The organism is Desulfobotulus pelophilus, assembly GCF_026155325.1.
GTDB lineage: Bacteria > Desulfobacterota > Desulfobacteria > Desulfobacterales > ASO4-4 > Desulfobotulus > Desulfobotulus pelophilus.
Genome location: NZ_JAPFPW010000001.1, coordinates 1 through 57,671 on the forward strand (window position 1 = coordinate 1; position 57,671 = coordinate 57,671).

A 57,671-nucleotide genomic window follows, 5' to 3' on the forward strand; every position below is an offset into this window, starting at 1 on the left:
GCCTTCCGTAAAGGATACCCCCGCCCCTCCGGAAGATGCCTTTGATACGGGCAGTGACACCCTGAGTCAGGATGACATAGAAGCTCTTCTTTCCGGCGGTGGCGGCAAGCCTTCCGTAAAGGATACCCCTGCCCCTCCGGAAGATGCCTTTGAGGCGGGTAGTAACACCCTGAGTCAGGATGACATTGAGGCTCTGCTTGCCGGCGGCGGCGACAAACCTTCCGTAAAGGATACCCCCGCCCCTCCGGAAGATGCCTTTGAGGCGGGTAGTAACACCCTGAGTCAGGATGACATTGAGGCTCTGCTTGCCGGTGGTGGAGAGGCATCTTCTCCTGTTTCTCAGGGTGACAACTCTCTTTCCGCAGACGGGGACAACCCGGATTTTGTGGGTCAGAATGAAATAGATGCCCTTCTATCGGACAGGGGGGAAGGAGCCCCTTCCTCCGTTTCGCCTTCGGAGGATTTTGATGGCGGAGAAGGCGGTCTCGGTGTTTCGCAGGATGAAATTGATCGTCTGCTGGGAATCACACCAGAGATAGCACCGAAAGGCCGTTCGGATTCGCTGTCAGAAAAAAGTGAGAGCCTGCCTCCCTATGAAACGGAGACAGGCTCTAATCTCATCAGTCAGGCCTATCTGGACGCCTTGCTGGAAGCAGAAAAAAGGGAGCAGGAAAAAGGGCCTGAGCCTCCTCCTGCCACGGAACCAGTGTCGAAAAAGGAAAAACCGCAGGGCCTTGAGCCGTCGGAAGATGATTTTATTCTTCAGGATGATATCGACAAGCTGCTGGCGGGCGTGGACAAGGAGGCAACGGGAGGCGACAGTCTGGAAAGCGACCCCCTGATTTCCCGTGAAGACATTGAAAATCTGCTGGAAGATGTGGAAACTGGCGGTGATGGTGATGGGGGAGGAGGTGAAGATGTTCTCGACCTCATTTCCCAGCAGGATCTGGAAAAACTCATGCAGGATGTGGGGGTGGAGGAAAAGGCCCCAGAGCGTGAAAATGTTGTAGAGCCGGTATTTGAGGAAGGTAAGGAAGTTCTCAGTCAGGAGGATCTGGATGCTCTTTTGCAGGATGTGGAGGGGTCTTCCGATGCCGATATTTCTATGGATTTTTCGTTTCCGGGGAAATCCATAGAAGAAAGTGCTCCCTCTTCAGAGCCGGTCAAGCCTGCTCCTGCCGGATCCCTGCCGCCGGAGGAAGATCGTGTTGTTCTCATGCCTCCGGATGAGAACAACAGAAACAAGGGAAAAGCGGGGAAGAAATGGATCATGGCGTTGGCTGCCGGGCTTGCGGCCCTTATAATAGCCGGTGGAGGGGGTGTGTGGCTGTTGAGATCCCCGGAGCTCCCTACCCCCGTTGGACCCATGGCAGAAGCACCGGTTCCCGTTGCTGCGGAGCAGGGCGAGGTGCGGGATGTCTTGTCTCCCCTTCCTTCCTTTATCTCCCTCGCCGTGCCTGGTTTTCTGGTGCCATCCTCTCCGGGAGTTGCCCATGCCGCTTATCTGGTGGCGGATCTGTCCGTTGATCTTGCTCCGGAAGCAGCCCGGCGTTTTGAAGCAGAGCCTGCCCGTTTCCGGGATGTGGTGTATCAATCATTGAAGAGGATTGTGGATGCATCCGCTAAAACAGAAATTACGGAAGAAAATTTGCAGAATGAACTGATGGATGCCCTCAATCAATCTTTTCGGGAGAGGGTGGTTCTGAGGGTGGTATTTACCCATTTTTCCATAGGCTGATCCGGCGGACAACCCCGCATGGTTCCGGTAGAAGGAAGCGGCAGCTCCCAGAATCCGGAATTACAAGGAGGCAGCATGACAACCATTCCCAATCTTAATATGGTGATTCAGCAGGGCGGGGCTGTGCGTGAGGCCCATAATCTCAAAGCTCAGCCCTATGACAGTGCACAGGCGGCTCTGGCTGTTCAGCCGGAGCGGGAAGCCCGCCGTCGGGAAGAGGTGCAGCTTAGTGAAGAAGCTTCGCTGCGAGCCGGCAAAGACGGGAAGGACAGCAGGCGGGATGAGCAGGAGTCTTCCGGTAAAAAGAACCCGGAAGAACAGAAAAAAAAACAGGACGTGCAGCATTCCGATGGTGTGGGAAGTCTGTTTACTACCCGCGCGTGATCTTTTCTGGTGAGGGCTCTTTGTGGATACGCTTCTGTACTGGATTGCCATACCCATGGCAGCGAATATTCTGCTGATTTTTTTTGTGGTCCTGAGTCTCAGGCGGTTGGCGAAACGGCTGGAGGAGAATGCGGTACATTCGGCTGTCAATCGTGTTCTGGCAACCCTCCGTCCTATGGTCAAGGAAGCGCAGGAGCTTTCCGTGGCCTTTGATGGTCAGCTGCGGGAAAAACAGAGGTTGATTCATAGCCTGAATGAAAACCTTGATCGTCGGATTACGGCCCTGAACCTTCTTGTGAACCGTACGGAAGTAAGGTTGCAATCTCAAGAGAATCATCGTCATATACCGGAATCGGCAGATGTTCAGGAGACGGTTCTGGAGCTGGCCTCCCAGGGAAGAAGTGTGGAGCATATTGCCCGTGAGCTGGATGTGAGTCCTGGTGAGGTAAGCCTGATTCTTGACCTGAAACGTAAGCTGGATGCCCTTTCCGGCTAGATGCAGGAATGCTTGTGTCTTTTTCTGTTTCCCTATCATCCCTTACGGGCTTCCGTGAACAGAGCCGTCTGGAAAAACTGCTGCAGCCGGGAGCCCGCATCCGTGCAAGGGTCACCGCTGCTTTGGGTGATGGGAGAATCCGTCTGGCGTTTGGCGGGCAGAGTCTTTTGCTGCGGCCGGAAAAACCCCTTGCGGAAGGAACCCTGCTGGAACTGAGGGTGCACGCCACTCCCAAAGGTCCTGTTCTGGAAATTGTTACGGATGCCTCCCCATCTGAAAGAATTGCATCCCCGTCTCAGCCAGCCCCTTCCTTTTCGTCTCAGAGTACGGGATCGTTTGGGCGTATGCTGCAGCTTCTGGCTTTTCTTGGCCAGCGCTCTGGCTCCGTGACCTCCGGAGGAGAAAGGATGTCCTTTCTTCTGCCTCGCATTCCTATGAACGCAGATCCATTGGAAATCCGGAATCTTTTGCGTGATCTGGTCAGACTGCTGTTCCATGACCCGGTCCCATCTCAGGGACTGCGCAGTGGCACGGTTGTCAGGGAGATGCCTTTTTTCTTTTCCCTTGAGACCCTGGCAGAAAAGGAAGGGGGGGTGGAAGGCCGTCAGCTGGTAGAGGAGTTTCGGGAGAGCCTGGCAAAGAATCTTGTGGAACAGAACAGAATCTATATTCCCCTTCCCCTTGGGCTGGATAGTCTGTTTCTTCTGGGCCGTTTTTATATGGATCTGGGAGATGGGGGAAGGGGTGAGACAGGTTCCCGCATACTTCGGGCTGGTTTGTCCCTCGATCTGGAAAGTCTTGGGCGCATACGGGCGGATGCGTTATTGCTTGGCAAGGATCTTCAGCTGGGCTTTGGTGCGGAAGCTCAGGATATTCTGGCTCTTTTTGAAAATGGTATGCCCGATCTGATGCAGAGGTTGCAGTCCCTTGGTTTTCATGTTCTTCCCGTTCGCTATCATGTGCTGGATGAGAGGGGGAAAGAAGAGGAAGAAGAAAGCAGGGCGCAGGGAGGATGCGGTATCATTGTTTGAAAAAGTAAGCGGATACCAAACTGAAAAGTTCAATAAAAATAGAATAAACCGATGGAAGGCTTCAAGGTTCTGAAAGAAGAATATCTAAGAGCTTCCAGCGCCATGAAGCCATCGATGGGATTCAGCATACGGGTGTTAACGACATGGGTTGCCGCACATTTGTAACTGATTTTGGTTGAAAGTGGTGCCATACCTTTGGCCGCTGGGGGTAATTCTTTGTTCTTTTACAACCTGATTGCCCTGGTATGTTCGGTGGGTCCAGGATCTCACTGTGTAAATTGGTCCTGTGGGTCCGCAGCTTATGGTAAAATCGGGGTCATATCGTTGGGCTCTTTCAAGGGTCCGCTTTGCTTCCTGTTGCAGGCACTGGTACGAAGCCGGGTTGGCCAGAGCGTTGAGTACAAGGACAGATAAAAATAAAAAAGCATAGAAAAGGGTAAGGGCAATTGTTTTTTGCATACAACCTCCTCTCCGGGATTAAAAATATGGTTTCGTCTTGTATTCAGCCTGCATGAATGGGTGGAACCATGCAGAACAAGCTTTTAAAAAAATCAATTTTATTCAGATAAATAAATATAGCATCCATATAGCCATCAAGCAACGGCGTTGTTGTGATGATGGAGAAAGATGGCTGAGTTATATGAGCTGTTTAGGTCAAAGAGGTTTGTGGAGGGGCTGGGTGTAAAACAAGAAAAGTGAATTGATATGGATAAAAAATCACAATCCGGAAAGGAGTCCCGTCGCAAGGCTGTGGCTTTGCGGTATAAAGCTCTGGAGGACGCAGCCCCCAAGGTTCTGGCCAAGGGCAGAGGCAGCCTTGCGGAGAGAATTCTGGCACTGGCGGAAGAGTACGGCATCCCCGTAAAGGAGGACAGGGATCTGGTGACTCTCTTGGAAAAGCTGGATGTGGGCAGAGAGATTCCGCCGGATCTGTATCAGGTTGTGGCAGAGCTCCTTGCCTTTGTTTACCGTACGGGAAACAATCACCGTAAATAATCGGGCCGGAAATTCTGGTTTTTTGTGTTGGATTGGCAGGAGACTGAAAGATTGCTGGCCTGTTTTTCCGTAAAAGAGCCTTGTTGGTGCACCCGGCATTTTTTTCCCTGTACCCGTCAAATTTTCTGAGGCTTTTGCGTCAATGATGTGGCGCATAGATGCAGATGGCTTGAGCCATGGTTCCGGAACGCCCTCCCCGTGGGCTTCTTGGGGTTATGGCATTTTTTTTGCTTGGTTGGTGGGGAGGAATAAAGGAGGCAAGCATGATTCTTCAAATGACAAGACCGGTACAGGGCGGGTTGCGCCAGGAGCGGCATTTTGAGAACACATCCAACCACCTCGCGAATGTGGATACCCCCGGTTTCAAGAAAGATATCGTATCCTTTGACAGTGCTTTCAAAGCACAGCTGAACACGGACCTGAGCCAGGGGTCGGTTCGGGTAACGGGAAATGATCTGGATTTTGCTCTGGAAGATGAGGGCTTTTTTGTCATCGAAACTCCCAGAGGCCTTCGGTATACCCGTAACGGTAACTTTACGGTGAACGCGGAAGGTTTTCTTGTCACCCAGCAGGGAGAGCCTGTGCTGGCAGGAGGCGTTCCCCTTGGCGTCGGAGACGGCAGGCTGTATGCCGACAGCCAGGGCAACATTTTCGTGGATGAGGAGCTGGTGGCCGCTCTGGACGTGGTGACCTTTGCCAATCTGGAAGATCTGGAAAAAGAGGGCCGCACTCAGTTCCGTTACAAAGGTGATGCGGAGGATGCCCTGCTGCCGGCGAATATACGCATGAAACAGGGGGCGCTGGAAATGGCCAATGTGGATGTTGTGGAAGAAATGAGTCACATGATTTCCATACACCGAATGTATGAAATTCAGCAGAAAATGATGATGACCATTGATGAGATGGATACCAAAGCCATTACGGAGCTGGGCCGTTCACCGGCGTGATGCGGTGCCAATGATGATTCAGGACAGGTACAGTGAGGGGAGGACTCCATGATACGAGGTCTCTGGACGGCTGCTTCAGGAATGGTGGCCCAGCAGATGCAGACGGATGTGGTGGCTAATAATCTGGCCAACACCAATACCACGGGTTTCAAAAAAAGCAGGGCCAATTTTCAGGATGTGATGTACCAGACCATGCTGGTGGCTGGCGCTATTACTCCCGGTGGAGGACAGATTCCTTCGGGTATTCAGGTAGGGCTTGGGGTTCGTCCTTCCAGTGTGCAGAAGATTTTTACGGAAGGGGATTATACCCAGACGGGTAATGATCTGGATTTTGCCATAGAGGGCCGGGGTTTTTTTCAGGTGATGCATAATGGGGAACCCCTTTATACAAGGGCAGGGAATTTCACCAGGGATTCGGATGGTTTTATCACAACGCCTGCGGGAGACCGTCTGCAGCCGGAAATTGCCATTCCTCCGGAAACAATTCTGATCACCATGCAGTCCAACGGTATGCTCACCGCCCATGGGCCGGGAGAGGAAATTCTTTTGCAGGAACAGATAACTCTTTTCAATTTCATTAACCCTTCCGGACTTTTTGCCATGGGACAGAATCTGCTGCGGCCGACGGAAGGATCGGGAGAAGCCATTGAAGGCATACCTGGGGAAGATGGGCTGGGAACCCTTGCCAACAATTATCTGGAAATGTCCAATGTGAGTGTTGTGGAAGAAATGGTGGCCATGATTGTGGGGCAGCGCGCCTATGAGGCCAACTCCAAAAGTGTGCAGACGGCGGATACCATGCTGGGGCTGGCTAACGGTCTGAAGCGGTAGCCGCAGGCTTTTGAAGAGAGAAGTGAAAGGCTGGCCTGACACATGCATCAGACTGGGAAGCGAAACCATGGAACGATTCAGGTGGCTATATATCATAGGGCTTATTCTGGTGCTGGGAACGGAAGGGGCTGGTGCCCCGGTGAGGGTGGTGCTGCCGGAGTCTGTATCGGTCAGGGGAGATGAAATTTTTCTGGGACAGGTTGCCCGGATTGATGGGACTTCTGATTTGGATGATTTTTCCCTTGGTCGCAGTCCCGGACCGGGAAGCAGCCTGAACCTGCCGGGTAGCCGTATCCGTATCCGCATTCTTCAGCAATTTCCCGATGCAGAATGTGAGATCCCCGGGATTGTAAGGGTGGAACGTCAGGGCCAGCATATTTCAGAAGAGCGGGTCCGTGTACTGGTGCATGAGGCCCTGCAGAAAGAAAACAGGGATGTTTCCGTGCGGATCCGGGATTTGCGCCTGGTGGGTCAGAATGTTTTCGCTCTGGGCCGATTGACTCTGGGAAGACTGGAAACAACGGGAACGGGAAGCCGGGTCCGGGGACAGTTTCCTGTTTATGTGGATGGAAACAGTGCGGGTAATCTACGGTTTGTTGCGCAGATTGATCGCATGGGTACCGTTCTGGTGGCTACCAGAAATCTGGAGAAAGATGGCATGATTCGTCCGGAAGATTTGCGGCAGGAACGAAGGGACATTACGGGTTTGAGGGGGGATGTGCTCAGCCATCCGGATCAGGCTCTGGGAATGGCCCTTCGTCTCAGGGTGGGTGAAGGGGATGTGCTGCGTTCTGATCGGCTGATCCGCCCCCCTCTTGTGCGGCGGGGAGATCCGGTTCGCATGGTTGTGGAAAGTGATAACCTGAGGGTGCATACCTCCGGTCAGGCACTGCGGGACGGTGGACTCGGGGACCGCATTCCCGTGGAAAACCTTCGCACGGGTAAGGTGGTGCAGGGAGAAGTGATGGCCGCAGGGCGGGTGCGTTTGGCCTTTTAAGAATGCTGGAGGTGCAGGATGGACAGAAAACGATGGCTGCTGACGGGAGTGGGTCTGGCTATGCTGGCCGGATGTGGTGGAAGTCCCCCTTCCCAGCAGGCTTCTCTGGCTCCCCATGCAAGGGGTGTGGAGGCACCGGCTGCTTTTTTTGGTGCCGTTCCTCCAGCAGAGGGATCTCTCTGGAGCGAATCCGGTGATATGCTGTTTACGGATCAGCGGGCCAGACGGGTTGGGGACACGGTGATTGTGGATATCGTGGAAAATGCTTCCTCTCAGGTGGCGGCCAATACCAAGCTGGAACGGGACAGTACCACAAGGGCTGGAATCCCCAATGCTTTTGGGCTGACCAATAATCTGGGTGGAAATATTGATCCGGCGCGGCTGTTTCAGGCCAATACCGTTACAGATTTTGACGGCTCAGGAAAAAGTGACCGCTCCGGACGGATTACCGCCTCCATTGGAGCCCGTGTGGTGCAGGTTTTGCCCAATGGCAATGTGATGGTTTACGGAAGCAGGGAACTCAGGGTGAATCATGAAACCCAGTATATAACGGTTTCAGGAGTGATCCGTCCTAAGGATATCGGTTCAGACAACCGGGTGCAGTCTACGGTTCTTGCGGATGCCCGCATAGAATATTCAGGTCGTGGCGTGATTGCAGAGAAGCAGAAGCCCGGGTGGATGACAAGGGTTATTGACAGGTACTGGCCTTTCTAGGCTGGTCCATGCCGGAGGATGCCATGGCAGGATGGAACGGAAATAAAAAGGGCTTGTATCTGGCTTTCTTTTTGGCAGCGGTACTGTGGGTACCGGCCCATGGTGCACGCCTGAAGGACATGGGTGCCTTTCAGGGCGTGCGGTCCAATCAGCTGGTTGGCTATGGCATTGTGGTGGGACTGGATGGGACGGGGGATAAAAACAGCCCGCTTACCACCCAGGCACTGGCCAGCATGATGGACCGCATGGGGATCAGTATAGACCGGAATCAGATCAATGTGAAAAACGTTGCGGCTGTTATGGTTACGGCTAATCTGCCTCCTTTTGCCCGTGTGGGCAACAGGCTGGATGTAAGTATTTCTTCCATGGGGGATGCCAAAAGCCTCGGAGGTGGTACCCTGCTGCTGACTCCGCTGAAGGGGGTAGACGGTCATGTCTATGCCCTTGCTCAGGGAGCTTTGGCCCTTGGGGGGCATGGTGCAGGAGGGGCAGGGGGCGGGCAGACCAAAAACCATCTGCTGGCGGGCCGTATTGCAGGGGGGGGAACCGTGGAGAGGGAAATCCCTTTCCGGCTGGATGGTCGTTCCAGTCTGACCCTTTCTTTGTATCAGCCGGATTTTACAACGGCCATACGGGTAACGGAAGTGATCAACCGGGCATTGGGGGAGCCGCTGGCAAGGGCTCTGGATTCCGGGGCCATCGGTATCCGCGTACCGGAGCATCTGCAGAATTCCATCCCCATGTTCATTGCGGGGATTGAATCCCTTGAGGTGGATCCGGATATGCCGGCCCGCATTGTGGTGAATGAAAAGACAGGAACGGTGGTTATTGGTGAGAATGTGAGAATTTCCACGGTGGCTGTGGCCCACGGTAATCTGAGTATTTCCGTGAGGGAAATGGCAAGGGTGAGTCAGCCGGAAGCCTTTGGCGGAGGCGAAACCGTTGTGGTTCCGGAAACGGAAATTGAGGTGGATGAGGAAATGGCCAATGTCATGCTCATGGGGGGCGGTGCCACTATAGGCGAGCTGGTACGCGCGCTCAATGCCATTGGTGTGACCCCAAGGGATATGATCAGTATTTTTCAGACCATCAAGGCAGCCGGTGCCCTGCAGGCGGATCTGGAGATTATGTAGGACCCTTAAAGACCGTAAAGACCTTAAAACTGTAGAGACGTAAGAATCGTAATGGATGTTCAAGCAGCAGGGAGATGTTCTATGCGTCTGGATAGCGGTGTACAGATGGCAATGGTTTCGGAATCCAGAATAGCCGGGGACGTGAAGGCGGCGGCAAAGATTGCCGAAAAGGAAAGGCTGAAGGAGGCCTGTGCCGGTTTTGAGGCCATCATGCTTCAGACCATGATGAAGGCCATGCGGCAAACTTTGCCGGAAGGAGGCATTTTCAACCGCAGTCAGGCAGAAGAGATATGGGAGTCCCGCATGGATGAGGAATTGGCTGATCGTATTTCCAGAGGTCATAACAGCCCAGGATTGCGTGATTTTCTTTATCGTCAGCTGGCAAGGCCGGACTCGGAAGGGTGATGGTCTTTTGATTGTGGAATGGTATTTGGCACCAGAAGATGGTGGCACATATTATGCAAAAAAATTTATGCAAAGGGTCGGATGTGCCGATCTTTTGCATAGTTTTTTAGAAAGATCAAGAATCTGTAAGGAGGCACGGTATGGGACTCAAGGAAGAGCTGATGGCCCTTTACCAGGAAAAAATTACCTGCTTTGAAGGTCTGCTCGATGTGCTGGACAGGGAAGCAGAGGTGTTGAAATCGGGTGATGTTACCCCTCTCTGGATTCTGGCCGAAGAAAAACAGGCCGCAGCCGCAGCCATTCTTGCTGTGCGGGAACGGATTATCCAGACCATGTCTCTGGCAGGCCGTACCATGGATGTGGATGGTATGCATTTTCAAACCGATCTCCTTGCGGGCCGCCTTTCTTTTGATGAAAAAAAGGTACTGGAGCCCTTTTTTCTTGCTGTGCATACCTTGCGGGAACAGGTGAAAAATACGGCAGACGCCAATCTGGGTTATGTTCGTCTCTGTCTGGATGTGGTGGGTGAAATGATGTCTGCTTTTATGCAGCCCCGGCAGCAGGCGGGTTATGACCGTAACCGCCGCATGGCAGGTGCCGCCAACGGGTATGTCAACCGGAGGGTCTGACCATGGCCGGAATTAACAGCACCATGAATATTGCAAGGCAGGGCCTTGCCGCCCAGCAGCTGGGGCTGAATGTGACGGGTCACAATATTGCCAATGTGAACAATCCCTCCTTTTCCCGTCAGTCCGTACCTCAGGCAGCCAGTTCGCCCATTAACCAGTCCGGTTTTCTTTTGGGTACTGGCGTTGAAAGTCAGCAGGTCCGGCAGTCTGCGGATCAGTTGCTGGAGGACCGCATCACAACCCAGAAGTCGGCTTATTCCGCATCGGAAGCCTTCATGAGCTATATGAAAGTTCTGGCCGGGATGTTCAGCGAAAGTTCCGGGACCAGCATCAGTAAGCTTCTTCCGGATTTTTGGGACTCCTGGAACACCCTTGCCAATAATCCCGATGGCGCTGCGGAGCGCATGAATGTGTATGAAAACGGGGTGAAACTCAGTGAGCGCTTCAATATTATGGAAAGGGATCTCTGGCAGATGGAGCAGGATCTGCATACGGATATTCAGAGCGGTGTACACAGGGTCAATCAGCTGACCGTTGAGATTGCCCGTCTGAACCAGTCCATCATGGGGCAGGAAAGTCAGAGAACTTCCAATGACAACAGAGATCTCCGCAATGAAAAAATCAAAGAGCTTTCGGAAATTATTGATATCAAAAGCTTTGAGGATGAAAAGGGTGCGGTAACCATTACCACCGCAGGAGGTTTCCCTCTGGTTTCCGGTAATTCATCCTATGATCTGAAGTACGAATCCGGTCAGGTGAAGTGGGTTGCCTCGGACGGTGGAAGGGTGGACATCACGGAGCGCATACAGGGAGGAAAACTCGGGGGCTGGCTGGAAATGCGGGATGTGGAGATTCCCCGTTACCGGAGAGAAATGGACGCCCTGGCCAGAGAAACCATCTGGAATGTGAACAAAAGCCATAGCATGGGGGCCGGTTCCTACTACATGACCGAACCTCTGAAAGGGACTTATCAGCCCAGGGAAAGCAACTGGCTGGCCACCCTTCCTTACGGAGAGCGTATCGATTATTCAAAGGATTTTGGTATGTGGGTGGAAAACAAGGGTACCATTCCCTCTTCCTATACCCAGACCGTTGTGGATATGGGTGTTTCCACGGCTGCCACACAGAACTGGTCCGGTACGGGAGCTGCGGACAGTCGTTATGATTTTGAGGTGGTGCGCAGCGGTACCACGGGAGAATCCCTCTGGCTGGCTGACGGGCAGAATCTGGGTACGGTACAGACGGCCGGTGATCCGGAAACGGCCCTGGCCCAGGCCATTCGACGACAGACTCTGACCATCACCGATGGCAGCGGGAATGTGCAGACCCTTGAGATCGGCCACGGAGAAGGGATGATCGAACCTTCATCCGCCGCCATTGCGGCGGCCCTGAACGGGGTGGACGGTCTGCAGTCCTACAGTCTTTCCAATCAGCTGGAACTGGATATTGATTCCATTATGGGCAGTGCACATATGCAGGAACATGATGAGGTCATGTTTACTCTGATAGCGGGCGATATCCGGGAAGAGGTGGTATTCCGGGTTGGGGAGGATGATGCGACCACACGCTCCAATTTTGATGCTGCCCTGAGGGCTGTTGTGGATCAGTCCGAGGATCTGAATCTGGAGTTCGACCCTTCCTCCGGTGCTACTGTGGCGGTTCTGAAGAGCGCGAAGGGTGATAATCTGGGTATTGCCGATTTCCGGGTAGTGGATAATACCAGCATGTCACTGGATACTTTTGTGGAAGATGGAGGTGGATCCGGTCTGGCTTCCTTTACCCTTGGAGGGGTAGAAATCCGTTTTCATATAGATGAAAGTGATCAGGAAGCGACGGCAAAAAATCTGGAAGCGGCCCTGATGCGGGAAAAGACGGCTTTGCAGAGCCGTGGGATTTCATGGGAGCGGAATGGCAATGCCGTAAACCTCTGGGGAAGCGGCGGCGCGGTGATGGATATTAGCGGCCTGAATACCCGCCTGGATGATGAAGCCAGTGCGGGAACCGGTGGCTTTACGGTGACAGGAGCTTCCGGAACCCTTGTGGATAATACGGACGCAGGCAGTGTTGCCCTGGTTGGGAATACCGTTTCCGGAGTGACGGTGGCTCCCGATGAGCAGGCTGCGGGTACCGTAACTCTGGGTGTGGATTCAGAAGCACTTGGCGGTGGCGGACCTGATTCAGCTATGAAAACCGCCACTTTCACCGTTTTTGCCGCACCGGGTATGGAAATCCGCAGCAGCGCGGATCCGGCCAGAGGCAGCCTGTTCAATGTCACGGCGGACAGCTCTGTGCCTGCGGCCAATGCCATCCTCACCTTGGGCGGGGACGGGGGCTTTACGGATTTTAATGTTGGGGATGTGGTTTCTTTTCAGGTGGATGGTGTGACCGTGACCTTCCCTGTCACGGCATCGGATGACCGCACGCTTGCCGGAGATCTGGAAACAGCCCTGTTGGGTGCCGGGCTGGATGCCTCTTTGTACCGCATTGCAGGATCGGGCAGCTCGGTTTCCATTCTGCGCAATGATGGGGAAAATATCCGCATTTCAGACTTTGAGGTTGCCGGTAACCCGGCTGCTAAACTTAGTGTGGTAACGGGCAGTGGTTTCGGACTGGAAGGGCCTTTTCAGTTGGTTCTTGACAATGCCAATCCCCATGCGGAGTCTGCTGTTTTCGGTACGGGTGCCGCCATGGAGTGGCGGGAATATGACAGTAATGGTGAGTTCACGGGCCGTTCGGGGCTGATTCCCATTCAGGATTCCGGTCCCTATGGGCTGAGTGGTACGGATCTTTCCTTTAATCTTGCCCCCGGAACACTTGTGGCGGGCAATACCTTCTCCATCAACACGGATGATGCAGGAAGGGCAGCTCCTCTGAATATGTCGCTGAAGGGTCGGGCCGGGAGCATCAATGACAGCTATATTTTTACCGTAAAACCCCCCGGTGGTGCCCTCGGAGAAGAAACGGTTACCCTTCAGTGGGAAAGTCGTTACGGCCATGGCGAGGTGGTGGTGGAGGTGGATGAACGCACAAAACCACCGATCTACGTAGAAGTGGATGGCATGCGTTTAGGTTTTGATTCCGGAATTCTTTTTAAAGATGATATTTTTGTCATCGAAACGGATGCCAATGGTAATGGCACCCTGCTCAAAGGATCGGACTGGCACTGGACCACAGACAGCTTTGCTGCCCAGTTCAATCGACAGGGTGAGGGCGTGACGGCCAGGGTACTGCATGACGGCAGTCTTGAATTTACCACGAAAACGCCCACCTTTGCCATCTCAGATCTAGGCTGCTCCGGTGTGAATGGTTTTTGTGATGTGAACACCCGTATAACCATACTGGATGCAACGGCCCTTCAGGAAGAAGCCCTTGATTTCGGACTGGAAAGGGATGAAGACGGCAAGTGGTCCATCCGCAATGATTATACCCGTGGCGTGGCAAGGCTTGTGCCCGAAGATGGTGATGATTCCGGCTTCGGCATAGACCTCAACGGTAACGGTCTTGCGGATATTCAGCTCAATTTTGATCAGCCCGTTACGGGTTCCGGTTATGTGGAGCTGGATATCCTGAAAAGAAAACCCGATCATTACGGCTTTGCCTTTTCCGGTGAAACAGCCCATGACAGCGGCCTGGCTGCGGCTCTGGGTGTGAACACCTTTTATACGGGTACGGATGCTGCCAGTATGAAGGTGAATGATGTGGTGAAGGAAACGGGGCTGATCAGTGCAGGCACCATAGATCCGGCAACGGGGAAGATTCGCCCCGGCGACGGCAGCACAGCCATTGCCATGGCCGATCTTCAGGGAAAGAGTATTCAGTTTGAAGAGTGGAGTTTTTCCCGCAGCGGCAAAGCCTTTGCCACCCAGACCGATGCCAGTCTGGAAGGCTATTATCAGAAAATAGTAGGCAATATGGGAACCCGCTATCAGACAGAGCTTCGCTCCATGGAGTTTTACGGTACCATGCTCTACAATCTCGGCCAGCAGAGGGATTCCCTTTCCGCCGTGTCACTGGATGAGGAAATGGTGAACCTTATCAAGTATCAGCAGGCTTATACAGCAGCGGCCAAATTGATCACCGTTTCCGATGAAATGCTCAGCACCCTCGTCAATATGAGGTGATTCCATGCGTGTACCCAATAAAATTCTTTTTGATACCTCCACCCACCGTCTCGGTAGCCAGAGCAGTGCCTATTACAAGGCCAATGAGGTGGTGACAACGGGCAAGCGGATTAATCATATTCATGATGATCCCATGGGGCTGGCTCAGGTCATGCGCCTGAATTCTTCCATTGCCGGTCTTGACCAGCTGGATAAGAATATGGATATGGGCAAAACGTGGCTGGATGCTTCGGATTCGGCCATGGACAGCATGAAGGAGCTGGTCATTGATGTCAATCTGGAGATCAGTCAGCTGGTCAGTTCCGCTGCCGGACCTCAGGAGAGAAATGATGCCATTGCCCGCATAGACGGAATGCTGCGGCAGATTGTGGATCTGGGTAATACCCAGGTGAACGGAAGCTATATTTTCGGGGGATCTCGTACGGATAAGCCTCCTTTTATCTACCATGACCGGGAGAATCCCCCTCGTGTCAGCTATGAGGGCGATGATGAGGCCTTTCGTATCCGTACGGGAGATCAGAAATCCATGGAAGTGGGCAGGGATGGGTCAACCATTTTTTATATGGATTATCTGAAGGTGAATGAAACCAACCACAGTCTTGTTTTTCAGGAAGACAGGGGTCTGGGACCCGCCTATCGGAAAACCATGACCGTTGAAATTCCCCATGGTTCCTATACGAAAGAGGAACTGGCCATGGAAGTGGAGAAGCAGATGAATGCGGCCTCCGCAGAAGATGGGTACGGGCTGAGTTATACCGTGCACTATGATAAGGAAACCAGCCGTTATGTCATCCGGGAAAAGGGGGCGGGTACGGACAGTTCTGTGCGTACGGAAATCCTCTGGAATACGGGCGGTAATCCCCGTGTGGAGAATGCCGCTGTAACCGGTTCCATTCCGCCGGAAAGCCTTACTGTGAACCTGAGAAATCCGGAACATCTCACCCTTGCCACCCAGGAGAATGAGCCCATGCGGCTTGTGTGGGACGGGAAGGACAGTTTTACCATTGAAAACAATCCGGGCTATGTTCTTCCCGGTAAGGTGAGCCCGGTGAACGGGAAAATTCTTTTGGACCTCAGCGACAATGGCCGCACGGATCTGGAAATAACGGTGGATATGGAAGGCATTCAGGCCGGAGACAGCATTGAGCTGAATCTGGTGCCTTTTACCGGTATGACCTCCATTGGCAGGGATATGGGCTTTTACGGCAGCAATACCAGTCTTCTGCCTCCGGTGAGCAGTACAACGCCACCCTATATCACAGCCATCGAAATTGGCGGAACCAATCAGAATATTGATTTCAGGGAAATCCATCCGGATGGCAGCTCCGTTGACCTTACAGCCAGTATAAGCCCTAAAAACTATGAAAGCATGGAAGAGCTGACCGCAGAGATCAAAAGGGCCATGGAAGAGGCTTCCCATGATGCGGGTCAGCTAGAAGTTCCTCCCCGTCCTGGCATTGAATATGCTGTCAGCTATGATCCGGCCACCAGCCGTTTCATGATCCGTGAGGAGGGCAGTACCCTGCATAGCCTGGAACTTCTTTGGGAAACGGGAAGTTCCTCGCGGGTGAGCAGTGCGGGAGAAAGCCTTGGTTTTCATGTCAATGATATGGTTATAGAGTCTCCCGTGGGGGATGCTGCCGTGCTGTTTGATGTGACACCGGAAAATAACCGCATTAATTTTACGGAATCCTTTGTCAATGCCGATGGGGAAATGGAAACCAGAACCCTCACGGCCGTTATTCCTGCGGGAGCCTACACCAGCGTGGCCGATTTTGAGGATGCTGTCAGCCAAGCCATGACCGATACCTCCGAGATGCTGGGTAACGGCGTGATCTATGATCTCAGCTATGGTTATGATCCCATTACGGGAATGGGAGACAGGCGTTTTTCCATGGAAGTGGATGCTTCTTCCATGGTGCCGCCACCCGCTGATCCCTTTGCCATTGGTTTTCTTTGGGAAAGTGGCGGGGACAGCCACCGAAGCATGGGTGCCATGCTGGGTTATGACTCTCACGATGTTGAAATACCTTTTCCGGATACAACTCCCATCACGTACACGGCGGATGAGGATGCGGTTCTTTTTCGTATCACCAAGGAAAACCGGCATTTGGATTTCCAGGAAGTGGATGAAAGTGGCAACCCGGGCAAGGTGCTTTCCATTATACTACCGACAAAAGAATATACGGACCCCCATGAGCTGGCGGCGGATATGGAGGCAGGGCTGCGGGAGGCTTCCCCTTCCGGGTTGCCGTATGCCGTGGGCTATGACGAAATCAGTAATACTTTTTCCATCCGGGGCGGTACTCAGGAGGTGAGTGAGGTCCGTTTTCTGTGGAACAGCGGACCCAACGCCCACAGAAGTGTGGGGCAGACCCTGGGCTTTGATCCTGCTGCGGATACGGTGGCCGGATTTCCCATGAGTGATGACAAGGTGGTCCGGGTTGTGCTGGATCAGAATAATAATCGTCTGGACTTCAGAGAGGTCGTGGGAAAAGGGGAGCATCAGGAGTTCTGCGAGCTGACGGCTGTGGTGCCGGAAGGTGAATACACGGACATGCAGGATCTGGCAAAAGCTATTGAAAAGGCAATGGAAAAGGAATCCCGTGACAAGGGATACGGTATCCGTTATGATGTCACTTACGATGAACAAACGGGAAAATTCGTCATCCGTGAGGAGGCGGATCGTCTGCATTCACTGGATCTTCTTTTTGAAAGCGGCCGGAATCGTTCCGCAGACAGTGGCGGTACGGGTACGAGCATGGCCGGGATTATCGGTTTTTCCGAAAAAGATATTTCCTTTACGCCCATGCAGAGCAACCGGGATGTGGAATGGAGCCTTTTTCGTGCCATGACCGACCTGATGGCTGACCTTGAGTCCAATGATGTGGAGGGGATGGAGCAGGGTATGCAACGGTTGGAAACATCCTTTCAGCATGTGAACTCCCTGCATGCGGATACGGGTATCCGCTTTAACCGTCTGGAGATTCAGCAGAGTATTCATAAGGATATGCGGCTCAGCATCAAAGACCACCGGTCTCACCTGGAAGATGCGGATATGATAGAGGCCATCATGAATCTGCAGGCCCGTGAGCTGGGCTATCAGGCGGCCATGAGTTCCACATCCAAAATCATGAAAATGAGCATCATGGATTACATGTAAGAAAGGGCTGCCATGCTGATTCTCACACGAAAATGCGGTGAGCAGATCCGAATAGGCAACGATATCCGGATTCAGGTTCTGGATATGGGTAAAGGCGTTGTCAAGCTGGGCATAGAAGCCCCAAAGAATATTGTGGTTCACAGGGAAGAGGTTTTCGAAAGGGTGAGGGAGACCAATCTGGCGGCTATGGAAGATGCCAGATCACGATCCATGGATGCGGCGCTGCAGCTCTGGAGAGAGCGGAAGCAGGTATAACTGGGACGGGATTTCTCACTGATGTACGCCCTCTCCCTCCGGGAAAGGGTCCGGCACATATAAAGCGGGTCCGTTTTATCCTGTGGATTATAGTAGCCTGTGTGCCGGGGTGAGGGCGGGAAGCTGTACCAACACATAAGCCTGGAGGAAACAATGCAGATTGAAACAGCAAAATTCGGTGTGATTGAGGTGGCAGATGATAAAATACTTCATCTGCCCTATGGTCTGGCGGGTTTTCCCGGAGAAGAACGATTTGTGATTCTGGATAAGGAAGACTCCAGGCCTTTCTGCTGGCTGCAATGCGTGGATGTTCCGGACATTGCCCTTATGCTGATGGATCCCTGCCTTTTCAAACCGGATTACAGTGTGGATCTGGTTCCGGTCCGGGAAGAAATGGGATGGACAGAAGAACCCGATGGGGATCTGCTTTTATACGTTGTGGTCCGCATGTATGCGGAAGAGGCCGAAAATCCGGCAAAAGAAGCCGCTCTTCGCCTGGTGGCGAATCTGGTCAGCCCCCTTCTTGTGAATGCAAAGAAAAGACAGGCTGTGCAGGTGGTGATGTATGACACCCACTATTCCTTTGAACATCCTGTTGTATGAGGGGGAAGGGTCTGTTATTCCATGACTGGATCAGACCCTTTCACTCAGAAGGATTCCGGCAAGTTCGGCCATTTTTTCCCGTATGGTGACCAGCTCTTCCGGTGGAATCTGTTTGATGACTTCCTTGGTTTCCCTGTTGATGATGTTGACCATCAGCTCCTTGGTTTTTTCATTGATGGAAAAACCAAGGCTGGTTTTCAGTTCATCCATATACCGGTTCAGATCCCGGGTGGCCTTTTCCACATCTTCTTTGGCAGTGGGTTTTTCCCTGTTCGGGTCTGCCTTGTGGTGGGTATTTTCATGGCTGCTTTTGGGCTTGTTGTCCTGAATGATCTGGGCTTCAGAAACATTGCGGATCTTTTGCATCTCGCCGGTCGGCCTGATTCCCTGGCTTGCGGATATGTCCATGGGATCCCCCTTTTTTGGCTGCCTAGCCCGAAAGCCGGACCAGAGTTTTTGCTTTGAAGCCTGAACCGTATCCGGCCATGGCATGCTGTCCTTTTTTCATTTCCCGGAGTTGCCGGGAGACGTCTTCTTTTCGTTTCTGTATTTTTTCTGTGATAAGCGTATCCGTTTCCAGCAGGCTGCCGATTCTTTGCTTGCAGGCCGTTGCCATTTCTTCTTTTACTTCGTCGCTAAAGGCTGCATTCTGCATCTGTCGCAGAAGATGACGCAACTCCTGCTCCAGGGCGGCAAAGTTTCTGGAGCGTTCAAAGTTCATGGATTCCATGTCCGTTTCCGGCTTTGTTAGCTCTTCAAGGTGCTGTTCCTGCATCTCTGTGTATCTGTTGAATAAATTCAGCAGGTTTTCGGGTAAAAAATCCATACCCTCCTCCTATGCGGTAAAATTTCGTCCGTAATTCCGTATGGCCTGTCCTTTGCCGCCATAGCCCTGCCCTGTGGCTGCCGCCGCCGGTTGTGCCGGAGGGTATCCGGGTGAGGGCTGCGGAACAGAGGATGGGCTGGTAGCCCTTTCTTTCGGGGGTATTTCCGGCTTTGCCGTTGCATGTGGGTTCAGTGTTGTTTTCACGGCATCGGTTTCTGTGGCCGGAAGGGCCATCACTTCTTCCGCCCATATTTTACGTAACTGGGCGATGTATCGTTCTGTCTGTTCAATGGGTTTCACGCTATTGGTGATGGAGGCGGTGGGTAGTTCGGCCAGAATGCTGGTGTACAGCCCCCGGAGGAACTCCGTGGCATCGTCGTTCATGGCGGGATTCAGAGAATTCTGAAGCTCGCTGATGATGGCAATGGCCCGGCCCAGATTTTCACCCCGTTTCTGAGGGTTGTTTTCAAGGGCTCCTTCCCTTGCCCCTTTCAGGAAACGCAGGGCTCCATCGTACAGCATGAGAATGAGACGTCTGGGATCCATGCCTTCAAAATGGTTGCTCTGGTAGGTTTTGTATGCGGTTGCTGCGCTCATAAACTCCCTCCTGACATAGCTCAGGGTTGGCTGCATTTATTTTCTATTATTGTTCTGGGCGTTGGTAAAGGAATCGAACATGCTCTTCATGAAATCGGCCTGACTGTTGAGGGAGCTGATAGCCTTGTCCAGCCTTATGAACTCATGGGTCATAATCTCATATTTACGGTCCAGTCTTGCGGTGGCACTCTCTATACTTTTTTCCATTCTTTCCGCCCGCTGTTCCATGGTGTTTTTTTCCAGGGAAAGGGGGCCGGTGTCGGATGTCATCTGAGTGAGGCGCTCATTGAACATATCACCGAAGCCCTGCTGACTCTTTTCTTTGTCTCCTATGAAAAAGGACCTGACGCCCTCGGGATCCGATGCCATGACTTCATCCAGTTTCTTTTCATCAAAATGCATGCGACCGGAGCTGTCCATGGTAAGTCCCAGATCGGCCAGTGTGGTGACACTGCCCTTTCCCATGGGCTGGGAGACAAGATTTCTCAGCTGGCTCTGTACATTTTTTACGGATGAGACATTGTAGAGCAGTCCTTCATCTTCATTTTCCGGTTCACGCACCATGTGGCGGGCAAGATCTTCGGAGAACTTTACAAGATCTTCCATCATCTTGACAATGTCATCTTTTACCTCATCGTGATCCGGCCGTATGGATATGGTTGTTTTTCCTTCACTTTCCAGATTTAGGGTAAGGCCTGCAATCACATCCTCCAGACCTTTGTCGCTGTTGCGCTGGTAGTGGATGCCGTTAACCGTGAATTTCGCATTCAGAGATTCTTCATCCCCACCCTGCACTTCATCCATGATGCCGGCAAAGTTGGGGCTTAAAAAAATACGGTTGGCTTCCCCGGTTTCTCTTGCGGTCAGGGTGAATCGATAGGGATCTTTGGAGCTTCCGTCATTGATAATGGACGCATCCATCCCATGTTTTTCCGCCTGTTCATTGATAGCATTCACCATGCCCTGATAGCTGCTTCCCGGAGGTATGCGCACATAAAGGGGCTCGTTTTCATCGCCCATTTTGAAAGAAAAGGTGATGTCTGATTTGAGAAAACTGAGATCCGGTCCTTCTTCCGTTCCCTCAATGATGATGTTTTGATGAACGGTTTCATCCGGATCGGCGGGCTGAATGTAGAGATAGCTGTCTCCGGAAGGGGCTGTGGCCAGGGATGCCCTCATAAGGGGCTTGCCGTTTTCATCCAGATTGCCGGGAGCATTGTTGATGGCCTCTGCTACTTCATTCAGGGTGGCCCCGGCGGGAATCTCCACGCTTATTTTTTCTTCCCGGCTTCCGAAGGTGAGATGAACGGTGGTTGCTTCTTCCAGCGCTATGCTGTCTCCGGAAAGGAGCCCGGTTTTGGGATGGTCATAGAAGGTGGCCGATGGATCGGAAAAGCCCCCACTGCTTTGCCATGTGCTTTTTTTGGCCAGAGAATGCACATCAAGGGTATGACTGCCTTCGGCAATGCCGCTGGATGCGGTGGCCGTTGCCACATCGTCTTTGCCTGACGTGACTTTGCGGTTCAGGAAGGAGGATTCCAGGGACAGGGTACGGGCGGAAGCCCGTATACCCATGAGGCTGGCATTGAGGGTATCCAGAGTACGCGCCTGGCTTTTCAGAAGAAGCTTCTGATCTTTTTGCCTGTTGATGGGGGTTTCATCGATGGAGCGCAGATCTTCCAGCATCTGCTGCAGTTCGAGGCCGGATCCCAGTCCGACGGTGCTGATGGTTCCCAGTGCCATGGTGTCCTCCTTATGCGGGGAAGCATGCCCCCACTTCCGGTTCAGGGCAGCTGTTGACTTTCTGATTTATCTATCGGTCTGTTTCTTTGAAAACCTTAAGGTATTTGCAAAAAAATATCCATTCCATACCGGTACTCCGGAATGAAAAAGCGGTCTTCCATGGGGGGAAGGCCGCCTCTTCGGGCTGCACGATGCAACCCCTCCTGCCCGGAGAGATTACTGCAACAGACTCATGACATTCTGGGAGCTGGCATTGGCCTGGGCCATGGCAAAGGTACCTGCCTGCATGAGCACCTGCATTTTGGTGAAGTTGGCGGATTCATCGGCAAAGTCCACATCCCGGATGGTGGATTCGGCAGCATTCACATTCACTCTGGTGGTGGAGATATTGGCTATGGTGGAGGCCAGCTGATTCTGCACGGAACCGAGGTCTGCCCGGATTCTGTCCAGGTCCTTCAGGGCCGCATCGGCAACGGCAATGGCCTTTTGGGCGTTTTCCTGATTGAGTACATTGATTTGGGAAAGCCGTACCATTTCCGTATCTCCTATTTCGGCCTCGGCCGTTCCGGAGATGGCGTTGTTGGGGGCCAGCTCGGACCCGGCTTTGAGTATGGAGCCGCTCTGCAGGGTCATGTTATTGGGAATTTCCGTGTCTTCTCCCAGGATGATCTCCTGGGTCAGGATGGTTCCGGCCCTGTAAAAATTGCCTGCCGCATCCGTCATGTCCGCCGTGAGCACCGTATTTTCGGCTATGGTGCTGCCTGCGGTCAGTATGCTGCCAGCCCGGACAAAAAGATCCGCATCCCTTGCAACCACCTCGTCATGTTTCAGGGTAATGGTGCCGCCGATGGTGGACCCGCTGGAAAGGAGGCTTCGGCTGGCCATGACCGAACCTTCGGCAAGGACGAAGTCATCTTCAATGGCAAGGTTTCGGGTGAGCACCGCATTCCCGCCAATGGTGGAGCCTGCGGCAGCCTTGAAAGCACTTCCCGTAAGAAGGGTGGATCCCTCCTTAATGGTGGCATCCTGTTCGAGAATGATATTGTCAAGGATATGAACCTTGGCGCCAATAACAGAGCCTGCGGTAAGCCGGGTATCGTTTTCAAATTCAGAACCTGTTTGTGCCACCATGTCCTGATCCAGCCGCATGGCAAACTCCAGTTTAATCTCCGCACCTATACGACTGCCCGTTTCCATGCGGGACCCCTGAGCGATGAGGGAGTCTCCTTTCAGAACCATTTCTTTTTCAAGGATGCTGACACCTGCGGTCGTGATTTCCACATCCAGCCTGCTGTCTGTCTGGAGGCGGGAGCCTGCGGTTACCATGGAGCCTGCCTGAAGGCTCATGTTGTTATCTATGGTGGCAGACCCGGATACGATAATATCCGTATCTACCCTGGAACCGGCTGTGAGTACGGTTTTCTGACCGGCCGTGGAGGAAAGGGTGGAGCCTGCCTTCAGGGTCATGGTCTGGCTGATATCTGCGGTGTTGGCGAGGGTGATATCCGCATGGAGGGTGGAACCTTCCTTCAGGATACTGTTGGCAGCCAGGCGGGACCCTTGGGTGAGTTCCATGTCCGTTACAAGGAGGGCATTGGCGTGGGTCTCCACGCCTACGGAAAGAACGGATCCCCGGGCTACGGTGCTTTCATTCGCAAGTTGGGATCCTGCTTCCAGTACCATGGAATTGGTAAGGGGGGCGGAGGTGATACTGGCTGTTATGGCAGCACCAATGCTGGAACCCATGCCCAGTGTGGAACCATCATCAATGGTTGAACCGATTCCGAGAACGAGGATGCCTCCGTCATTCAGAGTTGCTGCCCCCGTAAGGGCCGCAGTGGAGCCCGTGGGGGTTCCCCCTTCGGCTTCCACCAGCTGTCGCAGGGTGGCTGTCCCGTTGCCCGTTACGGGGGGCGCAATGGGCATGGCCTGACCCTTGGCAGGAACCGTATCCCAGGAAAGAAGGCTGCCTGCGTTGAGAGTTCCTGTGATATTCGTGCTGATATCCGTGGTGACCACAGCCGGAGACAGGGTGATATCCGCACCGAGGGTGCTGTTGGCACCGATAACGCTGCCTGCAACGATAATGGAGCCTGGTGCCAGGGTGCTTTCCTGTACGGTGGCCTGCATCCCCGTGATCTGAATGTTGGCACCAAAGACCGAATCTTTGGCAATGGTGGAGCCCGCCACAATGGTGGAACCCATTTTGAGGAGGCTGTCTTCGCCCGATGTGGCCTGGGTGGCCGCATTTACCGTGCAGTCCCCTCCCAGTTTGCTTCCGGCGGCAATAATCGATCCCTGACCCAGTTTGCTCCCCTTGGCTATGGTGCTGTCCACTATGGTTTTACTGTAGGGAGGAGGAGTAGGATCCTGCAGGGTGATGGTTCCTCCCAGCAGGGTGTTTTTTCCGATCACAGATCCCGATGCCAGTTCCGATCCTGCTGTAATGACGGTTTCTTTGCTGGTATAGCCCGTATTGGCATCAAGGGTTACGGGGCCTCCCAGGGTGGAATCCGGGGCGATGATGCTGCCTGATTCCAGCCGTGACCCCTGTGTGAGGTAGGAGTCTCCGTTGGTCCGCTGGGAATCTTCGGCCAGAACGGCCCGTCCACCCAGCGTGGAGTTTGCGGCTATAATACTGCCTGTGGCCAGAATGGAGTTTATGGCAAGGCGGCTGGGAGATGTGGTGGGTTCTGTCTTGGCAATGCGGGTACGGGCACCCAGTTCAGACCCTGCCGCAAGAAAAGAATTGGCTGCCAGAACGGAGCCTGCCTTGAAGTGGGATTCTTTGCTTGTGTGGATGTTATCTTTGATCAGGGTATGGGTGATTTCCTGCCCCGTAGTGAATCCCGCACCCAGCTCACTGTTCACAGCCAGAACGGAGCCTTCCTTCAGCAGGGCTTCCATGCTTGTCCGATCCGAATTTCCCTCAATTTCGATGGGTCTTTCAAAGGAAACCGCGTCACCGCCACCCACATTGTGTACTATGATTTCCGATGCGCTCATCTGGGTAAGCTGAATATATCCCACAGTGCTCATGTTCGTGCCCCGGAAAACAGCTTCGGTCTGTTCTCCGGCGGTAACGCCAATGGCACGGCCATCATTGGAGGTAAGGGTGAGCTGCCCGCTGGTATTGATGGATGCCACCACCCCGTGCTGGGAACTCTTTTGATTGATGGATTTCACCAGGGCGTAGTCGCTGTCATTGGTCTTCACATCGACAGCACCGATGGTGACACCATTGATGGCAAAGTCATGATCCGTGGTTCCGGCCGCCAGACTGAGTTCCGTTGTGGAGGATACAAAGGCCGTTGCGGAAATGCCTAAGACATCGCTTAAGCGGTTCATGGAATCGGCCACGGCCCCCATGCTGTTTTCCCGGCTGTTGTTGTATTGTACCTCCACGGTTTCCAGATCAAAGGTCTGATCCGTAATGTTGGAGTAAATGGCCAGATCCACGGTGCCGGGCTGATCATCCTTCAGGGTCATGCGGCTGACGGTTGTGTGGCCGATTTTATTGGACTGGGAAGCGGGAACGGAAATATTGACCGTTTCTCCTGAGTAGGCACCTACCTGAAATTTTTTATTGGTAAAGGCTCCGGAGAGGAGTTTCTGGTTGTTAAAAGAGGTGTTTTTGGCAATGGCATCCAGATTTTCCAGCAGCCTGTCAATGTCGGACTGGATGGCGGCACGGGATTCCGTGGTCTGACCGTCCTGGGCGGCCTGAATGGATTTTTCCTTGATGGTATTGACAATGCTGATGGATTCTTCCAGAGCCGCATCGGCTGTCTGTACTATATTGATGCCGTCACTGGCATTCCGGATGGCCTGCCCCAGGCTCAGGTGCTGGGATCTCAGGGAGTCGGCTATGGTCATGCCGGAGGCATCATCGGCGGCTCTGTTGATGCGCATGCCCGAAGACAGCCGTTCAAGGGAGGTGGAAAGGTGGCCGTCGGTCCGGGTAAGGTGTCTGTGTGCACTCAGTGATGAGATATTGGTGTTGATGCGAAAGCCCATGGTTTTTCCCCCTTTGGCGGATAAATCTTCGGTCCTGTTGCCCGAGGGTACGGGTACCACTCTGGCCTGGCGTGTATTCCTGCTGATGTGACTAGCAAGAAAGATGCCATTGTTTTTCTTGTCTTTTTATTGTTGAATTTCATGTATTTATATAGGTGTCTTTTGCGTTTTTTCTGTTCGGGGGAAAGGTATGGCTGGTAGCTCTGGCAGAAGGTGGGCAAAATATTCCGGTTTTGGCAGGCAAAAAAAGATGCGAAACTCCCGGTAGCCATAAAAAAGCCCCTGCCGCCCTTGGCGGTTCGGGGCTTTGATCCGTTCCGGTTGCGGAAGGGGTGCTGGTGTCGGGTATTCAGCCTTCCAGAAGCTGCATTACCCTTTCATAGCTAATGGGTTTGTGAGCGGAGGCAAGGCCTTCTGCTTTGGAAAATCCTGCAATTTTTGCCATATTGGCATCTTCTTCCCCAAGACGTACTGGCAGCATGGCAGCCGGTGCAGCCATGCTGCTTCGGGAAAGGCTGGTTTTATCCTGAAGGACATGGTTTTCCTGAACAGGAGCTTCAGCGGCAGATTTTGCCGGTGCGGTATTTCTGGTGTTGTGTACGGGAGGGGGGATCTGGCTGCTGGATATCGGGATGCTCATGGTATGCCTCCTTCTGGCTCATGGAAAAATTGCTCTGTGACAGGGTTTCTCCCTGTGTTTTGTTTTTCTGTAAAAAAATAAAGCAATATCAATGCCAGATTGAAGGGTGGGCTATAACGAAGCCTGCCCTGTTGTGGGCAACCACGGGGGGCCTACACAAAAACCCATGGCGGAATAAATTATATGGGAAACCTTCTGTTGGCAATGAGCCGATGATTTTATGATGCAAAAAACCCCCCTCCGGCAGGAGGGGGGTTTTAAGGTTAAGGGTTAATCAGGGTTAAGACTTACTGGAGCAGGCTCATGACATTCTGGGAGCTGGCGTTGGCCTGGGCCATGGCAAAGGTGCCTGCCTGCATCAGAACCTGCATCTTGGTGAAGTTGGAAGATTCTTCCGCAAAGTCCACGTCACGGATGGTGGATTCGGCGGCCATTACGTTCACCCGGGTGGTGGAGACGTTGGCAATGGTGGAGGTCAGCTGGTTCTGTACGGAACCAAGGTCTGCCCGGATCTTATCCAGATCCTTCAGTGCCGCGTCTGCCACAGCGATGGACTTCTGAGCGCCTTCCTGGGTGAGAACATTCACCTGAGAGAGCCGCAGCATTTCCGTTTCACCGAGCTGGGCCGTGGCCGAATCGGAGCTGGCGTTGTTGGCCGCCAGTGTGGAACCTGCCTTGATCTGAGAACCACCCTGCAGGGTCATGTCCTGTGTAAGGGTGAGATCTTCAGCCAGGGTGATGGCCTGGGTGAGTACGGTCCCTGCGGTGTGCAGGTTCCCCGTTGAGTCGGTCACGTCCATGGTGAGCAGGGTGTTGACCCCAAGGGAAGATCCGGCCTTGAGGGTACTGCCTGCTGCCACCAGAAGATCCGTTTCCTGAGACACGGTTTCATCGTTTCTCAGGGTAATGGTGCCGCCGATGGTGGAGCCGTTGGCAAGCACCGTATTGTTGGCCATCACAGAACCCTTGGCAAGGGTGAAGTCGGCGGTGATGGCAAGGTCTGTGGCCAGATCTGCCCGGCCGCCGATGGTGGAGCCAGCTTCCGCTTTGAATGCATTGCTGGTGATCAGGGTGGAGCCTTCTTTAACGGCCGCATCCTGGGTAAGGGTCATGTTGTTGCGGGTGGTGACATCCGCACCGATCACAGAGCCTGCGGCAAGGCGGGTGTCGCCTTTGAAGATACTGCCCGCGTTGGCTGTCATGTCCTGATCCAGACGCATGTCGTTTTTGAGGGTGATCTTGGCACCCACATTGGAGCCTGTCTCAAGGCGGGATTCGGCGGCTATCTTTGAATCACCTTTGAGGGTCATGTTCTTTTCAAGAACGGTGGTGGTGCCTCCTTTGATGGTAAGGGTCTGGTCAATACGGCTGTCTGTGTTCAGGACGGAGTCTGCTTTCAGCATGGAGCCAGCCTGCAGGGTCATATCTGCCGTTGTGGTTGTCGTACCGGAAACGGTGATGTCTGCATTGATTCTGGAGCCCTGTTCCAGAACTGTTTTTTGGCCGGCCTTGGAGAACAGGGTGGAGCCAGCATTGAGGGTCATTGTGGTCTTGACCTCAAGTTCGGCGCCAAGGGTTATGGCTGCATCAATTCTGGATCCTTCCTTGAGTACACTGGTGTCAGCAATTTTGGAGCCCTGGGTGAGGGTCATATCTGTATCCAGATTAAGCGTTTCACCCGCAGCAACGAAAGCGTTCACAGAAAGGGTTGAACCTCTGGCAATCTCGCTTCCATTTTCCAGCGTGGATCCGGATTGCAGGACCATATCGTTATTGATGTCATCCATATCACCGTCCAAGGTGATTTGGCCACCCACCTGAGAACCGGCTTTCAGTTCGGAGCCTTCATGGATCTCTGACCCTATGCCCAACATGAGAATGCCGCCGTCATTGAGATCGAGAGTTTCGGTTGCGGCAACTGTCAGATCGCCTGTAATGCTTTTGCCCTGTGCCTCAATGAGTTGTTTCAGTGTCAGGTTGCCATCGCCGGTAAGGGCTGTGGTGGCTGCGTCACCAAAGCCTGTAAGGGTTCCTGAGCCTATGGCCTGACCTGCAGCCAGCACGGTGTCCTGGCTGAGCACGCTGGCTGAAGCCAGCGTACCTGTTATATTGAAGCTCTGGTCTGAGGTTGTTGTGGTGCCACTGACGGTGGCCGTTCCTCCGAGCACCGTATTGGCACCGATCACGCTGCCTGATGCAAGTACAGAACCACGGGCAATGGTGCTTTCTTCTGTCATTTCGACAGCGCCTGAGATAGCCACATTGCCACCAAAGGTGGATCCTGCGGCTATGAGGGTGCCTGTTGCAAGGCTGGACCCCTGCTTTGCCAAGCCTCCCTTATCCCCGATGGCCGTTGTGGTTGCACCCAGTGTGGCATCCCCGCCCAGCTTCGTGTCGGCTGCGATGATGGAACTGGAGCCTATTTTGCTGTTGGCGGTAATCACGCTGTCCGTCGTGGTCTGGCTGTAAGGTGCGGATGCGAGGGTTACCTGACCGCCCAGTACGGTATCCTTGCCAATGACGGAGCCCGATGTGAGCTTGGAACCTGTGGTGATATGGGCTTCTTTGCTTGTGAAGCCTGTGTCGCCGGTGATTTGGACATTGCCACCCAGGGTGGAGTCTGCCGCAATAATGGTTCCTTCTTCCAGCCGGGAGCCTGCCATAAGGAGGGAATCTCCGTTGGTGCTTTCGGTTTCAGTTTTTACGGTGGCCCTGCCGCCCAGAGTGGAGTTGGCCGCAATCTCGGAATCCGCCTTGATGACAGAATCTTTGGCAAGGGTGCTGGCCTGGGTGGTGGCCTGGGTCTCATCAATGCGTACCTGGCCACCCATGACGGAGCCTGCACCCAGCACGGAGTTGGCCACAATCACGGAGCCTTCCGTCAGAAGACTTTCTTGACTGGTGTTGATGCTGCTGTTTTTAACGTTTGCTCCGGTGATGGTTTGACCTGTGGTGAAACCAGCGGCCAGCTCACTGTTCTGGGCCAGAACAGAGCCTTCCTTGAGGGTGGATTCCAAGGTGGTGGTGCCGGAGTTACCCTGAATCTGGATATTATTTTCAAAGGCAACGGCATCCCCGCCGCCCACATTGTTGATAATGATTTCCGAAGAAGTCATCTGGGTGAGCTGGATGTGGCCCACGGTGCTCATGTCTGTGCCGCGGAGTACGGTTTCCGTACCCTCGCCGCCCGTATCCACCTTAATGGCCCGGCCATCCGTGGAGGTGAGGGTGAGCTTTCCTTCGGTGTCCTTTGAGGCAAATACGCCATGTTCGGCGGTTTTCTGGTTGATGGCCCTGACGAGAGCACCGTTGGCATCGTTATTCTGTACGTCTACGGCGCCAATACGGGTACCGTTGATGAAAAAATCATTGTCCGTACGGCCTTCGGCCACGCTGAGATCCGTGGTGGAAGAAACAAAGGCTGTGGCGGAAATTCCTAGTACGTCACTGAGCATATTGATGGAGTCTGCCACGGCACCCATGCCGTTTTCCCGGTCATTGTTGTACTTCACATCAATGGCTTCCATGTTGAAGGTCTGGTCCAGGGTGTTGGAGTAGATGGCCAGATCCACGGTGCCGGGAGCATTGTCCTTCAGGGTGAGGCTGCTGGTGGTGGTATGCCCGATTTTGCTGGACTGGGAAGCGCCGATGGAGATGTTCACGGTCTCGCCGGAGTAGGCGCCTACCTGGAACTGCTTGTTGGTGAAGTTACCGGAAAGGAGCTTCTGATTGTTGAAAGATGTGTTTTTGGCAATGGTGTCCAGGTTTTCAAGGAGTTTGTCGATGTCTGCCTGGATGGCGGCCCTGGATTCGGACGTCTGGCCGTCCTGGGCGGCCTGAATGGATTTTTCCTTGATGGTGTTGACGATGTTGATGGATTCTTCCAGTGCCGCATCCGCCGTCTGTACGATGTTGATGCCGTCGTTGGCATTTCGAATGGCCTGACCAAGGCCCATGTGCTGGGACCTGAGAGAGTCGGCAATGGTCATGCCGGAGGCATCGTCCGATGCACGGTTGATACGCATGCCCGAGGAAAGACGTTCCAGTGATGTGGATATTTTTCCGTCGGTGGCACCAAGATTTTTGTGGGCATTGAGTGCTGCCACGTTGGTATTAATTCGAAGACCCATGGTTCCCTCCTTGTGGTTGAGTGGGGCGCGTCCATGCGCCCGGTTTGGTTGCTCTGATAGGCTTTTCGGAGGGAGACGGTAAATTCTTTAATGTTTTTTTGATGTTTCTTCGTCAGGCTTTTTTATTCTGACGAAGATTATCCTGGGCCGAAAGGGCCATGCTGTGATCCGGGTTTAGCTCCAGAACCAGATCATAGGCTTTGAGTGCCTGCTCTTTTTTTCCCATGGCTTCTAAGGTCTTTGCATAATTATAAAATGCATCAGGATAAAGGGGCTGAAAGGCCAGCACTTTTTCAAAATGACCTGCGGCAGCTTCATACTCCCCCCGGTTGAATGCGAGCACACCCAGATTGGTAAGGGCGGATGTCATTTCAGGGTCTGCACGGAGGGCATTCGAATAGGTTGCTTCTGCCTCACGGAAGTATCCGTTTTCCTGAAGAAGGAGGCCGAGATGATAATGGGCAAGACTGTGGTCGGGTGTAAGGGACAGGGCTGTTCGGAAACATTGCTCCGCATCCTGCATGCGGCCGGTGCGATGGCAGGCGCAGCCAAAGAGATTCCAGAAGTCTGCATCATTATTTTGGGTGTGCTGCAGGGGAATGAGTAGCTGGAGGGCTTCTTCTGGTTTTTCTTTGGCCATGAGCTGTTCCGCTTCTTTCCGTATGCCCGCCTCTGGGGCTTGTGCAGGCTTTTCCAGAAGCTCTTTATAGATGGTAAGATGATGTCTCGCCTGATCAATATCTCCGTGGCGTAAAAAAATCTGTCCTGTTTTTAAATGCAAAGGAGCATGCAGGGGCAGAAGTGCCAGACCTTTACCGTAAGCTTCCAGAGCACTAGCATCCTCGCCGTTTGCTTCCAGCCTGTCACCAATGCTTTCCCAGTGTACGGCCATCTCCGCATCCAGATCTGTGGCAGCCTGAAGGTGCTGCAGGCCTGCAGTAAAATATTCAAGGCTGAAGCAGAGGTGCATGAGCTTGATGTGACGGGGGGCGGTTTCTTCTTTTGTCTGGGCAAGTTCCAGAAGAACACGGGCCTTTTCCGGCTGTCTGTCTTTTTCTTCCTTCTCTGCCCTTATTTCCAGGAATGTGGCAAAATCCGAAGGGGGCAGGAGATTTTGGATCATCGGGTTATCGGAAAGCCAGTCTTCCCATAGGGTAAGGAGGGCTGGTCCCTGCTCCAGCCTCTGCTGCAGGCTGTGCAGCATCCTGCGGAAAAGGCGTTGTAAAAGAAGCGTCAGTCCGTAATGATCTGGAGCCATGGCAAGCCCTTTCTGCAGCATGCGCAGGCTTACCCTGATGTTGGCTGATGTTCTGAGTGCGGCAAAGTCCGTATAGGTATCCCCCCACTTTTTTCTGAATTTATCCACTTCTTTTTGCAGGGGGGGGGGATGGATTTTGGAAAAAAAACCATTGGCCTTTTCATAATCCATGTATGTGGCAGCAATTTTTCCCCGTATCAGGAGTACCTCATCCATATTTTTTTCTTCATCTGACAGTTGGCTGATCACTTTACGGGCCGAAGCCAGATCGTCCGTTTCATGGAAAAACCGCAGTGCCTCCAGAAGAGAAAGATTTTTTTCCGGATGGAAAGCGGGATTTTTTTCCATGGACTGGATGGCACTTTCCACACCGGATTTCATAAGAGACAGGCTGTTCATTCTGACCCGGCTGATTTCGTTGAGTCTTTCAAGGCTGAGGCGGAGCCACTGGAGGTAAGGACCGTTTTCCGCAAGGCGGTCAATTTCCATGAGCATACGCTCGCTGGTTCGCAGGCCTTCCAGGGTAATATCATCCATAAGAGCCCATATTTTTTCCCGGTCTGCCTGTTTATGGGCTTTGTCTGCTGCCTCAATGGCCCGGTGCAGGGGGGAGGGGAGGGTGGTGAGGGATGGATATTGTTTGCCTGCGTGTATCAATTTATCCACACCCTGCAGTGCCGAGTTTCCTTCTTTTTGGCAAACCCTCAGAACCTTTTCCAGTTTTTGAATGCTTTTCAGGGTGGCTCTCAACGCCTTTTCAGTGGCTTCTGGTGCGTGTTTCCAGGGTACATGCTGGCTGGACTGGTTGATGATGGTCTCTGCGGAGACTTCTTTTGTGCAGAAGGCAGGGAGAATATCTTGTAAAGGCATGACTTCCGTGCCTTCAATGACAGCACCGGGCAGCGTGGCATTGATATAGTGGCCCGGATTGGCTTTGATCATTTGTTCAAAAAATACTTTAAAGTCGTAAAAACCCCTGTTTGTAAAGGCGGGTATACCGTTATTGGTTTGAATATTCACCCTGTCCTCTATTTTGCCGGATTCATCAAAGGAAAGAACCGTACTTTGCACATGGGTGTTTTTGCCCATGGGATAGCAGAGGTCCTGCCCCAGCAGCACAATGGGTGAACAGCCCAGGGAAATGGCCGCAATCATGTTCATGTGGGCAACGGTTCCGGCACCGCCGTTTTCCATACTCCCGCCCATGAGGTGGTTGATCCAGCGCTCCAGATTGGCTGTGCTGAAGGCCCAGAATATTTCTTTAAAGGGAAACTGACAGGGTACTTTTCGTGTGACAAAAGGCATGGAGATGAGATTAACCCGATTCTCAAAAAAAGGGGCTGCAGGCGCTATTTTTTCATAGGTGAGCTCCTGATAATCAAGAGAGGTAACAAAATCAGGGACAATATTGTTGGAGGCAAGGGCAGGCAGAACCGTATCCACGGCAAAGAGGACGGCACGGCCCTGAAACTTTTTTAAGGTGTCCAGCTCCTGGGTTAAGGAAGGCCCACCGGCTATGAGGATGGCCGGTACTCCCTGAAAGGCGTTGGCCAGCTCCTGCAGAAGGCGGTTTTTTTGAATAAGGGGCAGGATACTCATACGGTTTTTAAAAAAGGTGCTGCCATGGAGCATGAGGGTGCTGCCGCTCACATTTAGCTGGTTGAGGCGTTTGTAAATATCCTGACGCAGGTTTTCGTACCCATCCGGATCCATCTGAAGGGAGGGCTGGTGGGGAAGGATGAAGGCATTTTCCAGTTTTAAAATACGGTTGGCCGGGCTTATGGCCTCTGCCATATCCTCTGGATCCGTAAGAAAAATATGGACTCTTTTATCCTTGAGAAGCAGGGACAGATCTTTTTGGCAGAGGGCCTGAAGAAAAACTTCCGGATGGCGCTCAAAAATAAAAAAATGAGCGATGCCGGGTCTCTGTTCCACGAGCCTGCTGGCGCCGTGCCCAAGACCCATTCCAAGGAGTATGACTGCGCCGCTTTGCTGTGGGGTCACGGTGTTAAAGTGACTGTGGCATTCGTTACCCGGGTTTTGGACATCATGCATCCATATGTTTTTGAACCTAAAGTTTTCCGGATGCTCAGAACTTACAGGAAAGGGGGTAAGGCCCTTTAAATGAGGAAGCAGGTGGGGGTGGTATTGTTCCACCAGAGCCATATTGGATGCAAAAAAGGATGTCACGGAAAACCTCCCGTTGGATGTTGGGTGATTTCATGAAATAAGAATACCTTGCGTCACTCTCTCGGCCTGAGACATGGTCGGAGTCAGGGACCTGATGCTCCCATCTCCCTCTGGGAGATGGGAGGAGTGAGGGGGCTTTTCCCGGGTAATTTACATCCAGGAAATGCTTTTAGATGTCAATGTCTTCCCAGGCTGCGGGAGTTCCCCTGCCTACGGATTTTTTGAGTCTTTTGCCGAGAAGGGTATCCAGATGTTTACAGGCAAGGCCGTAGCCCGGGCGGATGCTTCTTACACTTTCCTCATCCAAAATCTTTCCGGCCTTCATATCCTTTATATAGTAGAGGGATCTTCGGAATAGAACATTGGCCCGTTCACAGGATTTTCGGCCGTAATCCACTTTTCCAAGAGCCTGCCAGACGGTTTTTGCATCCCGGCAGAGGGCTTCGAGCTGGGGCGGTTCCAGGGAAAAGCTGTCATCTGGCCCCCCGCCTTTTTTGTCAAGGGTAAAATGCTTTTCGATGATGGCGGCGCCTAAAGCCACGCTGGCAATGGCTGTTGCGTTGTCCAGGGTGTGATCGGAAAGCCCTGTGACTTTGCCGAAGCGGGTCATCATGTCAGGGATTGTTTTCAGGTTGTAATCTTCGGGAGGTGCCGGGTAGCCGCTGACACAGTGGAGAAGGGCAAGCTCCGTGCAGCCTGCATCTTCAGCAGCCTGAACAGCTTCGGCGATTTCCTCCATGTCCGCCATGCCAGTGGAAAGGATCAAGGGTTTTTTGGTGGAAGCGGCATAGCGGATCAGGGCAAGATCCACGGCTTCAAAGGAGGCTATTTTATAGGCCGGAGCGTTTAAATCTTCCAGAAGATCCACGGCGGTTCTGTCAAAGGGGGTGCTGAAAATGGTGATGTCCAGCTCCTTGGCCCGGTCAAAGAGGGGAGTGTGCCAGTCCCAGGGCATGTGGGCCCACTGATAAAGTTCATACAGGGTTTTTCCGTCCCAGAGGCCCCCTTTAATCTGAAAGTCTTCGCTGTTGCAATTGAGGGTGAGGGTGTCTGGCGTATAGGTCTGGAGTTTCACCGCATCCGCACCGCACTTTTTGGCGGTTTCCAGAATGGTGATCGCCCTTTTCAGGCTGCCGTTATGGTTGGCGGAAAGTTCGGCAACGATATAGGGAGGCGCATTGGAGGCGATGCGTCTGCCCTGTATGCTGATGGATGGAAGGGTCATGGGCCTGTCCTTTCATGGGAGTAGAGACTTTCAACAAGAGATGCAGAGGTCTCCCAGCCCTGAGGAAGACGGTGGAAAAGGGATTCTTTGTCGATGAGCCTGTGAAAACTTCCCTGTCCCTGCTGCTTCTGGCCTTTAATCTGACCTGTTTTGATTTTATCCCAGTTTTCCATGAAAAGCCTTTGGATTTCATGGTGGAGCTTTTCATAGCTTGAGGCAAGGGTTTCTTTCTGGGGATCAAAGAAGACTTCTTTTTGGAGAAGAATATCTCCCGTATCAAGTCCTGAATCAAGCCGGTGAATGGAAACGCCTTTCGGGGTTTTTTCAGCAAAGCTCCAGAAATTGGGATCGGCACCCCTGTTCCATGGCAGCAGGGAAATATGAAGATTGATGGCTTGATCTGGCAGAAGATCCAGAATATTTTTTTTAAGAATATGACGGTATCCGTAGGAAATCAGGAAATCAATATGCTTATTTACAATGAAGCCAGTATCGATTTTTTCTGTGGTTGAGAGGATATTTTCTCCCTGATTCTTAAGCCAGATGAGAAGGGGAGAATCCGGAGGGCCTAAGAAAAGAATGTTGTCGGGAGAGGAAGTCATTTTGTACCCCTATGGGGTTCGGTAAAAAAATGCCGTACAACCCTGTCTGTGCCTTTTTCATCAGTGAGGCATTGGCTTTTCACTGATATTGCCTGCAGCGATAAAGGATTTTTTTTGATCCTCTCAAGGAGCAGGGGGAGTTCAAAAAGGCCTCTTTCTATGTTTTCAAAAATCCATGCCGCTTCATGTTGTTTCAGATGGTTTGCGATGGTTTTCTGGTTTTCTGCAAGAAAGAAGAGGATGGAAGGAAGCCCCATGCAGCAGAACTCCCAGGCCGTGCTGCCCGTAGCACCGATGGCCAGATCATTTTGGGCCATGAGTTCGGCCATGGACGGGGTGTCGATGTGCATCTGTACCGAGCAGGGAAAAGAATCCAGCTGTTGCCGGACGGTTTCCAGATGAGGGGCTTTACTCCCCAGCACAATATCCACTTCCAGTTCTTTGATGAAGGGCAAGGAGCGGAGCGTATTCAGGATGCGTCCTGTGGCATTGCCCATATCCATGCCGCCCATGGTGATGAGGATGCGTCGGAGAGTGGTGTGGATACGCCTTTTCAGGCTTTCCGGGCGCATCCGGATGAATTCATCCCGTAAAAGGAGATGGTCTGTGCCCAGGAGCAGGATGCAATGGGGAGGCACGAGATCTTGATAATCTTGACTTTTCGGTTTTCTGCCGGAATCGAGAAGGATGTCACAGTCGTGGCATCTGTCAGCCAGATCATCCAGCACAAAAATTTTTCCCGTACAGGGCCGGATCTCTTTTTCCCAGCGGATGTCGAGGCCGTAATGATCCACAACTACCCAGTGCGGTTGTATTTTTTTTAAAAAAGAATGACACTGCGTTGCATCCGCTTTCCACGATCCTCCAAGCCAGTGGCCGTGAACAGAATCGGCTGTTTTCGGGTTCTGTTCTTCCATAACAAGGGGGAACACCGGGAATCCCAATGCATGGATTTTATCCATAAGATGGCCTGTGTGGTCCTTGCAGAGAAAATAGCAGTCCGCACCTCTGGCTTTCAGGGCAGAGGCAAGGGTCAGGCAGCGCATGACATGGCCTGTTCCTATCTCTACCGATGCATCTGTTCTGAAAACTATGTGTGTCATATCTCTTTTGCCATAAGGAACCAGCTCAGGTCGTCCTGTGGGAAGGCAGGGTCTCTGTGGTACTGGAAACCATAGTCAACCAGAGTGGTGGTGGGATATGCTGTAAGTATTTCTCCTGCGAAATCTCTTTTGAAAAGTTTGTCTTGGAAGCCCCTGTAGTCAACAGCAGCGGGGGTTGGGTTATAATACTCAATAATGCAGATATATTGAGAAGAAAGGGTAAAGAGTTTTTCATAAACCAGAGGCAGTTTGTCCGGATGGATGTGTATGAGCACGCCCTTTGTAAAAACAAAATCAAAGTTCGGGAACTCTGTCGCATTCAGATCCAGAATAGACCCGTGGTATGCTTTTCCCGTACATTTTTCTTCTAAGGACTTGAAGGCTCTTTCGTTCAGTTCCAGAGCAGATGTATTTTTTCCGGGGCAGAGCAGGTTGATGGCGTCAATATTGAGGCCGATGTTGGCGCCGACTTCCAAAAAACTGTTTACGCCTTTTGTGGCAGCAATAATTTTTGAGAAAAGGTGGATGTTGGAGGCAAGAAGCTGGGGTGTCCGGTTTCTTTCAATGTATTCTGTGCCAAAGGAACCAGCCCAGAAATCTTCCTGCTCCGTCTGATATTTTTTATGGGTCATTTGTTTTCCTGTCTGAACAAAGCTGTTAACTGGCATGATAGCTTGATTTCGCCTGTTTCTGTTCCATTTGCAGGGTCTTGTAAAGATATTCCGCCCTTTGCCAGTCTTCTTCCGTATCAATATCCTGAACCAGATGACGGGGCAGCAGCACGGGCAGGGCGTCGTCAGTATATAATTTCGGATGTTCCATGAATTTTCTGCAGTCAAACCAGTAGAATTGTCCTGCATCATGAAAGGCTTCGGGAAGATCGTTGGAACGGGTCAGTTCGTGCTCCGGCCAGAACATGGCAAGATGTCCATCTTTTGTTAGGCGGAGAGCGCGGAAAACAGACGCGGCATAGTCTGTGACGGAAAATACGGAAGAAACTTTGCTGGCTGTAATGATTTCATAGCCTTTTTTAATGAAGCAGGGCTGAATCAGAGGGGCTGTGGCATAGATGCAGCACGCATAATCCGGAACGGTGGTTTTCTTTTCCAGCCACTGAAGACAGTGCTGCAGCACGGGTGCTGTGGGTGTATGATCGCCGGAGAGTTCAGCCGGGCGTACAAAAGGCGTTTCCGCGCCATATTGACGGGCTGTGGTTGCAATTTCGGGAGAGTCGGTTGAAACGATAATGTGATCGAAAAGTCCTGAATGGATGGCCGCCTCAATGCTGTGGGCAATCATGGGCTTTCCGGCAAAGGGACGGATATTTTTACCAGGGATGCGCTTGCTCCCACCTCTTGCAGGGATGATGGCGATGGTCATTTTTTCCCTCTGGGACTGTTCCTGGTGCATTGCCAGGGTAAATAAAGATGTGAACATGCGGGTCAGGTACAGCTTGTTGTTTCAGCCCTGTGGTTGAACGCACCAATTTCCTCAACCGAAAGAAAGACCGGGTTGGTACTGGAGTTGTAGGCAAAATTTTCCGGCACGGGCTGTCCTCTCTCCTTCAGCATATTGACATCAAAGAGATTGTTCCGGTTGGAAAAAATAATGGTAGGCCGGATAACATAATGATCATGAAATTCCAGTGTCAGATGGGAATCATCCGCAGGACACATGGTTTCGTGGATTTTTTCTCCGGGTCGGATACCGATAATGCGCTGCTCCAGATCCGGAGCCATGGCGGTTGCGAGATCCGTGATGCGTACGGAAGGGATTTTAGGAACAAAAATTTCACCACCCCGCATGCGTTCAAAGTTTTTTAAAACAAAATCAACGCCTTGTTGCAGGGTAATCCAGAATCGGGTCATGCGGGGATCGGTGATGGGAAGGTAGTCACTTTTTTCTTCAATGAGTTTTTTGAAAAAAGGTACCACAGAGCCTCTGGACCCTACCACATTGCCGTAGCGGACCACGGAAAAGGCGGTTTTATGACCCCCCGCCATATTATTGGCGGCCACAAAGAGCTTGTCCGAGGCCAGCTTGGTGGCCCCGTATAAATTAATGGGGTTGGCGGCCTTGTCCGTGGACAGGGCAATCACTTTGGAGACATTGTTGGCGAAGGCCGCTTCAATGACATTCTGGGCACCGTTGATATTGGTTTTGATGCACTCCATGGGGTTGTATTCTGCCGCAGGTACCTGCTTGAGGGCTGCCGCATGGATGACGATGTCCACACCTCGCATGGCCATGGCAAGTCTTTCCTTATCCCGTACATCTCCAATAAAAAATCGCATGCAGGGATCATCAAATTCCTGTGCCATTTCATACTGTTTCAGTTCATCTCTGGAATAGATGGCTATGCGGGACGGGCTGTACCGGGAGAGCAGGGTTCTTGTGTATTGTTTTCCAAAGGATCCTGTGCCACCTGTGATGAGTATGGATTTTTGATCGAACATGGCTGCCCTCCCTGGTTAGTGTTGGTGTTTGTTTTTGCAAAACAGGGGCCATGTTGGCCTTTTAGTTAAAAAGTAGTATTCGGGAAACGGGTTTCAGATTATTTGGGTAAGCATGACCGGATTTTATGCTCTGCTTTTTATCAGCACTGTTTTCATTAGATTCAGATAGGCAGGAAGCCTCTCGTAAATCAGGTGGAATTGTTCGTCAGTATAAATATGGCTCAATCGGTTTTTGTCGTTGACCATTTCAAGGAGGCTTTCGTACGGAATTACATCGGTGTAACCCGTCAGGTAGAGAAGTTTTAAGGTCATTTTGGGGACAGGGCTTCCAGCCCATGGATGTCGTACAGAAATTTTTTGGCCGTTTTCCAGAAAAGCTCCGTGCAGGCCTCAAATTTTTGTATCTGTCCGCTTGTAAGGGTGTCTTGCTCAATGGAGCTGAATGGTGAAAGGCAAATGGCCAGCGCCTTTTCAAAGGTGTCTATGGTCTGTTTCCGTTTCAGAAGTTTTTGTTCATATGCTCCGGAAGATTCCATATCATGATTTCTTTCATGGCTTCATTTTTGAAATGGGTGTCTGTGCGGGTAAAGTCCACAAGATCTACTTCAAGGGGTATGATGGAATCCTCAATGGCATTGCGGATTCCATGGAGCAGAGAAGCGGGCAGCTTCCCGTGGGAAAGAAAACCAATATCCACATCGGCCCGGCTGCCATGTCTGCCGGAAACCCTCGAACCAAAGAGAAAAACCATAACCTCCTTACGGTTGATTCTGGAAAGGATGATGTTTTTCAGCAGGTTCATGTATTTTTCCTGATGCCTGGAAGGGGAGCTTTCAGCATGCAGGGTTGGTGAAAAGGAGGCGGATGCCAGTATGGAGAGTTTGTTTTCTTTCATGGCAGGGATCTTACCTCAAAGTTATTGATATTGCGATTCCCCTTTGAAAAGTACCATAGTAATGAGATAAATACTGTTACTCTCTTGAGAGCTTGTCCGAAAACCAATTTTGATAGCCAGCGGCACGTGATATACCATATGCTATCTGTGATATTGTCCGGGCAGGTTTTTTCGGACAGCCTCTATCCATAGGTTTTTATCATAAAAAAGGTTTTATCCATGTAGTCATGGTGTTCTGAACACATGACTTCAAAGCTCCGGATACCAATGGTACGTTTTTTTATTGGATGGCCCCTTTTTTTGACGGTCTGCCTGAAAAGCAAGTTTTTGTCTTTCCAATTGCCCACCAGATTACCACGATCATCCACTCATGCGAACCGTAGGCCAGAAAAATTGGGCGGTCAGATTTTGTGCTTGCCAGCGGGCCTCCCTGAAGGGTGACCTTACAAGCAGGTATGTGAACACTTCTCGCAGGAGCAGGCCTTGTGTCTGCCCGTATCAACGTATCCGATCCCACCATGACCTGCCCATCTTCCCCGCCGATGCGCGTCAGGGAAAAGGTGCCGTAATTATTTTCTTTGTTCATGGGGCCAGCGGTCTTGAAGAATTTCTGTCTGCGGCCTCTTCTTTTCCTGTTTACCGGTGTCTGTCTGTTCAGCTCCGCATGATCCGGAGATCCCTGGATGTGGATTGTCTGGAGTATTCATGGAGTCTGTTTCAGGATACGGGCAAGGACATTCACCACCCTGTTTTGGTCCGTTTCATGGAGATCCGGGAAAAGCGGCAGGGTAATGGCTTCCTGGTAATAGCGCTCCGCTTCGGGAAACAGTCCTTCCCGAAAGCCCATGGCTCTGTAGCAGGGCTGGGTGTGCACCGGAATATAGTGAAGGTTGACGCCTATTCCTTCTTTTCGTAAGGCTTCGAATACGTCCTTGCGGGTTTTTGTGATCCGCTCTCTCTGCAGGCGGATGACATAGAGGTGCCATGCGGAGTCACAGTCCCCATGGCAGAAGGGGAGGCGGAGGGGAAGGTGTGACAGCAGATTGTCGTAGCGCTGACGGAGCATGCGGCGTTTGGCCACAAAGGCATCCAGCCTGTCCAGTTGGCGGATGCCTAAGGCTGCCTGTATTTCCGTCATGCGGTAGTTGAAGCCAAGGGCAATCTGCTGATAATACCAGGGGCCGTCCGGAGGCTGCGTCATCTCCTTTTCATCCCTTGTGATTCCATGGCTGCGGAGAAGGGCCATCCTCTCCGCCAGATCCTGATGGTTGGTCAGGGCCATACCTCCTTCCGCCGTGGTGATGATTTTTACGGGATGGAAACTGAAGATGGTGATGTCACTGAAGCGGCAGTTGCCAACGGTTTCTTTTCTGTAGGAAGCGCCGGTGGCATGGGCGGCATCTTCTATGATGAAAAAACCGTATTGAAGGGACAGCTGATGAATGGCAGCCATGTCGCATGGTTGGCCGCAGAAGTGGACAGGCACTACGATTTTAGGCAGCTGGTTTTCTTTCTCCGCTTTTTCCAGTTTGGTTGCCAGTGCCTTTGGGCAGAGATTCCAGGTTGCGGGGTCAATGTCCACAAAATCGACGGAAGCACCGCAGTAAAGGGCGCAGTTGGCTGAAGCCACAAAAGTGATGGGGCTGGTCCAGAGGGTGTCGCCCGGGCCAAGGCCCAGGGCGAGGCAGGCAAGGTGAAGGGCGGAAGTGGCGCTGTTAACGGCAACGCCATGGGCTGCGCCGCATACAGTGGCCATGGCATGTTCAAACTCCGGAACCTTTGGTCCCTGGGTCAGGAAGTCGGAATGCAGTACATCCAGTACGGCCTCCACATCTTCTTTGCATATATTCTGTTTACCATAGGGAATTGTGGAAAGGGGAGAGGGTGGCGTCATGGTAAATATCCTTATTGTTTTCGTAAGGTAGAAAGTCTTGCACCAAAGGAAGCCATGGACAAGTATTTTTTTTGATGGCAGGCGTACTGCCCTCACGGAGGCCTTCGCCCATGATGCAGGAGGGTCTCCGCAAGATCCAGGGCCGGGACAGAGGTAGCAATGGATGGCCTGACCAGTGGGCTAGGCGATCCAAAAAGGAACAGCTGGCAGTTTTTTGTTGGTCACGGGTAAAAAGGGGCGTAAAAACAGGGGGAGGTATGGAGTCTGTCTGGTGTGTCCCGAAAAAACTTTGGAAAGGTTTACATTGAAAATTGTCATTATCGGAGCCGGTGAAGTTGGCTACCATGTTGCCCGCAGGCTGGCCCTGGAACATAAGGATGTGGTGGTTGTGGACAGGGATGGTGCCGCCCTGCGCAGGGTCTCCGATTCTCTGGATGTGCAGGTGGTTCGGGGAGAGGGAGGTTCTCCGCTGGTGCTGCAGGAAGCGGGTATCCGTGAGGCAGAAATTCTGCTGGCGGTGACGGATTCCGATGAGGTGAATCTTGTGGCCTGTCTGGTAACGGACATGCTGTCACCCAATACGCGCAAGCTGGTACGGATTCGTAATGCGGATTTCGATGCCTGCCATTCGCTCCTGCGGGAAGGGGCTCCGCACATTGAGAGCGTTATTAACCCGGAAATAGAGGCGGTCCGAACCATTGAACGTTTGATCCGTCTTCCCGGAGCGGTGGAAGCGGGGGAGCTCGTGGGGGGACTTGTGCAGTTTGTGGGTATCCGGCTGGATGAAGGTTCATCCATGGACGGGATGCCGCTTCCTGAGCTGCCAAAATATCTGGGTTCAGCAAAAGTACTGGTGGCGGCGGTGCTCCGGGATGAGAAGCTGATTATTCCTTCGGGTAAAGACTTCCTTAAGGCTGGAGACCTGGTTTACCTTGTGAGCGGAAAAAAACATCTTTTGCAGGTGATGGAGGCTTTTGGAAAGGCATCAAAACCTGTCCGGAGAGTCCTGATTGTCGGAGGGGGCAGGCTGGGTCTCCGGCTGGCGGCCAGTCTTGAAAAAGATCATTATCAGGTCAAGATTATAGAGCGCAGGTCGGATCGCTGCCGGGAGTTGGCAGCAAGGCTTGAGAAGGCGGTGATTCTCCATGGAGACGGGTCGGACCAGAGCCTTCTTGCGGAAGAGAATGTGCGGGGGGTGGACGTGATGGTTACACTGACGGGAGATGAGCAGACCAACATTCTTGTTTCTCTGCTGGCCCGGAAAATGGGAGTGGGGGCTGCCATTACCCGTCTTACCCGTTTTGCCTACTTTCCTCTGATGTCCTCTATCGGTGTCCACCAGATAGTCAGTCCCAGGCTTTCTGCCATAGATTCCATACTGCAGCATATCCGGCGTGGTAAGGTTCTTTCCACTCTGTCCATACAGGGGGAGCAGGCCGAGGTGATGGAGGCCGTGGCCCTTCCCACTTCCGATATTGTGGGAAGGCCCCTGAGCCAGTTGTCTTTTCCCAAAGGTGCACTGGTAATCACAATTATCCGAGGGGATGAAATCATTATTCCTTCCGGTGATTCAGTGATTGCCCCCGATGACAGGGTTGTTATTTTTGCCAGAAGGAAGTCCGTTCCAAAAGTTGAAAAAGCCCTTACGGTGAAGCTTGAGTATTTTTAGAAAGGAGCGTCCGTCTGATGGTGGGGTTACCAGGAGCTGTGAAACTGTAAGCAGGGAGAGGGCATGAACTGGCGTATCATAGGACAGATGACGGGGGTGTTGATAGCGGCTCTGGGGTGTTCCATGGCCTTGCCTCTGGTCTGGTCCCTGATCTGTGCAGACGGCAGCAGTCGCGCCTTTGCTCTGTCCATGGCTTTGTGCGGGGTTGTGGGCGGGCTGCTTTTCTTCCCATTGCGAAAACCGTTGGGGGAAGGTTTTTCCCAGAAAGAAGGGATGGCCATTGTGGGGCTGGGCTGGATGGCTGTGGGGCTTTTTGGTGCCTTCCCCTTTTTTTTCTCGGGTTTTTTCTGGGGTTTTACGGATGCGGTTTTTGAATCCGTATCGGGTTTTACCACAACAGGAGCCTCCGTTCTGGAAGACATTGAGTCCCTTCCACAGGGGCTTTTGTTGTGGCGCAGCCAGATTCAGTGGATTGGTGGTATGGGAATCATTCTTTTTTCCATTGCCATTCTGCCCTTTTTGGGAGTGGGCGGAATGCAGCTCTATAAGGCTGAGGTGCCAAGCCCCGTTCCGGATAAGCTCAAGCCCCGGATTCAGGAAACGGCAAAAATTCTGTGGAAGGTTTATCTTTTCTTTTCCCTTTTGCTTTTTTTTCTGCTTCTCGCCGGTGGCATGGGCGGATTTGACAGCCTCTGCCACACCTTCACTACTATGCCAACGGGTGGTTTTTCTACAAAGAATCTTTCCATTGCCCACTTCGACAGTCTCTATATAGAAGTGGTGATCATGGCTTTTATGGTGTTGGCAGGTATCAACTTCACCCTGCATTTTCAATTTTTACGGAGGGGCGGTTTCTCTTATTTCAACGATGCGGAGTGCCGTTTTTTTCTTGTGCTGCTTCTGGCTATCATGGTTGGTGTTTTCTGGATTCTTTGGGGGGCTACCTATGAAAGTCCGGGAGAAAGTCTTCGTTACGGAGCTTTTCAGGTGATTTCCATTGTGACCACCACAGGTTTTGCCACGGCGGATTATGTTCTCTGGGCACCGGCCGCTCAGCTGATACTTCTCTTTGCCATGTTCACGGGGGCCTGCGCCGGATCCACATCCGGTGGTATGAAAACGGTGCGCCTGATGATCTGCGGGAAGTATGGATACAAGGAGCTTTTTTTTCTGGTGCATCCAAGGGCCGTGCGGGAAGTAAAGCTGGGCGGCAGAGTGGTGCCCGGAGGGGTGATTCATGGTGTATTGGGTTTTATGGCCCTTTACCTTGGGGTGTATGTGGCGGGTTCCCTTCTGCTGGCTGCTCAGGGTACGGATGCGGTAACGGCTCTGACAGCGGCCGCATCCGCCCTTGGTAATGTGGGGCCCGGTTTCGGAGGGGTGGGACCTGCGGAAAATTATGCGGGTATCCCCCAGGCGGGTAAGTGGGTTCTTTCCTGGCTAATGTTGATGGGGCGTCTTGAAATTTATACCCTGATTATTTTTCTGGTACCCGAATTCTGGCGGAATTAAAGATTGGCTGAAACCTGTTATCGTTTGAAAAGGCTGTATTTTCAGGTATTGATGGAGCATGTGGTAAAAAAAAACAAGCCTGTGTTTTTTTTGTGTTGACACATGGTGGCATCACGGGTAGATAAGCACTCGTTTTTGACGGTTGCAAGGGTCGTTAACTCAGTCGGTAGAGTATCTGCCTTTTAAGCAGAGAGTCGTTGGTTCGAATCCAACACGACCCACCACCCATAAGTCCCCATCGTCTAGCCCGGTCCAGGACACCGGCCTTTCACGCCGGCGACAGGGGTTCGAATCCCCTTGGGGACGCCATATGTAAGAAAAAAGGGGTTACCTCGAAAAGGTAGCTCCTTTTTTTTATGTTTGATTTTTGAAGCGGTTGGTCTCACCATGGATGGAAGGGTTCAGGCGGGCTTTCATCGTTCCGCATCTTTCGGGATATATCAATATAAGGAATGGAAATATGAAACCAGTGGTTGCCCTTGTGGGCCGTCCCAATGTGGGAAAATCCACCCTGTTCAATCGAATGACCCGTAGCCGTGATGCCATTGTGGATGATATGGCCGGTGTGACAAGGGATCGTCATTTTGGTGAAGCCATGTGGGAAGGCCGGCCTTTTGTTCTGGTGGATACGGGTGGGTTTCTTTCCAATGATGCGGATTCTTTTGCTGCCCACATCCGGGCACAGGTGGAGATGGCTCTGGAGGACGCGGACCATGTGGTGCTGGTTCTCGATGGTAAAAGCGGGGTTTCTTATTACGACAGGGATCTTGTTGATCTTTTGCGGGCAAAGGGGAAACCGTTTTTCTGTATAGTCAATAAAATTGACGGGGAGCGCCATGAGATTGCTCTTACTGATTTTTATGCCTTAGGAATTGAAGAGCCCTTTCCTGTTTCCGCTGAGCATGGGTATGGTTTTTCGGATTTTATGGACGCCCTTACGGAAGACATGCCACTGGAAGATGAGGGGAATGACGGGCAGCCTGAAGGCCCCATCCGGGTGGCGGTGGTGGGAAGGCCCAATGCGGGTAAGTCTTCTCTGATTAACCGTCTTCTGGGAGAAGAGCGCATGGTGGTCAGTGAAGTGGCCGGAACCACCCGTGATTCCGTGGATTCTCTGGTGGAGTATGGAGGAAAAACCTACCTTTTTGTGGATACGGCAGGTATCCGGAGAAAGGGAAAGGTTACCCATCGGGTTGAAAAATATTCCGTAATTAAAGCTTTGCAAAGCCTGGAGCGATGCGACGTGGCCCTGGTACTGCTGGATGCCTCCGAGGGGGTCACGGATCAGGATGTCCGGGTGGCGGGTTATGCCAGCGACCGGGGTTGTGGCTGCATTTTTGTATGCAATAAGTGGGATTTGATGCCACCGGAAAAAAAAGATGTGAAGCGCATGAAAGAAGAGCTTGCCATGGAGGCGAAATTTTTAGGGTATGCTCCTGTGCTGACCATTTCCGCCCTTACGGGTCAACGGGTGATCAAGCTGTTTCCAATGATAGATAAGGTATATGAGCAGTATATTTCGAGGGTCGGAACCAGCCATCTCAACCGGATTATTGAAGACGCCACGGCACGGACAGAGCCCTCGCTTCACAACGGTAAGCGTATTAAGTTTTACTTTGCCTCACAGGTACGAACCTCGCCTCCTACCTTTGCTCTCGTAACCAACTATCCCGATGCTATTCATTTTTCGTATAAAAGATACCTGGTTAACCAGATTCGCGAGGCATTGGGTCTGGATATGACGCCCATCCGGATTAAATTTCAGGAGCGCAGCGGTCGAACGGATTACAGTGATAAAAGATCAAAGCCTTCGCCGGAGCTTCTTCGTAAGCTACAGGCAAAAAGGCGGAGCCGTAAGCGCAGGAACCGCTAGGCAGATCCCGTGATTGCCGGAGTTGGCTTTTCTCCGGCTTGCTTCTTTCTTTCTGGCAAGCCCGTCCTGTTATGGTTTGGGCCTGTCAGGGGTGCCGTATAAGGGCCTGTTGGCTTTTCTGCTGATTCAAATCATAATCTGATTGCCACGACTTTCAGTCATGTCTTGCGCCAGAATAATGACATGCCCAGATCTTGCGCTTGCCAGCGGGCACCCGTAAAGGGTGGCCCTGTAAAGCAGGGAGTAAAAATACCCGCTAGGCACCATGGTCAGACAACAGCCGGGTCCGTAAGCTGTGGCTGAGCCCGTGTAGCAATGAGAAATCATAATGGCTGAACAGGCGTGCTTATCCCGTTGTCAGCCAGTGTGTTGCATTCCGGTTTGCTGAAAGGTGAAGGGTTGCTGTATGGAAGATCTTTTTGCCCGGGACAGCATGGCTGATCCGGAAAAGCCCCTTGCAGAAAGAATGCGTCCGGATTCTCTGGAAGATGTGGCTGGTCAGGATCATCTTCTTTCGGAAGGATCGGTGCTGCGCCGTGCCGTGCAGGAGGACCGGCTTTTTTCCATGATTCTCTGGGGGCCTCCTGGCTGCGGTAAAACAACCCTTGCCAGGATACTGGCCAAGGAGACCCGTAAGGGTTTTGTTCAGATTTCTGCCGTATTTTCCGGAGTGCAGGAGGTCCGTAAGATTATAGAAGAAGCCCGGACCCGAAGACGTATGCAGGGCAGGGGAACCCTTCTTTTTGTGGATGAGATTCACCGGTTTAATAAGGCTCAGCAGGATGCGTTTCTGCAGCATGTGGAAGAGGGGCTGATCACTCTCATTGGTGCCACCACGGAAAACCCATCTTTTGAGGTTATTGCTGCTCTGCTTTCCCGCTGCAGGGTGCTGGTGCTGCATCCCGTATCGGGAGATGCCTGTGTTACTGTGCTGAGACGGGCTCTTGCAGATGGAGAAAGGGGGCTGGGCAGGCTGGGTGTTGCCGCTGCGGACAGTGAACTTGCCCTTTTGGCGGAGATGGCGGACGGCGATATGCGGGCGGCTCTGTCCGGTCTGGAGATGGCGGTGTTTCACTGCCTCGGCGATGGAAGCCGCAGGGAGAGAGTGGTTACAAAGGAAGATGTGGCGGCTGTATTTGGAGATCGGGTCCTGCGCCATGATAAAGCCGGAGATTCCCATTTTAACCTGATTTCCGCTTTTCATAAAAGTATGCGGGGCAGTGATCCGGATGGAGCCCTGTATTGGCTTTTCCGGATGCTGGAAGCCGGAGAGGACCCCCTTTATCTGGCACGGCGTATGGTTCGTTTTGCCTCGGAAGATGTGGGTATGGCCGATCCGGGGGCACTGGCACTGGCCCTTTCCGCTCTGGAATCCTATCGTTTCCTGGGTTCTCCGGAGGGCGAAGGTGCCCTGGCTCAGGCAGCCGTCTATCTGGCCACAGCACCCAAGAGCAATGCTGTCTATATGGCGCAGAAGGCCGTGGTCGCCCGTATCAGGGAAACGGGCGCACCGCCTGTCCCCTTGCACATTCGCAATGCTCCCACCCGCCTGATGGCGGATCTGGGCTATGGCAGGGAGTACCGGTATGCCCACGATTTTACGGATGCCTATGTACCTCAGGAATATCTCCCCGAAGATCTGCTGCAGGACAGATACTATCATCCTACGGACCGTGGCTATGAAAAACTGGTAGGCCAGCGTATGGATGGCTGGCGCAGAATCCGGGAAGCTGCCCGTAAGAAGTCGTAGGAATTTGTCTGTTGCTTAATGGTTGATGACTCTGTGTTTGTTCCTGTTTTTGATTCTCGTATCTGTCGGATAAGTATACGGGCACCCAGGCTGCTTGCCCGTGACGCAATTTTATTCTTAGGGCTTCTTGCCCTGTGCTGAATCGGCAAAACTTGTCGGCACAGGCAGGTTGATCTTTTGTATTGGTATATAGGCTTGGGGTCGCTGCCCTTTGTGCCGATTGCGGACAGTTGCCGATTCTTTAGGCACAGGCCTGCGAAGCTCTTATCCGAAACGATGGCAACGTCACTTGCGAGCAGCCGGGGTGCCCCTGCAAGTCAGGGCTGTCAAAAAGCCTTCGCAGGGAGGTTTTGCGTCTGCCCGTATCCAGTTCCGCTTTCATTATGGTCTGACACCGGACTGACCCGTAAAGCGGACCCTCCCCGTTTCCCTTCCCCTTTCATCCCAGCTGATTTCCGTGAAAAAAAATTCTCCGCTGCGGTGTACCCTCAGCACCGTGCTGCTCCTTGTGCCGTAAAGCTTATTCACAATGAAAAGGGGGGCCAGAATTCTTTCCCACTCAGGTCCCATGCCCGTATCTGGCAGATCCCTGTCTTTTGGTATGGAGCGGTCCTGCAGCAGAAGAAAAAAATCTTCTTCCCCGGCCCCCTTGCTAAGGGCCTGATCCAGCATGTCACATCCCCTTGTCACCTTGGGCCACGGGGTGTCCAGCAGATGATTGGAAAGGCCGTGCATGCCGGAAGGAATCACAAGGCTCTTTTCTGTCTGGTTGCTGTAATAAAAAAGTTTTTCTGGGGTGCCGCAGATCAGGTTGAATCCGTTGAAGGCAGCGCCTTCCTCTTTCAGCTTTTTCAGAAAAGAATCCGTATCTTCAGCGGACCCAAGGGCCTGTTCCACGATATGGCCCCTCGAGGGGGCAGGGTTTTTTTTGAGAAAAGGATCCCTGAAATTGGTGAGGGCGGCAAAATAAAGGGGCTTCGGTACAATGCCCATCCATGTTCCTCCCTCCTGGAGATCCCTGCCCGCAAGAAAAGGGGGGGTTGTTTTCCAGTAATGGGCGGGTTCTGTGGGGCGTTTGTGAAACTCATCACGGTTGGCTGTTACAATCAGGGGCCAGTCGGGGTGGTGCTGCACTGCAAAGAGAATGAGGCACATGGGTTTTCTTTTTCCTTTGGAATCCTCTGTCATTCGGGATGGCAGGGCTTTTTATGGTTTAGCTGCAACGCCGTTTTTTGTCTGCTTGCTTTGTTCACCTGATTATTGACTTTCCCGCAGTATCCGGTTAGCGTTTCTCAGAACTCGGGGAAAAATGCAACCATGGTGCGGGGGCACTCGTCATCGTAAGGAGGATAAAGGCATGAAAGAAGTTGTCATTGTCAGCGGATCCAGGACGGCAGTCGGTGCTTTTGGTGGTGTTCTCAAAGACGTTTCCGGCGTGGAGCTGGGAGCCACGGTCATGAAGGAAGTGATGAAAAAGGCAGGGCTGCGTCCCCAGCCCAGCGCGGGTATGGAGTCATATTGCCCGGATAAGCTCAAGGGTCTTGGCCGTATTGAGCTGGAAGCGGGTGGCTATGATTATGACGAGGCTCTCAGACCCGTTGCCATTGATGAAGTGATTATGGGAAATGTGCTGCAGGCTGGTCAGGGCCAGAATCCGGCCCGTCAGTCCATGATTCGTGCAGGGTTATCCAAGGAGACTCCTGCTTTTACGGTGAACAAGGTGTGTGGGTCCGGGCTGAAGGCCATTGCTCTGGGTGCCCAGGCCATCATGACCGGCGATGCGGAAGTGGTGCTGGCCGGCGGACAGGAAAGCATGAGCAATACGCCCATGGCCCTGCTCAAGGCCCGCTGGGGACATCGAATGGAGCTGACCGGCGTGGGTCCTGTGCATGACCTGATGGTGTATGATGGTCTTTACGAGATTTTTTATGGGTATCACATGGGGCTTACGGCAGAAAATATTGTTGAAAAGTATGGTATTTCCCGTGAAGATCAGGACAAGGTAGCGGTTCTCAGCCATGCCAGGGCTATGGAAGCCATTAAAAACGGTACCTTCAAGCAGGAAATTGTCCCTGTGGTGATCAAAGGCCGCAAGGGGGATACTGTTGTGGATACGGATGAGCGGCCCATGGAAACCAGCATGGAAAAGATGGCGAAAATGAAACCCGCTTTCAAAAAAGATGGCTCTGTCACCGCAGGCAATGCTTCCGGTATCAATGATGGTGCTGCCGCTGTTTTGATGATGACGGCAGACAAGGCGAAGGAGCTGGGTCTTACTCCCATCCTTAAAATTAAGGGTTTTGCTTCCGGCGGTATGGATCCGGCCTTCATGGGTCTGGGACCCGTTCCGGCCATCCGGAAACTTCTTGCACGCACCGGTATGAAGATGGGCGATATGGATATGATTGAGCTCAATGAGGCCTTTGCCGGTCAGGCCATTGGCTGCATGATGGAGCTGGGAATCGACTTTGAAAAACCCAATGAGCTGGGTTCCGGTATTTCCATTGGTCACCCCATCGGAGCCACAGGAGCACGGCAGATGGTAACGGGCATGTATCATATGCAGCGCAAGGATTATGGCACGGGCATTATTTCCATGTGTATTGGTGGCGGTATGGGTATGGCCATGATCGTGGAGCGTGTGTAGCTTATGAGCTTTCTGCGGATGGCTCTTGTATAGGGAATTGGTTGTAACGATTTCCAGCGGTGTTTGCCTGAGAGGTCGCAGTCGTCTTCGGACGGTTGCGGCCTTTTTTTATGGGAGGCCTGAAAAAGGGTCGCAGGGTTTTCGGAAGGATGGTATGATAGCATGTTTGCGCCGATACTTTATCAATGCGGGGGCATACAGGAACCGCTGGAGGCGTGAGGGGTACATAAGAAAAATTCATAAAAAGAGGGCTGCCACGGATTTTGATCCGAGGAAATGTGCTCTCCCAGGGAAAGCAGGATGTGTCCATGACCGATACAGAGTTGCGTACGGAAATCAGCATCGAGCGTGAGATGCGGCAGTCCTACCTTGAATACGCCATGAGCGTGATTATTGGGCGGGCCTTGCCGGATGTGCGTGATGGTCTCAAGCCGGTACATCGGCGTGTGCTTTTTGCCATGCGGGAACTCAAAAATGACTGGAACCGGCCTTATAAAAAATCTGCCCGTATCGTGGGTGATGTGATTGGTAAATACCATCCCCATGGTGATGCAGCTGTTTATGACACCATTGTGCGTATGGCCCAGGACTTTGCCATGCGTTACCGGCTGGTGGACGGGCAGGGAAACTTCGGCTCCATTGATGGCGACTCTCCGGCGGCCATGCGTTATACGGAAATTCGTATGCAGCGGCTTGCTCAGGAGATGCTGGCGGATCTGGATAAGGATACCGTTGACTTTGTTGCCAACTATGATGAATCTCTTGAAGAACCCATGGTGTTGCCCACCCGTTTTCCAGCCCTGCTGGTGAATGGATCTTCGGGAATAGCCGTGGGTATGGCTACCAATATACCTCCCCATAACCTGCGGGAGGTAGCCGATGCCATCATTGCACTGATTGAGAATCCGGCAATTGATGTCACAGAACTGCTCTCCATTCTCCCGGGGCCGGATTTTCCCACAGGCGGGGTGATTTACGGCAAATCCGGTATTGTGGAAGCTTATAGGACTGGCAGGGGTATTATCCGTGTCCGTGCCCTGCTGGATCTGGAAACCGATCCGAAATCCGGAATGGAAACCCTGGTGGTGAAAGAACTTCCCTATCAGGTGAACAAGGCCCGTCTGGTAGAAAAAATAGCCGAGCTGATTCGTGACAAGCAGCTGGAGGGTGTCCGCTACGTGAGGGATGAATCCGACAGGGATGGCCTGCGTGTTGCCATCGGTTTGAAAAAGGACGCCATGCATGAGGTCGTGTCCAATCTGCTCTTCAAACATACCCAGCTGCAGAACAGTTTTGGCATCATTTTCCTTGCGGTGGTTAACAACCGGCCTGAGCTTCTGACCTTAAAAGAGATTCTGACTCACTTCATTCGTCACAGAAAAGAAGTGATTATTCGCCGGACCCGTTTTGATCTGAAAAAAGCCCAGGCGCGGGCCCATATTCTGGAAGGGCTCAAAATAGCGCTGGATAATATTGATGAAGTGGTGGCCCTGATCCGTAAATCCGCATCTCCTGTGGAGGCCAAGGAAGGCCTGATGGGCCGTTTCGGGCTTTCCATGTTACAGGCCCAGGCCATTCTGGATATGCGGTTGCAGCGGCTCACCGGGCTGGAACGGGATCGTATTCTGGAAGAGTATGGTGCCGTTCTGAAAGATATCGCCTGGTTTAAGGAAATTTTAGGCAGCGAAGCCATCGTCATGGATCTTATCAAGGAAGAGCTGATCAGCCTGAAGGAAGAGTTCGGTGACAACCGCCGTACGGAAATTGTGGAGTCCACCCGCGAGATCGGCATGGAAGATCTTATTGTCGAGGAAGACATGGTGGTCACCCTTACCCGCAGCGGTTATATCAAGCGCAATCCCATCACTCTCTATCAGAGTCAGCGTCGTGGAGGCCGTGGGAAAACGGCCATGACCACCCGTGATGAAGATTTTGTCACCAAGCTTTTTGTGGCTTCCACCCATCATACCTTCCTTTTTTTCACCAACCTCGGCAAAGTCTACTGGTCCAAGGTCTGGGAGCTCCCCCAGGGAGGAAGAACCAGCCGTGGCAAGGCCATTGTAAACTTTCTGAATCTGGCTCCTGATGAAAGGCTCAGTACGGTGCTGGCAGTTCCTGATTTTGAGGAGGGGCGATTTATTATTATGGCCACCCGGCAGGGACTTATGAAAAAAACGGACCTGATGGCCTACTCCAGACCTCGGGCCGGAGGTATCATTGCCATTGATCTGGTGGAGGGAGATGCGCTCATTGCCGCACGGATTACCGATGGTAGTCAGGATGTACTCCTGAGTTCTGCGGGAGGTCAGACCATCCGTTTTGCTGAATCCGATGTCCGGCCTATGGGCAGGGTTTCCCGCGGAGTGCGGGGACTTCGCATGGAAGAAGATGATCATATTGTGGGTATGGAAGTGACAGGGCATGGCAGCGCACTTTTCACGGCCACGGAAAACGGTTATGGGAAGCGGACGGATATCGATGCTTTCCCCATGCAGCGCCGTGGTGGTAAAGGCGTTATCGGCATTCGTACCGACGGGCGTAACGGCAGGGTTGTGGCCATGGTACTGACGGATGAAGCCGATGACGTGATGCTGGTGTCGGACAAGGGACGTCTGATACGGATGTCGGCCTGTAGCATTTCTGTTATCGGACGCGCTACCCAGGGCGTTCGCCTGATTCAGCTGGAAGAGGGAGAAAGACTGATTGATGCTGCCCGTCTGGATGAAGATACCCGCAGCGAAGACGGAGAAGATGAAAATGAGGGTGTCTGTGAGCCGCAGGATTTCGAGTGAAAGTTCCGAAGCAGACGAATTGTAACGCTTAAGACAGTTTGTAAGGGTGGATGGATGCCGCACAGGGACGTTGAAAAATTTCAGATTGGTGTTCTGGGTGCCGGCAGCTGGGGGACAGCTCTCTCCATGCTGCTGGCTGACAAGGGATACTCCGTAACTCTCTGGGCATATGAGGCGGAAGTGGCCCGTGAAATTGTGGAATACCGGGAAAACAGGAGCTATCTGCCTGGAATTGCTTTACCGGATACCCTTACGGCAACAGCAGACATGTCTCTTGCCGTAAGGGAAAAGGACATGGTTTTATTTGTGGTGCCTTCCCATGTGATGAGAGAAACCGCCAGAAATGTTTCCCGGGAGATAGCAAGGGAAACGCTTCTGGTGACGGCTTCCAAAGGCATAGAAAATGTTACCCACCGAACCATGACGGGTATTCTGAAGGAAGAAATGATTCATATTCCCGAAGAACAGCTTGTCGTACTTTCCGGGCCCAGTTTTGCCCGCGAAGTTGGGGAAAAAAGGCCTACGGTGGTAACGGTGGCTTCCTGCAGCAGCGATATTGCCCGGAGGGTTCAGGAAATATTTGCCGGGCCTGCTTTCCGAGTTTATACCACAGAAGATGTCATGGGTGTGGAAGTTGGCGGTGCCATGAAAAATGTTATTGCCATTGCAGCAGGGGTGGTGGATGGCATGGAGCTGGGGCTGAATACACGAGCTGCCCTGATTACCCGGGGGCTGGCAGAGATCAGGAGGCTGGGGGTTGCCATGGGAGCCAGCCATCATACTTTTTCCGGTCTTTCCGGCGTGGGAGACCTCATGTTGACCTGTACAGGCTCGTTGAGCCGGAATCATACCGTAGGCCAGCTGCTGGGTCAGGGGAAAACGCTGGATGCCATTCTGAAAGAAATGCGGATGGTGGCGGAAGGCGTAAAGTCTGCCCGCTCTGTGTATAATCTTTCTGCAAAGCTGGGTGTGGAGCTTCCCATCTGCAATGAAGTGTACCGTGTACTGTACGAAGGTACGACACCCCGTGAAGCTGTGGATCGTTTGATGAACCGGACGTTAAAACAGGAATTCCATGACCTGATGTGAGTTCCGTTGAAGGGCCTGATCTGCCAGAGGCTTTCAAGGGCCTACGGTTTCCGGAAGGACAAATCCATGGATGAGAAACCCACGCAGGATGGTCACAGAAAACGCTTGCGGCAACGTTTCCGCGAATCGGGGCTGGATGGGTTTGGAGATCATGAAGTTTTGGAACTGCTGCTGACTCTTGCCACTCCCAGAAAAGACTGCAAGCCTGTTGCCTGGGAACTTATGAGACGATTCAAAACCCTTCCCGCCGTATTTGAGGCGAGTTTTGCAGAGCTTTGCGAAGTCACCGGGATGGGAGAAACCAATGGCATTCCCATAAAACTGGTCAAGGCTGCAGCAGATCGCTTTTTAAAACAGCGGGCGCTCGGCCAGAAAATACTCTTGGGAACACCCCAGGCCGTTCTGGACTATCTGTACCATGAATTGCGGGAAAGCAGCAGAGAAGCCTTTATGGTTCTGTACCTGGATGTTAAAAACCGGCTTCTTGAGACAGAAACCCTTTTTACGGGAAGCCTTTCCGCAAGTCCCGTTTATCCGAGGGAAGTTTTGCGCGCTGTTCTGGCACATCAGGCCGCTTCTGTTATTTTTGTGCATAACCATCCTTCCGGCGATATATCGCCATCGAGGGAGGATTACGCCATCACAAGACGTCTGGTACAGGCTCTTGCACCGGTGAATGTGCGGGTGCATGAGCACTTGATTATAGGAAGAAACGCCTATTACAGTTTTGCCGAGCATGGCGTAATAGATACTCTGCATCAGGAGATCAGGGATGCAGAATCCCGGTTTATGGGAGAATGGGCAGGAAAGTGATTGCGGAAGGGCCTGTAAAGCAAAAAGCATGTTATGGCTGTCTGAACAGGGTTTTTCCCAAGGGACCGGAAGGCCTGCGGGAAAGTCCGGAAGAATGTCTGGCCTGTGAAGAAAAAACAGCCTGCCTGCGGGCCGCCCTTGATGGAGCCGAAGGCTGGAAGGCGGAAGAGGAAAAGGTAAACAGAGCCTATGCAGCAGGGCACCTTGGTTTTCTGGGCCGGTGGTCAAGGCGCAAGTCCTTGAATCAGAAGAAGGGAAAATAGCCGTATTGTCGGCATGGAGCATGGCAACCTACGATAAAAAGGGAGACGGGCTGTGAAAGGGATCATGGATCTGCCACTGGCGGGTAAGCGGGTGCTGATACGCGTTGATTTTAATGTACCCATGGATAAGGAAGGGAACATCAGCGATGATACCCGCATCCGCAGGGGGTTAGAAAGTATCCGTTTTGCTGCGGACTCCGGTGCTCGGGTCATTGTGGCTTCCCACCTTGGCCGACCCAAAGGGCAGGTGGTGCCAGGCCTGAGCCTGAAAAAATGTGCCGATCACCTTTCCGGTCTTTTGCAGAAACAAGTACTGATGGCGGACGCCTGCATCGGAGCTGCTGTCAGCGATACCGTAGCCTCCATGGCGTCAGGAGAGATCCTGATGCTGGAGAACCTTCGTTTTTATCCGGAAGAGCAGGCGGATGATCAGAATTTTGCCCGGGAGCTGGCGGAACTCTGTGATGTCTATATCAATAATGCCTTTGCAGTCTGCCACCGGAAACACGCCTCTGTTCATGCCATATGTGGTTTTGTCAAGGAAAAGGCGGCAGGGCATCTGCTCATGGATGAGCTCAGGTATTTTGATTCGGCCATGGGAGCGCCCGCCCGTCCTCTGGTGGCCATTGTGGGGGGAGCCAAAATTTCCAGCAAACTGAAAGCCCTGAAAAACCTTCTCCATCGTGTGGATAAGGTGCTGATTGGCGGTGCCATGGCCAACACGTTTCTGAAAGCTTCGGGGCTTTCTGTGGGAGAGTCATTGGTTGAGGACGATATGCTGGAAACGGCAAAGTCTGTCATGGCGGAGTCTGCAAAGCGGGGGGTGCGTTTCTATCTGCCTGTAGACGCCGTGGTGGCCAGAGAAATCACAGAAAATGCCGTTGGCATGGTGGTCCCCGTACAGGAAATTCCAGAAGGCTGGAAGGTAGCCGATTGTGGTCCGGCGACGGTACGGCTTTATGCCGCCGCCCTTGCCAATGCCAAAACGGTGGTATGGAACGGACCCATGGGTGTGTTTGAGCTGGAAGCCTTCAGCGGCGGGACCATGGGGCTGGCCCGGCACGTGGCGGCCTGCCATGGACTGACCATTGTGGGCGGCGGGGACACGGATACGGCTATTCATAAAGCGGGTGTTGCCGAGGCCATGGGCTACATTTCCACAGGGGGAGGGGCCTTCCTGAAGCTGCTGGAGGGAGAATCCCTGCCTGCGGTGAATGCTCTGGAACAATGAGCCCGGGAAATGA

44 protein-coding genes, 2 tRNA genes and 1 pseudogene are annotated in these 57,671 nt (G+C 52.6%); 28 read left to right on the forward strand and 19 right to left on the reverse strand.

Annotation, left to right across the window (positions count from 1 at the left end; genetic code table 11):
* From OOT00_RS00005 to fliK, 4 genes and pseudogenes are all read left to right on the forward strand, one after another.
* Nucleotides 1–1,738, forward strand: a pseudogene (locus tag OOT00_RS00005) (hypothetical protein); the annotation flags it as partial.
* A gap of 75 nt (nt 1,739–1,813) precedes the next feature.
* Nucleotides 1,814–2,122, forward strand: a complete 309-nt coding sequence (locus tag OOT00_RS00010) for a hypothetical protein (RefSeq protein WP_265423240.1) — start codon at nt 1,814–1,816, stop codon at nt 2,120–2,122.
* Nucleotides 2,123–2,144: 22 nt separating this feature from the next.
* Entirely contained in the window at nt 2,145–2,618 is a 474-nt protein-coding gene (locus OOT00_RS00015; protein ID WP_265423241.1) for a DUF6115 domain-containing protein, read from the forward strand.
* Nucleotides 2,619–2,632: 14 nt separating this feature from the next.
* A complete protein-coding gene (fliK, locus tag OOT00_RS16305; RefSeq protein ID WP_265423242.1) occupies nt 2,633–3,649 on the forward strand; it encodes a flagellar hook-length control protein FliK in 1,017 nt (338 codons plus the stop codon).
* Nucleotides 3,650–3,678: 29 nt separating this feature from the next.
* On the opposite strand, the gene OOT00_RS00025 is transcribed toward fliK, so the two are convergent.
* On the reverse strand, nt 3,679–3,840 hold the full coding sequence (locus OOT00_RS00025) for a hypothetical protein (RefSeq protein ID WP_265423243.1): 162 nt from the start codon (nt 3,838–3,840) through the stop codon (nt 3,679–3,681).
* 514 nt (nt 3,841–4,354) lie between these two features.
* Here OOT00_RS00025 and OOT00_RS00030 point away from each other — a divergent pair.
* The 12 genes from OOT00_RS00030 to fliW all read left to right on the forward strand — a co-directional run bounded on the left by OOT00_RS00030 (nt 4,355) and on the right by fliW (nt 18,443).
* Nucleotides 4,355–4,645, forward strand: a complete 291-nt coding sequence (locus OOT00_RS00030) for an EscU/YscU/HrcU family type III secretion system export apparatus switch protein (RefSeq protein ID WP_265423244.1) — start codon at nt 4,355–4,357, stop codon at nt 4,643–4,645.
* 263 nt (nt 4,646–4,908) lie between these two features.
* A complete protein-coding gene (locus OOT00_RS00035; RefSeq protein WP_265423245.1) occupies nt 4,909–5,592 on the forward strand; it encodes a flagellar hook-basal body protein in 684 nt (227 codons plus the stop codon).
* 48 nt (nt 5,593–5,640) lie between these two features.
* Complete coding sequence (flgG, locus tag OOT00_RS00040) at nt 5,641–6,423, forward strand: flagellar basal-body rod protein FlgG (protein WP_265423246.1); 783 nt, start codon at nt 5,641–5,643, stop codon at nt 6,421–6,423.
* Nucleotides 6,424–6,490: 67 nt separating this feature from the next.
* Nucleotides 6,491–7,420, forward strand: coding sequence for a flagellar basal body P-ring formation chaperone FlgA (gene flgA / locus OOT00_RS00045; protein WP_265423247.1), 930 nt, complete (start codon nt 6,491–6,493; stop codon nt 7,418–7,420).
* Between the two features lie 18 nt (nt 7,421–7,438).
* Nucleotides 7,439–8,134: a flagellar basal body L-ring protein FlgH gene (locus OOT00_RS00050; protein ID WP_265423248.1), complete on the forward strand. Its 696-nt coding sequence runs from the start codon at nt 7,439–7,441 to the stop codon at nt 8,132–8,134.
* Nucleotides 8,135–8,157: 23 nt separating this feature from the next.
* Nucleotides 8,158–9,267: a flagellar basal body P-ring protein FlgI gene (locus OOT00_RS00055; protein ID WP_265423249.1), complete on the forward strand. Its 1,110-nt coding sequence runs from the start codon at nt 8,158–8,160 to the stop codon at nt 9,265–9,267.
* A gap of 81 nt (nt 9,268–9,348) precedes the next feature.
* Nucleotides 9,349–9,672, forward strand: a complete 324-nt coding sequence (locus OOT00_RS00060; protein WP_265423250.1) for a rod-binding protein — start codon at nt 9,349–9,351, stop codon at nt 9,670–9,672.
* Between the two features lie 140 nt (nt 9,673–9,812).
* Nucleotides 9,813–10,301: a flagellar export chaperone FlgN gene (gene flgN / locus OOT00_RS00065; RefSeq protein ID WP_265423251.1), complete on the forward strand. Its 489-nt coding sequence runs from the start codon at nt 9,813–9,815 to the stop codon at nt 10,299–10,301.
* A gap of 2 nt (nt 10,302–10,303) precedes the next feature.
* Nucleotides 10,304–14,422 carry a flagellar hook-associated protein FlgK gene (flgK, locus tag OOT00_RS00070; RefSeq protein WP_265423252.1) on the forward strand — a complete coding sequence of 1,373 codons (4,119 nt, stop codon included), beginning with the start codon at nt 10,304–10,306 and terminating at the stop codon, nt 14,420–14,422.
* A 4-nt stretch (nt 14,423–14,426) separates the two neighbouring features.
* The gene (gene flgL, locus OOT00_RS00075) at nt 14,427–17,585 is read left to right on the forward strand and encodes a flagellar hook-associated protein FlgL (protein WP_265423253.1); all 3,159 of its coding nucleotides are present in this window, start codon (nt 14,427–14,429) and stop codon (nt 17,583–17,585) included.
* A gap of 12 nt (nt 17,586–17,597) precedes the next feature.
* Complete coding sequence (gene csrA, locus OOT00_RS00080; RefSeq protein ID WP_265423254.1) at nt 17,598–17,840, forward strand: carbon storage regulator CsrA; 243 nt, start codon at nt 17,598–17,600, stop codon at nt 17,838–17,840.
* Nucleotides 17,841–17,993: 153 nt separating this feature from the next.
* On the forward strand, nt 17,994–18,443 hold the full coding sequence (gene fliW, locus OOT00_RS00085) for a flagellar assembly protein FliW (protein WP_265423255.1): 450 nt from the start codon (nt 17,994–17,996) through the stop codon (nt 18,441–18,443).
* Between the two features lie 30 nt (nt 18,444–18,473).
* On the opposite strand, the gene OOT00_RS00090 is transcribed toward fliW, so the two are convergent.
* From OOT00_RS00090 to pseC, 17 genes are all read right to left on the reverse strand, one after another.
* A complete protein-coding gene (locus OOT00_RS00090) occupies nt 18,474–18,851 on the reverse strand; it encodes a flagellar protein FlaG (RefSeq protein WP_265423256.1) in 378 nt (125 codons plus the stop codon).
* 22 nt (nt 18,852–18,873) lie between these two features.
* A complete protein-coding gene (locus tag OOT00_RS00095) occupies nt 18,874–19,269 on the reverse strand; it encodes a hypothetical protein (RefSeq protein WP_265423257.1) in 396 nt (131 codons plus the stop codon).
* A 9-nt stretch (nt 19,270–19,278) separates the two neighbouring features.
* Nucleotides 19,279–19,866: a flagellar export chaperone FliS gene (gene fliS / locus OOT00_RS00100; RefSeq protein ID WP_265423258.1), complete on the reverse strand. Its 588-nt coding sequence runs from the start codon at nt 19,864–19,866 to the stop codon at nt 19,279–19,281.
* A gap of 36 nt (nt 19,867–19,902) precedes the next feature.
* On the reverse strand, nt 19,903–21,609 hold the full coding sequence (gene fliD / locus OOT00_RS00105) for a flagellar filament capping protein FliD (protein ID WP_265423259.1): 1,707 nt from the start codon (nt 21,607–21,609) through the stop codon (nt 19,903–19,905).
* A gap of 216 nt (nt 21,610–21,825) precedes the next feature.
* The gene (locus OOT00_RS00110; RefSeq protein WP_265423260.1) at nt 21,826–25,626 is read right to left on the reverse strand and encodes a flagellin N-terminal helical domain-containing protein; all 3,801 of its coding nucleotides are present in this window, start codon (nt 25,624–25,626) and stop codon (nt 21,826–21,828) included.
* A gap of 349 nt (nt 25,627–25,975) precedes the next feature.
* Nucleotides 25,976–26,266 (reverse strand): hypothetical protein, encoded by a 291-nt coding sequence (locus OOT00_RS00115; RefSeq protein ID WP_265423261.1) that lies wholly within the window; start codon nt 26,264–26,266, stop codon nt 25,976–25,978.
* 287 nt (nt 26,267–26,553) lie between these two features.
* The gene (locus tag OOT00_RS00120) at nt 26,554–30,396 is read right to left on the reverse strand and encodes a flagellin N-terminal helical domain-containing protein (protein ID WP_265423262.1); all 3,843 of its coding nucleotides are present in this window, start codon (nt 30,394–30,396) and stop codon (nt 26,554–26,556) included.
* Between the two features lie 112 nt (nt 30,397–30,508).
* Nucleotides 30,509–33,844 carry a 6-hydroxymethylpterin diphosphokinase MptE-like protein gene (locus OOT00_RS00125; RefSeq protein ID WP_265423263.1) on the reverse strand — a complete coding sequence of 1,112 codons (3,336 nt, stop codon included), beginning with the start codon at nt 33,842–33,844 and terminating at the stop codon, nt 30,509–30,511.
* Nucleotides 33,845–34,013: 169 nt separating this feature from the next.
* Nucleotides 34,014–35,069, reverse strand: coding sequence for a pseudaminic acid synthase (gene pseI / locus OOT00_RS00130; RefSeq protein ID WP_265423264.1), 1,056 nt, complete (start codon nt 35,067–35,069; stop codon nt 34,014–34,016).
* A complete protein-coding gene (locus OOT00_RS00135; RefSeq protein ID WP_265423265.1) occupies nt 35,066–35,671 on the reverse strand; it encodes a formyltransferase family protein in 606 nt (201 codons plus the stop codon). Before OOT00_RS00135 ends, pseI begins: the two co-directional genes overlap by 4 nt.
* Nucleotides 35,668–36,774, reverse strand: a complete 1,107-nt coding sequence (gene pseG, locus OOT00_RS00140; protein ID WP_265423266.1) for a UDP-2,4-diacetamido-2,4,6-trideoxy-beta-L-altropyranose hydrolase — start codon at nt 36,772–36,774, stop codon at nt 35,668–35,670. Before pseG ends, OOT00_RS00135 begins: the two co-directional genes overlap by 4 nt.
* Entirely contained in the window at nt 36,771–37,406 is a 636-nt protein-coding gene (locus tag OOT00_RS00145) for a pseudaminic acid biosynthesis-associated methylase (RefSeq protein WP_265423267.1), read from the reverse strand. The genes pseG and OOT00_RS00145 overlap by 4 nt, the downstream gene beginning before the upstream one ends.
* 25 nt (nt 37,407–37,431) lie before the next feature.
* Nucleotides 37,432–38,154 (reverse strand): pseudaminic acid cytidylyltransferase, encoded by a 723-nt coding sequence (pseF, locus tag OOT00_RS00150; RefSeq protein ID WP_265423268.1) that lies wholly within the window; start codon nt 38,152–38,154, stop codon nt 37,432–37,434.
* 62 nt (nt 38,155–38,216) lie between these two features.
* Nucleotides 38,217–39,230, reverse strand: coding sequence for a UDP-N-acetylglucosamine 4,6-dehydratase (inverting) (pseB, locus tag OOT00_RS00155; protein WP_265423269.1), 1,014 nt, complete (start codon nt 39,228–39,230; stop codon nt 38,217–38,219).
* Nucleotides 39,231–39,538: 308 nt separating this feature from the next.
* Nucleotides 39,539–39,766, reverse strand: coding sequence for a hypothetical protein (locus OOT00_RS00160; protein WP_265423270.1), 228 nt, complete (start codon nt 39,764–39,766; stop codon nt 39,539–39,541).
* A complete protein-coding gene (locus OOT00_RS00165; protein WP_265423271.1) occupies nt 39,730–40,125 on the reverse strand; it encodes a nucleotidyltransferase family protein in 396 nt (131 codons plus the stop codon). Before OOT00_RS00165 ends, OOT00_RS00160 begins: the two co-directional genes overlap by 37 nt.
* 703 nt (nt 40,126–40,828) lie before the next feature.
* Nucleotides 40,829–42,019, reverse strand: a complete 1,191-nt coding sequence (pseC, locus tag OOT00_RS00170; protein WP_265423272.1) for a UDP-4-amino-4,6-dideoxy-N-acetyl-beta-L-altrosamine transaminase — start codon at nt 42,017–42,019, stop codon at nt 40,829–40,831.
* Between the two features lie 304 nt (nt 42,020–42,323).
* Between pseC and trkA the strand changes: the two genes are divergently transcribed.
* The 6 genes from trkA to OOT00_RS00200 all read left to right on the forward strand — a co-directional run bounded on the left by trkA (nt 42,324) and on the right by OOT00_RS00200 (nt 48,823).
* Nucleotides 42,324–43,688: a Trk system potassium transporter TrkA gene (gene trkA / locus OOT00_RS00175; protein ID WP_265423273.1), complete on the forward strand. Its 1,365-nt coding sequence runs from the start codon at nt 42,324–42,326 to the stop codon at nt 43,686–43,688.
* Nucleotides 43,689–43,751: 63 nt separating this feature from the next.
* On the forward strand, nt 43,752–45,200 hold the full coding sequence (locus tag OOT00_RS00180) for a TrkH family potassium uptake protein (protein ID WP_265423274.1): 1,449 nt from the start codon (nt 43,752–43,754) through the stop codon (nt 45,198–45,200).
* A gap of 148 nt (nt 45,201–45,348) precedes the next feature.
* Nucleotides 45,349–45,424: transfer RNA gene (locus tag OOT00_RS00185), tRNA-Lys, on the forward strand.
* A 7-nt stretch (nt 45,425–45,431) separates the two neighbouring features.
* Nucleotides 45,432–45,509, forward strand: a tRNA-Glu gene (locus OOT00_RS00190).
* Nucleotides 45,510–45,660: 151 nt separating this feature from the next.
* Nucleotides 45,661–47,073, forward strand: coding sequence for a ribosome biogenesis GTPase Der (der, locus tag OOT00_RS00195; RefSeq protein WP_265423275.1), 1,413 nt, complete (start codon nt 45,661–45,663; stop codon nt 47,071–47,073).
* 406 nt (nt 47,074–47,479) lie between these two features.
* Entirely contained in the window at nt 47,480–48,823 is a 1,344-nt protein-coding gene (locus tag OOT00_RS00200; RefSeq protein ID WP_265423276.1) for a replication-associated recombination protein A, read from the forward strand.
* 381 nt (nt 48,824–49,204) lie between these two features.
* Here OOT00_RS00200 and OOT00_RS00205 read toward each other — a convergent pair whose 3' ends face one another.
* Nucleotides 49,205–49,978 carry an NRDE family protein gene (locus OOT00_RS00205; protein WP_265423277.1) on the reverse strand — a complete coding sequence of 258 codons (774 nt, stop codon included), beginning with the start codon at nt 49,976–49,978 and terminating at the stop codon, nt 49,205–49,207.
* Between the two features lie 202 nt (nt 49,979–50,180).
* Here OOT00_RS00205 and OOT00_RS00210 point away from each other — a divergent pair, with 202 nt between their 5' ends.
* The 6 genes from OOT00_RS00210 to OOT00_RS00235 all read left to right on the forward strand — a co-directional run bounded on the left by OOT00_RS00210 (nt 50,181) and on the right by OOT00_RS00235 (nt 57,658).
* The gene (locus OOT00_RS00210; RefSeq protein WP_265423278.1) at nt 50,181–51,470 is read left to right on the forward strand and encodes a thiolase family protein; all 1,290 of its coding nucleotides are present in this window, start codon (nt 50,181–50,183) and stop codon (nt 51,468–51,470) included.
* 308 nt (nt 51,471–51,778) lie between these two features.
* Nucleotides 51,779–54,262 (forward strand): DNA gyrase subunit A, encoded by a 2,484-nt coding sequence (gyrA, locus tag OOT00_RS00215; RefSeq protein WP_265423279.1) that lies wholly within the window; start codon nt 51,779–51,781, stop codon nt 54,260–54,262.
* Nucleotides 54,263–54,316: 54 nt separating this feature from the next.
* Entirely contained in the window at nt 54,317–55,351 is a 1,035-nt protein-coding gene (locus OOT00_RS00220; protein ID WP_265423280.1) for an NAD(P)H-dependent glycerol-3-phosphate dehydrogenase, read from the forward strand.
* A 66-nt stretch (nt 55,352–55,417) separates the two neighbouring features.
* A complete protein-coding gene (gene radC, locus OOT00_RS00225) occupies nt 55,418–56,164 on the forward strand; it encodes a RadC family protein (protein WP_265423281.1) in 747 nt (248 codons plus the stop codon).
* Nucleotides 56,149–56,427 (forward strand): hypothetical protein, encoded by a 279-nt coding sequence (locus OOT00_RS00230; protein WP_265423282.1) that lies wholly within the window; start codon nt 56,149–56,151, stop codon nt 56,425–56,427. Before radC ends, OOT00_RS00230 begins: the two co-directional genes overlap by 16 nt.
* Before the next feature lie 52 nt (nt 56,428–56,479).
* Entirely contained in the window at nt 56,480–57,658 is a 1,179-nt protein-coding gene (locus tag OOT00_RS00235; protein WP_265423283.1) for a phosphoglycerate kinase, read from the forward strand.
* Nucleotides 57,659–57,671 lie beyond the last annotated feature (13 nt).

Coding starts and splice junctions, on each gene's coding strand:
- OOT00_RS00010 (WP_265423240.1), top strand. CDS start 1,814: ATGACAACCATTCCCAATCTTAATATGGTGATTCAGCAGGGCGGGGCT.
- OOT00_RS00025 (WP_265423243.1), bottom strand. CDS start 3,840: ATGGCACCACTTTCAACCAAAATCAGTTACAAATGTGCGGCAACCCAT.
- OOT00_RS00030 (WP_265423244.1), top strand. CDS start 4,355: ATGGATAAAAAATCACAATCCGGAAAGGAGTCCCGTCGCAAGGCTGTG.
- OOT00_RS00035 (WP_265423245.1), top strand. CDS start 4,909: ATGATTCTTCAAATGACAAGACCGGTACAGGGCGGGTTGCGCCAGGAG.
- flgG (WP_265423246.1), top strand. CDS start 5,641: ATGATACGAGGTCTCTGGACGGCTGCTTCAGGAATGGTGGCCCAGCAG.
- flgA (WP_265423247.1), top strand. CDS start 6,491: ATGGAACGATTCAGGTGGCTATATATCATAGGGCTTATTCTGGTGCTG.
- OOT00_RS00050 (WP_265423248.1), top strand. CDS start 7,439: ATGGACAGAAAACGATGGCTGCTGACGGGAGTGGGTCTGGCTATGCTG.
- OOT00_RS00055 (WP_265423249.1), top strand. CDS start 8,158: ATGGCAGGATGGAACGGAAATAAAAAGGGCTTGTATCTGGCTTTCTTT.
- OOT00_RS00060 (WP_265423250.1), top strand. CDS start 9,349: ATGCGTCTGGATAGCGGTGTACAGATGGCAATGGTTTCGGAATCCAGA.
- flgN (WP_265423251.1), top strand. CDS start 9,813: ATGGGACTCAAGGAAGAGCTGATGGCCCTTTACCAGGAAAAAATTACC.
- flgK (WP_265423252.1), top strand. CDS start 10,304: ATGGCCGGAATTAACAGCACCATGAATATTGCAAGGCAGGGCCTTGCC.
- flgL (WP_265423253.1), top strand. CDS start 14,427: ATGCGTGTACCCAATAAAATTCTTTTTGATACCTCCACCCACCGTCTC.
- csrA (WP_265423254.1), top strand. CDS start 17,598: ATGCTGATTCTCACACGAAAATGCGGTGAGCAGATCCGAATAGGCAAC.
- fliW (WP_265423255.1), top strand. CDS start 17,994: ATGCAGATTGAAACAGCAAAATTCGGTGTGATTGAGGTGGCAGATGAT.
- OOT00_RS00090 (WP_265423256.1), bottom strand. CDS start 18,851: ATGGACATATCCGCAAGCCAGGGAATCAGGCCGACCGGCGAGATGCAA.
- OOT00_RS00095 (WP_265423257.1), bottom strand. CDS start 19,269: ATGGATTTTTTACCCGAAAACCTGCTGAATTTATTCAACAGATACACA.
- fliS (WP_265423258.1), bottom strand. CDS start 19,866: ATGAGCGCAGCAACCGCATACAAAACCTACCAGAGCAACCATTTTGAA.
- fliD (WP_265423259.1), bottom strand. CDS start 21,609: ATGGCACTGGGAACCATCAGCACCGTCGGACTGGGATCCGGCCTCGAA.
- OOT00_RS00110 (WP_265423260.1), bottom strand. CDS start 25,626: ATGGGCTTTCGCATCAACACCAATATCTCATCACTGAGTGCACACAGA.
- OOT00_RS00115 (WP_265423261.1), bottom strand. CDS start 26,266: ATGAGCATCCCGATATCCAGCAGCCAGATCCCCCCTCCCGTACACAAC.
- OOT00_RS00120 (WP_265423262.1), bottom strand. CDS start 30,396: ATGGGTCTTCGAATTAATACCAACGTGGCAGCACTCAATGCCCACAAA.
- pseI (WP_265423264.1), bottom strand. CDS start 35,069: ATGACCCTTCCATCCATCAGCATACAGGGCAGACGCATCGCCTCCAAT.
- OOT00_RS00135 (WP_265423265.1), bottom strand. CDS start 35,671: ATGACTTCCTCTCCCGACAACATTCTTTTCTTAGGCCCTCCGGATTCT.
- pseG (WP_265423266.1), bottom strand. CDS start 36,774: ATGACACACATAGTTTTCAGAACAGATGCATCGGTAGAGATAGGAACA.
- OOT00_RS00145 (WP_265423267.1), bottom strand. CDS start 37,406: ATGACCCATAAAAAATATCAGACGGAGCAGGAAGATTTCTGGGCTGGT.
- pseF (WP_265423268.1), bottom strand. CDS start 38,154: ATGACCATCGCCATCATCCCTGCAAGAGGTGGGAGCAAGCGCATCCCT.
- pseB (WP_265423269.1), bottom strand. CDS start 39,230: ATGTTCGATCAAAAATCCATACTCATCACAGGTGGCACAGGATCCTTT.
- OOT00_RS00160 (WP_265423270.1), bottom strand. CDS start 39,766: ATGGAATCTTCCGGAGCATATGAACAAAAACTTCTGAAACGGAAACAG.
- OOT00_RS00165 (WP_265423271.1), bottom strand. CDS start 40,125: ATGAAAGAAAACAAACTCTCCATACTGGCATCCGCCTCCTTTTCACCA.
- pseC (WP_265423272.1), bottom strand. CDS start 42,019: ATGACGCCACCCTCTCCCCTTTCCACAATTCCCTATGGTAAACAGAAT.
- OOT00_RS00180 (WP_265423274.1), top strand. CDS start 43,752: ATGAACTGGCGTATCATAGGACAGATGACGGGGGTGTTGATAGCGGCT.
- der (WP_265423275.1), top strand. CDS start 45,661: ATGAAACCAGTGGTTGCCCTTGTGGGCCGTCCCAATGTGGGAAAATCC.
- OOT00_RS00200 (WP_265423276.1), top strand. CDS start 47,480: ATGGAAGATCTTTTTGCCCGGGACAGCATGGCTGATCCGGAAAAGCCC.
- OOT00_RS00205 (WP_265423277.1), bottom strand. CDS start 49,978: ATGTGCCTCATTCTCTTTGCAGTGCAGCACCACCCCGACTGGCCCCTG.
- OOT00_RS00210 (WP_265423278.1), top strand. CDS start 50,181: ATGAAAGAAGTTGTCATTGTCAGCGGATCCAGGACGGCAGTCGGTGCT.
- gyrA (WP_265423279.1), top strand. CDS start 51,779: ATGACCGATACAGAGTTGCGTACGGAAATCAGCATCGAGCGTGAGATG.
- OOT00_RS00220 (WP_265423280.1), top strand. CDS start 54,317: ATGCCGCACAGGGACGTTGAAAAATTTCAGATTGGTGTTCTGGGTGCC.
- radC (WP_265423281.1), top strand. CDS start 55,418: ATGGATGAGAAACCCACGCAGGATGGTCACAGAAAACGCTTGCGGCAA.
- OOT00_RS00230 (WP_265423282.1), top strand. CDS start 56,149: ATGGGCAGGAAAGTGATTGCGGAAGGGCCTGTAAAGCAAAAAGCATGT.